This window comes from Brachybacterium sp. AOP29-B2-41 (assembly GCF_052378395.1).
In the GTDB taxonomy this organism is placed as follows: Bacteria; Actinomycetota; Actinomycetes; order Actinomycetales; family Dermabacteraceae; genus Brachybacterium.
Genome location: NZ_JBQSXR010000002.1, coordinates 171,995 through 227,201, shown reverse-complemented (window position 1 = coordinate 227,201; position 55,207 = coordinate 171,995). Strand labels below are relative to the sequence as shown.

Sequence of the window (55,207 nt, the reverse complement as noted above, 5' to 3'; positions counted from 1 at the left end):
CAGCACCGGGTCGGCCATGGATGCCAGTCGGCGCGGCGCGCGCGGCTCCTGGCCGAGGATCGACGGCACCGCGATCAGCTGCAGGCCGGCCGCCAGCGCGGCCTCCGCACCGGTATCGGAATCCTCGAAGCCGAGGCAGTCGACGGGGTCGACGCCGAGCGCACGGGCCGCGGCGAGATACATGTCCGGAGCAGGCTTGGGCTCTGCGACGTCGTCGATCGCGATCGAGGTGTCGACGACGTCGGCGATCCCGAGACCGTCGAGCTTGGCGTCGAGCAGATCGCGCGGGGAGTTCGAGGCGACGGCGACCGGGCGCACCGCGGCCATCGCACGCAGCGCCTCGAGCGCACCGGGCAGCGGAGTGAGCCGGTCCCCGACGTGCTCGCGGTGCGCGGAGATCAGCTCCTCGCCGACCAGGAGCGGGTCCTTGTCCACGACGTCCGCGATGGTGAGCACGACCAGCTCGGCGGCGCGGCCGGTGATCGCGCGGCGGGTCTCCGGGTCGAGGGCCGCGCCGTGCCGGGCGAGGTAGTCGTCCTGCAGCGCGACCCACTGGCTCTCGGTGTCCACCAGCAGCCCATCGCAGTCGAAGATCACTCCGCTCGGCGACCAGCGCGGGGGCCACTGGTCCAGCGGGGAGGAAAGAAGTGCAACAGGCTCGAGGGTCATGCCGACCAGGGTATCCACCCATCCTGCACGGCAGTCGAACCGCTCACGCCAGCTGCTCCCGACGAGGCTCCTCCTCACCAGGCTCCTCCCTCACGGTCGCGCAGCATCTCCCCCGCTCCTGACGACCATCCCTCCCCCGCTCCCGACAAGCATCCCCTCTGAACTGTCGCTTCGAGGGTGCGCGAGCGACAGCTCAGAGGGGATGGAGGTAGGACCGGCGCCTCACGCGGCGAGGGGCGTGCGCCAGACGACGTGGGCGCGCGTCAGACGACGCGGCACGGGCGCGGGTCAGGCTGCGGCGGCGAGGCCCTGCTCGATGTCGGCGAGGATGTCGTCGATGTGCTCGATGCCCACGCTCAGGCGCACGAAACCGGGCTCGATCCCGGCCGCCCGCTGCTCCTGCTCGGAGAGCTGCGAGTGAGTGGTCGAGGCGGGGTGGATCACCAGCGAGCGCACGTCACCGATGTTCGCGACGTGGGAGTGGAGGGTGAGGGCGTCGACGAAGCGCTTGCCGGCCTCGAGCCCGCCGGGCAGGACGAAGCCGAGCACGCTGCCCGCGCCGCGCGGCAGGTACTTGTCGGCGGTCGCCTTGTAGGGGGACGAGTCCAGGGACGCCCAGGTCACCGGGCCCACGCGATCATCACCTTCGAGGAAGGCGGCGACCTTGTGCGTGTTCTCGAGGTGACGCTCCATGCGCAGGGGCAGCGTCTCCAGACCCTGCCCGATCAGGAAGGCGTTGAACGGGGATACGGCCGGGCCCAGGTCACGCAGCAGATTGGTGCGGGCACGGGTCGCGAACGCGGCCGGCAGGCCTGCGAAGACGAGGCCGTTGTAGGACTCGTCGGGCTCGTTGAACTGGGGGTACTTCTCCGCGTGGGCGGCGAAGTCGAAGCTGTCGCCGTCCACGATCACGCCGGCGATCGAGGTGCCGTGGCCGCCGAGGAACTTGGTCGCCGAGTGCACGACGACATCCGCGCCGTGCTCGAGCGGACGCAGCAGGAAGGGGGTCGCGACGGTGTTGTCCACGATCAGCGGCACCCCGACCTCGTGGGCGACGTCCGCGATCGCGCGCAGGTCCGGGATGTCCTGCTTGGGGTTGGGGATCGACTCGACGAAGAACGCGCGGGTGGTGTCATCCGCGGCGGCGCGCCAGGACTCGGGATCGGTCGGGTCGGCCACCCACTGCGCGGTGATGCCGAGCCGCTTCAGAGTGTGCTTGAAGAGGTTGAACGAGCCGCCGTACAGGCTCGGGGAGACGGCGATGGAGTCGCCGGTGCCGGCGAGGTTCAGGATCGACAGGGTGATCGCGCTCTGCCCGGAGGCGAGCAGCAGCCCGGCCGCGCCACCCTCGAGTGCGGCGATGCGATCCTCGACCGCGCCCTGGGTGGGGTTGTTGATGCGTGAGTAGATGTGGCCGGCCTCGGCGAGTGCGAAGCGGTCCGCGGCAGATTCTGCCGAGGGGAACACGAAGCTCGTGGTCTGGTGGATCGGCAGGGCGCGGGAGCCGGCGTCCGAGTCGGGAGACTGGCCGGCGTGGATGGTCAGGGTCTCGAACTTCTGCGTCTGCTGTGTCATGGCGGTGCTCCTCCTGGGACGGGTGATGGGCGCAGCCTGGCCCGGCAGATGGTTCCGTGCCGAGGAAGATGAACGCGTGTGACATCGCCCCGTCGCTGCCCGACGGAGCCGAGCCGCTGGCGCAGAACGCAGGGCGCAGAACGCAGAACGCAGAACGCAGGACCCAGGACCCAGGACCCAGAGCCCAGGACCCAGGACCCAGGACCCAGGACCCAGGACCCAGGACCCAGGACCCAGGACCCAGGGTCAGGCTCCGAGCTCGAGCCGCTCTCCCTGCCAGCGGCTGCGCAGCCAGCGGTCGTGGGAGGCGATCAGCAGGGTGCCGTCCCAGTCCTCGAGTGCCGCCTCGAGCCGGGTCGCGGTGATCAGAGCGAGATGGTTGGTGGGCTCGTCGAGGACCAGCAGCTCTGGCGGGTCCAGAAGCACCGCGGCGAGCATCACCCGTCGCAGCTGGCCGCGGGAGAGCAGCTCGAGCGGCCGGTCGAGGTCACGAGGATGGACCAGTCCGAACAGTTCGGGGACTGCATCGTCGGCCGTCGCATCCAGCCCTGCGGCCGCGTGCAGATGCTGCCGGACGCTGCGACCCGGAATGGCCTCGTCGTCCTGACCGAGGTGCCCGATCCGCAGGCCCCGGGGCCTGTCCACGGTGCCACCGGTGGGGGCGAGCCGGCCGGCGATGACGTCGAGCAGCGTGGACTTCCCGCTCCCGTTCGCGCCGGTGATCAGCAGCCGCTCCCCCACCGACAGACTGAAGGAGGTGGGGGCGAGGCGGCGGGCGACCTCGACCTCGCTGACCGCAAGCTGCACCGTCCCGCTCTGCGCGCGGCCGGTGGCCTCGGGGAGGTGGGTGAGGTGCAGTTCGGCGGCGGGCTTGCGCACCTGGCTCTCCTCGAGCTGGGCGAGGCGTGCCCGCGATTCCCGGAGCCGGCGGGAGACGACGGTGGCGTTGCGGTCCTCGTAGAACCGCTTCGCCATCTTTCCCTCGGTGCGCGGCGCGGCACCTACGTGTCCGACGGTCTCGGAGTCCTTCACCTCCTGGCGCAGCGCCTTCAGCTCCTCCTGCTCGGTGCGATAGCGATGCTCCCAGCGGTCGCGCGCCTCGAAGCGGGCCAGCAGGTAGTCGCTGAAGCCCCCGGTGTAGACGGTGAGCCCGCCGGGCTCGTCCGCGACCGGCGATTCCGCGGGGTCCAGGTCGAGCTGTGCAGCGGTGGCGTCGTCGAGGAAGGCGCGGTCGTGGCTCGCGATCAGGACCGGTCCGGGGTGCGCGGCGATCGCGCTGGCCAGGAAGGCGGCGCCGTCGTCGTCGAGGTGGTTGGTGGGCTCGTCGAGCAGCCAGGTGGTGGGGCGGGCGATGAGCAGATGGGCGAGCGCCAGGCGCTCCCGCTGGCCGCCGCTGATCCTGCTGATCTCGGTGCTGGGCGCCACCGGGTCCAGGCCCAGGCCGCTCAGCACCTCCTCGGCGCGCCGGTCAGCGTTCCAGACGTCCGCGAGGGTCGCCTCCGCGAGCAGGGCGTCGTATCGGAGCACAGCGTGCGCGGCGAGCTCTCCCCCGTCGGCGGCGAGCGCCTCTCCGGCGGCGACCAGCTCCAGTTCGAGGCGGCGGGAACGCTCGAGGGCATCGGCGACCACGTCGTGCACGGTCGCCGCAGGGCCGAAGGGGAGCTCCTGATGGAGCACGCGGACAGGCCCGGGGGCAATCCTCGTGCCCGCATCGGGGGCGAGCTCTCCGGAGAGGATCCGCAGCAGGGTGGACTTCCCGCTGCCGTTCTCGCCGAGCAGGCCGGTGGGTCGGCCGGCGGGCACCACCAGGCTCACATCGGTGAGGACGCGGCGATCCGGGAAGGAGAAGGAGATCCCGTCGGCCCGCAGATGGAGGGCGGGGTCGCCGGTGGCGGTCGCCATGGCGGAGGGGAAGGGCGTGGTGGGGTGCGCAGGCATGGAGCAGCTCCTCGACGGGGAGGGTCGGTGGACGACGGAGGCTGATCACAGGCGCATGGGAGCACCGTAGACATCCCTTGCGCGGAGGTCCAGGGAATTCTCTGCGCGGCACCCCGCCGCGATCAGCTCCGCTCGTCGAGCGCGGCCACGGCGGAGCGGATCCCGGCCGGATCACCGGCGCGGCGGGCATCGCGCGGGAAACGCTCGAGCACCTCCGCGGCGGCGGCCGGCTCGGCGCCTGCCAGCAGCGCGACCAGTGCCACCCGCACGCTGCCGGCGGCGGCCTCGAGCACCTCGGCGGCGTGCTGCGGCGTAGCCCCGCTGGCCTGCACCAGCATCCGCACCGTGCGCGCCACGAGCTTCGCGTTGGTGGGCCGCACGTCGATCATCAGGTTCCCGAAGGTGGTGCCGAGCCGGACCATGGTCGCGGTGGACAGGGCGTTCAGGGTGAGCTTCTGGGCCGTGCCCGCTTTCATCCGGGTGGAGCCGGTGACGACCTCTGGGCCGACGTCCAGCAGGATCGGGTGATCGGCGAGGGGGGCGAGCGAGGCCTGGGGGTTCGCCGAGATCAGGGCAGTGGGCATCCCGGCGGCGCGTGCCGCCTCCAGTGCGCCGCCGACGAACGGGGTGCGACCGCTCGCGGCCAGGCCGATCACCACATCCCCGGCACGGCATTCGGTGCGCACCAGCTCCGCTCCGGCCTCGGCCGAATCCTCGGCGCCCTCGACCGCGGTGAGGAAGGCGCCGTCGCCGCCTGCCAGATGTGCGGTGATCATCGACGCATCGGCGTTGAAGGTGGGGGCGAGCTCGACGGCATCCAGGACAGCGAGCCGCCCGGAGGTGCCGGCACCGAGGTAGTGGACGGTGCCGCCTGCGGTGATCGCCGCGACGCAGGTTTCGACCAGGGCGGCGATCTGCGCGGCCTGCGCCTGGACTGCCGCGGCGACCGTCGCCTCCTCGGCGAGGATCACGTCGACCATGCCGCGGGCATCGAGCACATCGAGCTCGGAGCTCGCGGGGTTGCGCTCCTCGGTCGGGGAGGCGAGGTCGACGAGGCGGACGTCGAGGAGGCTCGGGTCCGGCTGGGGGGTGCTCACGTCGGTCTCCTGTGGATCGGGGCTGGATGTCAGTGCTGGAAATCCGGGCTGGACGTCAGAGCCAGATGTCGGGGCTGGATGTCGGGGCTGGATGTCAGAGCTGGAGTTGGGGCTGGATGTCCGGGCCAGATGTCGGTGGGGCGATGCCGCTGGACCTTCATCGGTCCTCGGGGCGTCGCTCACCGTGCTGCGGACCAGGGTAGCGAGATGTCGGCGCTCTCCCGTGCGGCCCGCCTACCATGTGAGGTCCAGACGAGGGGAACCGATGAATACGTCCGACGCTGAGCCGGCCTTTGAGCTGCCCACCGTGCCGTCCACCAAGCCGGTCATCGCGCCGTCGGTCGAGCCGGTCGATCGGCCGCCGACGGACGACGTCGCCGCGGCGCAGGCCGGTCACGGCGACATGCTCCCGACGAGGTCCGAGGCTCCGTCGCTGCTGATCGCGGGAGACATCGGCGGGACCAGCTCCCGAGTGGTGCTCGCGCAGAGGGACGGGTCCGTGGTCGCGGAGGCCGAGGGGCCGGGGGCGAACCTTCGTTCTTCGGGAGTCGAGGCCCCGGACAACTTGGTCGAGACGGTCCGCGAGGTCCTGTCCCGGGGGCGCGGGGAGCTGGAGCAGGGCGTCCAGGGACATGACGGTCTGGGACAGGCCGACGGGGTCGCCGCGGTGGCGCTCGGCATCTCCGGTGCAGGGCCGGCTCGGGCACTGGAGGTGCGCAGAGCGGTCGGCGAGCGCCTGACCCAGCTCGGCATCGATCCGGCCCGGGTCCTGATCACGGATGACCTGCACACCGGCTTCCTCGCCGGCGGCGTGGGCGATGACGGGCTGCTGGTGCTGGCCGGGACCGGCGCGGTCGCGGTCCGTTTCCAGGACCGGGAGGCGGTGGCCCGTCGCGACGGGATGGGGTGGCTGCTGGGCGACATCGGCTCCGCGGTCTGGCTGGGGCGCCGCACGCTCGAGGCGGTCGCCGCGGACATCGACGGCCGCGGACCGCGGACTCTGCTGACCGAGGAGGTCGGTGAGCTCCTGGCTCTGGATCTGCGGGAGGGGCTGCTGCCCCCGTCGGCCACCGGCGATCCCCGCCAGGACCTGATCCGTGCCCTCGATGAGCAGCTCCCGGCGGGTGCGCCCGCGGCGCTCGGACGCTTCGCCCGCCTGCCCGGACGGGTCGCGACCGATCCGGTGGCCCGCGAGATCCTCGAGGTCGCGATCGGCCATGTGCTCGAGACCGTGCAGGCGCTGGATCCGCAGGGCGAGCTGCCGGTGGTGCTCGCCGGGTCGGTGCTGGCAGGCCCGGGGCCGATCCGCGAGGCCGTCGAAGCCGGGCTGCGAGCGGAGGGGCGTTCCTTCCGCACCGCCGCTACCGGGTTGCCCGGGGCGCTGCTCCTGGCCCGGGAGCTGGCCGGAGAGCTGCAGTCATGACCGACTCCCCCACCGAGAACAGCCCGAGACCGTGGCTGACCAGCCCGACCACACGGCCGAACAGGCCCTCCAGCCCGACGACACGACCGAACAGACCCACCAGTCCGACGGTGCGGCCGAGCAGACTCACCAAGCCGACGACGGTGCGATCGAACAGACTCGCCAAGCCGACGACGGTGCGGCCGAGCAGTCGCCGAGCGAGCAGTCCCGGAGTGCGGCCGACCGTCCGGTGGTGAGGGAGCGGGTGCGTCCTGCGCGCCGCCGACGGCTCCCTCGGCACCGCCGTTCACTGCGCCGCCGCCTGCTCTCGGAGAACCTGCGGCTGCTGGCATCGAGCGTGCTCTCCCTGGGGATCGGTGCCGTCATCGTGGTGCCACTGGCCTCGTCGCTCCGTGGGGCGGAGACCGCCGAGGTGCAGCTGCCGCTGTTCCTCATGCTGCTGATCATCACTGTGTCGCTGTACTCGCTGACCTTCGCGGGACTGACCCTGTGGGTGCTCACTGCTCAGCCGCGCCATCGCCTGGTCGCGGCCGCGCGGCTGCCCCGGGCACGGCGCCACGTGCGCTTCTACCGGTGGTACATGGGCCGTTCGAGCTCTTTCAGCGAGGTGATGCAGATGCTGCTGATCGCAGTGCTCGCGGCGCTGCTGCTGATCGTCCCTCCGCCGGGGATACCGATCGCCGCGCTGCTCGCGCTGACGGCAGGTGCCGTGGTGACGGCCTGGATCGGTGCGGTGATGACCTTCGCGGTCGAATACGCCGCCGAGGACTCCCACGCCACCGCCTTCTCCCTCCCGGGGACCACCGGCAAGGACCGGGGCATCGCCGAGTACGTGTACGGGGCGGTGCTGATCCAGGCGTCCTCCGGCGCCGGGGACCTCACGCCGCTGACCGCCTCGGCCCGTCGCCTGGTGCGGAACCACGTGATCCTCGCGCACGTCACCAGCACCATCATCGTCACGCTCGGTGTCTCTGCGGTGGTCACCGCGGTGACCTGAGCCGCGGACTGCTCGTCGGCGCCCGCGGTGACGTCCCGTCGATCACGCTCGCGCCGTTGCGGCATCCCGCGGCGGGCTCGGCGATTAGGATGGCCAGCGTCCGCCCGCTGCTGAGCCGGGTGTCCGGAATCCGCACCGGGCACCGCGCGCCGCCCGACTCGGAAGAAGGCTCCTCTCGATGCCCGATCTCCACGACCAGATCCCCACCCGCGAGAAGGTGCTGATCATCGGCGCCGGCCCCGCCGGTCTCGCCGCCGCCGCAGCGCTGAAGGCGCTCGAGGTGCCCTTCGACCTGGTGGACCGTGCCAAGCACGTCGGCGGGATCTGGGACCCGGAGCGCGAGGACTCCCCGGTGTGGCCCACGATGGAGATGATCTCCTCGCGCGAGCACACCCAGTACGAGGACATGCTGCAGCCGGTCTCCTTCCCGGAGTTCCTCTCACCCACCCAGATGTCGAAGTACCTGCGCGCCTACGCCGCCCGGCACGACCTCACCGAGCATTTCCGACCCCGCACCGCGGTGCGCTCCGCCCGCCCCTTCGAGGAGGGGGTGTGGCAGGTGGAGCTGTCCACTGGCGAGATCGGGATCTACCGCGCGGTGATCTCGGCACACGGCATCTCCGAGCGTCCCCACCGTCCCGACTGGGCGCAGACCGTCCCGGCGACGGTGCGGGTGATCCACTCCAAGGACTGGAACGGGGCCGACGGGCTCGAGGGCCAGCGGGTGCTGGTGGTCGGCTCGGGCCAGTCCGCCGCCGATATCGCGGTCGACGCCGCCCGGCGCGCCCTCGAGGTGCGCTGGTCGATGCGCACCGGCCACTGGGTGGTGCCGCGCCGCATCGCCGGGACCCCCGGTGACGTGGCCGCCTCCCGCGAGCCCGCCGCGCTCGGAGGGCTCAACGCGAAGATTGCCGAGACGCTGATCCGCCGTACCGTCGGCGACCCCGCCTCCATGGGCCTGCCCGCCCCGGTGGCGCCCCTGCTCGAGGATGCTGTGATCGTCTCCGACGATGTGCTGGACCGGGTGCGTGAAGGGCGGATCACCCCTGCCGGGGAAGTCACCGGGATCGATGCCGAGGGCATCGTCACCCATCTCGGCACCGGATCCCATGCCGGGCATCAGAGCTTCGCCCCGGATCTGATCGTGCTCGCCACCGGATACGAGTCCGGTGCCGATCATCTCCCCCAGGACGTGGTGCCGCGCACCGCCGACGGCGACCTCGATCTGTTCCTGGGCGCCTTCGCCCGTGGCCGCGACGACCTGGTGATCCTGGGCCAGCAGCGAGTTGCGGGTGGGGTGCTGCCGATCCTGGTCGAGCAGGCCGATATCGCCGCATACATGATGGCTGCGACCCGCGACGGCTCCTCGTCCTCTGCGGTCGAGCAGTTCCGTCGCCTGCGCGCCGGTGCCGAATCCGCGGTCCCGGTCACCCACCCGCGCGCCGGGAGCGGGCTGCTGGGCCGGCTCGGCAGCGTGGTCGGCGCGAACCGCGTCACGATCCGCAGCGCAGCCTCGACGCACGAGACCGGCGAGAAGCTGGTTCCGGCAGCGGACCGCGACACCCTGCTGGCGCGGCTGAGGTCAGTGCGGGGCCTGTTCGCCTGATCTCGACCTCGCCAGGCCCGTCGGCCCACTGGACCGACGGGCCTGTCATGCATCACGGCCGTCAGGCAGCAGCGCGGTCACGCAGCAGGCCCGTCATGCAGCACGCCCGTCGGGCAGCGGGGCCGTCGGGCAGCGGGGCCGTCGGGCCATCGCTCTCCAGGGCCCGGCTGCCGCCAGGCCGTCACGAGGCTCGCCGACGCCGCCTCAGGCGGCAGGATCTGAGCGGCGCCGACGCGGCACCATCACGATCACCGCGGCGACCGCCACCACCACCAGCACCGCGATGCCCGCGCGCTGCTGATCCGCGAGCGCATCAGCCCACCAGGTGCGGCCCGTGGCTCCGAACCAGCTCGCCGCCAGCAATGAGTCGGTCAGCAGCAGCGCGACCCCGGTGCCGAGACCCAGCAGCAGCGGAGCCCCGCGCAGCAGCAGGCGCTGCCAGGGCCGAACCGTGACGGGCACAGCCCGGACGGCGAGCGCGGTGAGCACTCCTCCGGCCAGTGCCAGCATCTGCAGCGCCAGATGCGCGGCATGCCCGTCCAGCGCGAGCCGGAGGAACGGGCTGACGTAGCCGAGGATCAGCAGCAACGGGCCGGCCAGGGCCAGCAGCATCGCCACCCACCAGCGGTCCTCGACCAGTGCCCGCAGACGCTGCGGAACGGCCCCGACGCTGCCCAGCAGCGTCCCGGCCAGAACCATCAGCAGCACATGCTGCAGCACGTGGGCGGAGACCAGCACCTTGCCATAGACGTTCAACGGTCCGCTGGTCATCAGCACCAGCACCATTGCGCCCAGCAGCAGGCGGAGGCTCTGTGTGCGCGGACGACGGGGCGCCCGGGGCCGCCACCACACCAGCGCCAGCGCGCAGGCCAGCGCCATCCCGAAGGGATCAGGCCGCCAGGCGGTGAGCACGCTGGACACCTCCGGCATCGCCGGCAGCGGGTAGCCGGTGAGCACCCCGGCGGTGCCCCCGGGCGGAGTCCCCGCCTCGGCGGGTGGTGGGGAGGAGCTCATCGCGGCGGCGAGCGCCACAGCGAGTCCCATCAGTGCGAGCTCTAGCACGGCGAGGCGCCGGTAGGTGGCTCGTGCGTGCTTGCCCGCATCCTTCGAGACGGCGCCCCGGGCAGCATCCGGGGCTGTGCCGAAGCCCTCGGCGATCTGTCGGCGCTGCAGGACCCCGAGGCCGCCGAGCAGGAGCAGCAGGACGGCCTTGGCGACCCCCAGCTGCACATACGGGCTGGTGAGGATCTCCCCGGGATGGTTCATCCTCACCGCGAGCGCCCACACCCCGCTCAGGGCGAGCGCCACCCAGCAGATGAGCGCCAGGTGCGAGTAGCCGCGCACCACGGCCCCGTCATCGCGTCCGCGGTCCGGGAGGAGCTGCAGCACGGCCAGCCCTCCCAGCCAGATCCCTACCGCGAGCAGGTGGATGAGCATGGTCGAGGTGCCCACCTCGTGGGTCTCGTCGCCGGCTGCGTGGCCCGTCATCGCAGCGCAGAAGGAGATCAGTCCGGCCAGCACCGCGACCGTGCGTGCGATGCGGACGGAGCTGCCGAGCACCGCGACGGTGGTAGTGGCCGCGGCGACAACCAGAGCCGTCAGCAGCCAGATCCCCAGATCGGTGGCGACGAAGACACCGAGATCGGACCCGAAGCGCGGCGAGCCGACGGGCTGCCCGGTCGCGACCGCATAGGAGAAGGCGAGGGAGGCTCCCCGGGCGAGGGTGGTGATCGCGGCGGCCACTCCCACCACGATCAGCACCCGGGCACGGTCCGCCTCATCACGCAGCAGCCAGCCGGCGATCACCGCACCGCCGAGGGTGAGGGCTGCGGCGAGGTCGGCGAGAGTCGCCGCGACCGGTGCGCCGTGGCGGGCGATCGGCCCGGCATCCAGCAGCACCAGGTTGCCGCCGCCCGCAGCATCGGCGGCGAGCACCGACAACCCGGCGAGCAGGGCGAAGACGGCCCCGAGGATCACGATCAGCATGGGCCGCGAACGCTGCGCGACAGACGTGCTCATGACGCGATCACCAACCCCAGCCACAGCGCCGCCATCCCGCCGCCGGCGCTCAGCATCAGATAGGCCAGGGCCAGGGAGAAGGTGGTGTGGCGCACCAGCTCGACGATGTCGAAGGCCGCGGTGGAGAGGGTGGACAGGCCGCCGCAGAAACCGACCGCCAGCAGCAGGTAGACGAACTCGCCGGTCCCTGTCGCGGAGCCGAACCTCGCCACCACGATCCCGATCAAGAAGCATGCGATGAGATTGGCGCCGAAGGTGGACCAGGGGCGCAGCCGCTCGCTGCCGCCAGCGGAGCGCGCTGCGGCCACGGCGGTGATGAGCTCTCGCAGACCCCACCGTGCGACGGCCCCGAGTCCGCTGCCGATCCCCACCAGCAGCGCGGCCAGCAGATACATCCCCGCGCTCATGCCCGGCCCTCCGCATCAGCATCGCGAGGGGCGACATCACGGGGCCCAGCATCACGTGCCGCTGCATCACGGGACTCAACATCACGGAGCGAGGCTTCACGAGGTGCGGCGAAGCGCCGACCGAGGATCAGTCCCACGATCAGGCCGCCGAGGCACAGCAGCACCGTCGCCGCCCCGTAGGCGAGGGCCAGCAGCGGGAAGTCGGCGCCGATCATCGCCGACCCTTCGAGCACCACGGCAGAGAAGGTCGTGAAGCCCCCGCACAGGCCGGTGCCCAGCAGCGGCTGCATCCAGGACCTCCCCGACCGCACCTCGAGCGCGCCGTTGAGCCCGCCGAGCGCGAGGCAGCCGAGCAGATTCACCCAGAACGTCGCCCAGGGCACCTCGACCAGCGTGGGAGTGGTGACCGTCGGGGCTAACGCCGACAGTGCGAATCGCAGCATTCCTCCGAGCGCACCACCTGCCGCGACCAGCAGCGCGGTCTGCCACCAGGTCAGTGGAGCGCGAACCGGCCCGGAGCCCAGCGTCTCGGAATCGATGACGTCCTCGAGGTGCACGGCGGCCATCTCGACCGTGTGCATCCTCGGGTCATCGCGACGCGGGGTGCGGGGCGCGGGAGAGGGGCTCGAGGTCACCGACACAGCGTACCGACGACTGCGCCGCCGCTGACCGCTCCCGCCGCCGAGGCGCTCAACCCCACACCTTCAGGTCGAGCTCCTCCCGCTCCGCCTCCACCGCCGACTCGCACGCTCGCCGACGGCTCCAGCTGCGCAGTTCGTCGCTCAACCCCACACAAGCCCCAGGGAGGGGTCCTCCAGCACTGCGGAGACGTCGCGGAGCAGCTCCGCGCCCAGGGCGCCGTCTATCAGGCGGTGGTCGAAGCTGAGTGACAGCGTGGCGACCTGGCGCGGCACGATCTGCCCGTCCACCACCCATGCCTTCTCCTTGATCGCGCCCACCCCGAGGATCGCGGACTCCCCCGGGTTCAGGATCGGGGTGCCGGAGTCGATGTCGAACACGCCGTAGTTGGTGACCGTGATGGTGCCGTCGCGGGTGTCGCGCAGCGAGGTGCGGCCGGCGCGAGCGGTGCGAGCGAGCTCGCTGATGCCCTCGGCCAGCTCCCGCAGGGTCATCAGATGCGCGTCCTTGAGGTTCGGCACGATCAGTCCGCGGGGCGTCGCCGCAGCGATGCCGAGGTTCACGTAGTGCTTGTAGACGATCTCCTGGGCGGCCTCGTCCCAGGAAGCATTGACCTCGGGGTTGCGACGGATCGCGACCAGCAGCGCCTTCGCGATCACGGCGAGGGGGCTGATCTTGACGTCGGCCCACTCGCGGGAGGCGCGCAGCTGGGTGACGATCTGCACTGCGTGGGTCATGTCGATCTCGTTGAAGACCGTCACATGGGGTGCGGTGAAGGCCGAGGCCACCATCGCCTCCGCCGTGCGCTTGCGCACCGAGCGGATCGGCACCCGCGTGGTGCGATCGTCGCTCGTGACACCCGAGAACGGCTGGTCGCGCGTGGACTTCATCGCGCCGCCGAGACCTTCCGGGGCCTGCGGGGACTCCTCGGGGAAGTAGTCTCCGTCGGTCTCGCCGCCATATGAGCGCTGCTGCGCGTTCAGCACGTCCTGGCGGGTGACGGTCCCCTCGGGCCCGGTGGCGAGCACCTCGTGCAGCGCGACGCCGAGATCACGGGCGAGCTTGCGCACGGGCGGCTTGGCCAGGATGCGGCCGATCGGCACCTGCTGGCCGTCATCGGACTGGGCCGGTTCGGCGAGCCGGCGCCGGCGGCGCTGCGGGGCGGCCTGTGCGCCATAGCCGACCAGGTTCTTCGGCTCCTCCGTCGCAGCGGCTGACGCAGCAGAGGAGGCGGACGTGGACTGCGCGGCGAGCTCCTCGGCCGACGGGTCCGCCTCGGGCTGTGCAGAGTTCGACTGCACGGAGTTCGACTGCGCGGAGTTCGACTGCGCAGAGCTTCGCTGCGCGGCGGCGGGCTGAGCCTCATCACCGGGCTGCGGCGCAGCAGCGGGCGCCGCGCCGCCGGCGGTGTCGACCTGGATCAGCCCGGCACCCACTGGCACCTCGTCGCCGACCTTGACGAGGATCGCGACGACGGTGCCGGCGACATGGGTGGACAGCTCGACGGCGCTCTTGGCGGTCTCGACCTCGACCACCGCGGCGTTGATCTCGACGCGATCGCCCACGGCGACCTTGATCTCCAGGATCTCGGCCTCGGTGAGGCCTTCCCCGGGGTCGTTGAGCGGGATCGTCACGATCGAGCTCGCGCCGGAAGTTCCGGCGGAGCCTGCAGAGGTGGCGGCATTCATGGTCGTGATCCTTTCACGCGCGAGGCGCTTCCGTCAGTGCTCGAGCAGGCGGTCCACGCCGTCGAGCACCCGGTCGAGGTCGGGAAGGTAGGCATGCTCCATCCGCGAGGGCGGGTAGGGCAGGTGGTAGCCGCCGACGCGGAGCACCGGGGCTTCGAGGTGGTAGAAGCACTCCTCGGAGATCCGGGCCGCGATCTCCCCGCCGAGGCCGCCGAGCACCGGGGCCTCGTGGGTGATCAGCAGGCGGCCGGTGCGCTTCACCGAGGCGACGATGGTCGGGTAGTCGATGGGTGCCAGCGAGCGGGCGTCGATGACCTCCAGGTCGATGCCGTCCTCGGCGGCGGCCTCCGCGCTCTCGAGCGCCAGCGGCATGCTCGGTCCCCAGGCCAGCAGCGTGGCGTCGGTTCCGGGTCGCACCACCGCAGCCTCCCACGGGGACAGCTCAGGACGGTGGTCGGGATCCACATCGCCCTTGACCCAGTACCGCTTCTTGGGCTCGAAGATGATGACCGGGTCCTCGCACTCGATGGCCTGGCGGGTCATCCAGTAGGCGTCCTGCGCGGTCGCAGGAGCCAGGATCCGCAGGCCCGCGGTGTGCGCGAACAGCGCCTCCGGGCTCTCGGAGTGATGCTCGATCGCACCGATCCCGCCTCCGTGGGGGATCCGGATCACGATCGGCATGTGCACCGCACCGGCGGTGCGGTTGTGCATCTTCGCGACCTGGGTGGTGATCTGGTTGAAGGCGGGGAACACGAAGCCGTCGAACTGGATCTCGACCACGGGCCGGTAGCCGCGCACGGCCAGGCCCACAGAGGTGCCCACGATGCCGGCCTCGGCAAGCGGAGTGTCCACCACGCGCTGGGAGCCGAATTCGGCGTGCAGGCCGTCGGTGACTCGGAAGACGCCGCCGAGCACGCCGATGTCCTCGCCCATCAGCAGGACCTTGTCGTCCGCGGCCATCGCGTCGCGCAGCCCGGCGGTGATCGCCTTCGCGATCGGGAGGTTGGTGCTGCTCATGCGTGCGTCCCGTTCTGCTCGTCGCTCTCGTCGGCGGCGTCGTTCTCGTCTTCGAACTGGGCGACGTACTCGAGGTACTGCTCCCGTTCGGCCTCGACGATCGGATGGGGCTCGGCGTAGGCATGGGTGAACATGCCCACCGGGTCCGGGTCCGCCATGCCGTGGATGTGGTGGTGCAGCTGCATGGCGAGGTCGTGCGCCTCCTCCTCGCAGCGAGCGATGTACGCCTCGTCGATCTCGCCGATCTGCTCGAGGTGGCGGCGCAGGCGCAGGATCGGATCCTTCTCGGCCCATTCCTCCTCCTCGGAGGAGGGGCGGTAGCGGGAGGCGTCATCGCTGGTGGTGTGGGAGGCCATGCGGTAGGTGAGGGCTTCGACGAACACGGGGCCCTTACCCGCCCGTGCGGAGTCCAGTGCGATGCGCACGGCGCCGAGCACGGCGAGCACGTCGTTGCCGTCCACTCGCACCGAGGGGATCCCCCAGCCGCGGGAGCGCTGGGCGAGCGGGACCCGGGACTGCACCGAGGTGGGCACGGAGATCGCCCACTGGTTGTTCTGGGTGTAGAACACGACCGGCGCCTGGAAGGAGGCGGCGAAGGTGAAGGCCTCCGAGACCTCTCCCTCGCTCGAGGCGCCGTCGCCGAACAGGGCGAGGACGGCGGTGTCGGTCTCCGGCTGGCCGGTGCCCACCACCCCATCGCGCTGCAGCCCCATCGCATAGCCGACGGCGTGCGGGGCCTGCGAGCCGAGCACGATCATGTAGGGGTGGGTGCGCAGCTCATTGGGGTCCCAACCGCCGTGGCTGACCCCGCGGAAGGACTCCAGCAGGCGCCAGGGTTCGATCCCGCGCGCCCAGGCGATGCCGTGCTCACGGTAGGTGGGCACCAGGTAGTCCTGCTCGCGGGAGGCGTGGCCGGCACCGATCTGGGCTGCTTCCTGGCCGAGCGCGCTGGCCCACAGCCCTAGCTGTCCCTGGCGCTGCAGGCTGGTCGCCTCGACATCCGCCGCGCGGATCATCACCATGTCGCGGTAGTAGCCGCGCAGTCGCTCGGGGGTGGCCAGGCCGCTCTCCTCGAGCACGGCGTCGAGCTCGTCGTGCGGGGTGCGGGTGCCGTCGGCCGCGAGGAGCTGGACCATCGGCTCCTCAGCCGCGACATCAGGGATCGTGGAACGGAAGACACTCACCCGGGTAGCGTAACTTACGGGACCGTAAGGTCAAGGGAGCCGCCTCCGGTTCGGCGCGCTTCTCGCCCGTGCAGCGCCCCTCCATGCAGCATCATCGCGGCCCGCCGAGCATCAGGTCGACCGCGGCGCGCATCATGGTGCGGCCGCCGCCGTGGGCGAGCACGAGGCGGCGGTGGTCCGGGGCGGCATCGGGCACTCCGGTGTGGACCACGATCGCCTCGGGGTTCCGGGCGAGCAGGGCGGCCAGGCGCTGCCCCTCCTCGGGGTCGCTGCGCGGCAGCCGGGTGATCACGAGCAGCTGGGCGGCGGCGCTCTGCAGGCCCTTCTGGCCGACCTGGCCGGGCGGGCCGGGATAGTCGGGCGGGCCGGGATAGTCGGGCGGGCCGGGCTGGTCGGGATAGTCGGGCTCTGCGGCCTGCACCCCGCGCTCGCGGAGCGCGTCGACGAGCTGCTGGGAGCGGGCGCCGGAGGCGTGCTGGGAACGGACGCGCAGGTCGACCACCATGGCGGGGTCCAGCGTGAGGGAGGCGTGGCGGGCCCGGACCGCGCGGGCTGCCGCCTCGGCGCCGAGGAGCTCGGCGCGACGCAGCGCATCCTCGAGCGCCGGGGCGGGCACGAAACGGCGCCGGACGCGCAGGGAGTGCAGGCGGGAGCGGGTGCGCGCGGCCCGGGCGCGCAGCGTCTCCCGGGGGAGCCGGCCGCTGTCGATCGCGTCCAGCAGGGCGTCGTGGGCCTCACGGAGCATCAGTTGGTCATCACGGCGCAGAGAGGTGCCCAGGCACAGCAGGTCCGCGCCGGCCTCGACCGCCCGCACCACGGACTCGCCGTAGCCGGGATCCGTGGCGACAGCCGCCATGTCCAGTGCGTCGGTGATCACGAGGCCCTGGTAGGTGCCGCCCACAGCTTGGTCCAGCAGCGGCCGCGACCAGGGGGAGATCGAGGCGGGGCCGACTCCATAGGCGGGGACCAGCACATGCGCGGTCATGATGCTGTCGAGCCAGGGCGCGATCCCCCAGGGGGCGAGGTGCTCGCGCTCGAACTGTCGGGCATCGAGATCGATCAGCGGCAGGGCGGTGTGGGAGTCGGTGGCGGTGGCGCCGTGGCCGGGGAAGTGCTTGGCGCAGGTGCCGAGCCCCGCCTCCATCAGCCCGGTCGCGAAGGCCTTGGCATGGGCGGCGACCCGGTCGGGATCATCGCCGAAGGCGCGGGTGCCGATCACCGGGTTCGCCGGGTCGGTGGAGACGTCCAGCACGGGAGCGAGGTCGAGGTCCAGGTCGCAGGCGGCGAGCAGGTCCCCGAGCGCCTTGCCGACCTCCCGGGTCAGCTCGATGTCGTCCACCTCCCCGAGCGCCCAGGCGGTCGGGAGGGAGGAGCCGGTGAGCGCCTGGAGGCGGGTGACGTCCCCGCCCTCCTCGTCGATCGCGACCACACACTCCTCGGCACGCTCGTGCACTGCACGGGCGAGGCGCCCGGCGGTGCCGGCGTCAGGGGTGTTGTGGCCGAACAGGATCACCGAGATCAGGCCCGCATCCAGCGCCGCACCTATCCATTGCGGCAGCGTCGTGCCAGTGAAGGGCGCCATCAGCACGCCAAGCGCGTCGGGATCCCAGGCGCCGACATCCACGGTGCCGAGATCCGCGACGTCGGCATCCCACGAGGCACGTTCCATGCCTCAGCCTTTCACAGCGCCGGCGGTCATGCCCTGGGCGAGGTTGCGCTGGACCAGCACGAAGAAGATCACGACCGGCAGGGTGATGATGGACGGTCTACTTCGAGCTGTCCTGTATGAAGGTCAGCGCGAGGATGAACTCGTTCCGCACACCTCCGCATCCCACCTCCGAAGGACGCCTGGCCAGGTGATCTGGTGGCGTGAGAGGTCGAGGTCCCACCGGTACTTCCCGAGAGCGTCGGTGAGGGCCTCGTCGAGCGCCTCCTGGCGCTCCAGGGCGTAGAGAATCGTGTGCTGGGCTGCCTTGCGGAAATCGGGAGAGATCATGCCCTGAACTCTAGGGTCCCGCGGGCCGGGAACTCCAGGGTGCGGGCGGGCCGAGAAGGGGTTCCCTCGCGCGGCCCGCCCGCCACGGCTCACTCGGCGGCTGATCCCTTGGCCGCCTCCTGCGCCGCGTAGAGCGCCTCGAGGTCGATCGGCTCCTGGTCCTTATCGAGGTCCTGGACCGGCAGGGGGCAGTCCCCGAGGTCCTGGATCACGAGCCGCTCGCCAGCCTGGTTCATCGACTGATGGGCGATGACCCCGGGCAGCGTGTAGCGGGCCGCCTGCCAGGCGTTGACCATCGGCTGCATGCCGTCGACCACGGCGCGGGCGAAGTCGTCGACCAGGAAGTGGTGGGCGCCCTCGTGTCCGTTGGGCATTCCCTGGAACTCCTTGGGCAGGCGCTCCTGGTGGTGGGCGGGAGCGGCACCCGCGACGAAGGCGTCGCGCAGGGCCGGGGAGACGTCCGCCAGGCGCGGGTCGTCCAGGCTCATGGTCGCACCGGTGGCGATCTGCCCGGTCACCTCCAGCACGCGCTTCTTGTCGTGCCAGTAGGTGACGTCGATGGTCTCCTCGAAGGAGGATTCCTCGCCGAAGAAGCGGAAGCGGGATTCGCGCTTGTGGCTGGGGTAGCCCACGCGGCGCAGCTCGTTGGTGCGGAAGGCGCCCCCGTTGTCCATGCCGAACAGGGCGAAGGCGTTGCTGACGTCGTTGCCGAACATCGAGACGTCCTTGTCGAACACGCCGTCCCCGCGGGTGTCGGGGCGGCCCAGCGCCGAGACGGACACGGCATGCCGCTCCCCCAGCACGCCGAGGATGCCGCCGATGGAGTGGGTCGGGTACAGCAGCGGCGGGTAGGACGCGGTGGACTTCCAGTTCTCGCCGCCGGAGTACTTGTAGGCGTCGTAGAAGCCGAGGTCCATGTCGTGGACGTAGTCACCCTCGGCGTAGAACACCTCGCCGAAGGCGCCGGAGCGGTGGATGCGGCGGGCCAGCACCACGGCGGCGTTGTACTGGCTGGTCTCGCCCATCATGTAGACGAGCCCCGTGCGCTGCACCTCCTCGGTGATCGCCCGGATCTCCTCCTCCTTGATCGCCATCGGCACCGCGGAGTAGACGTGCTTGCCGGCCCGCAGTGCGGCCAGGGCGTGCTCGCCGTGGGTCCAGCGCTGGGTGAAGATCGCGACCGCGTCGACGTCGGAGGCCAGCAGATCCTCGAGGGTGTCGAATCGCTTGTCGAACGCGACGCCCCGAGCTTCGAGGGCGTCGATCCGCTCGGGCACGGCGTCGACGGCGTAGAGCGCGTCGATCTCGGGATGGGCGGCGAAGAGCTCCGCGAAGTGGGAGCCGAACTGACCGATTCCGACGATGCCCAGCGTGAACGACATTGTTTCTCCTTGAAAGTAAGTGATGGGAGGAACGCTACGTCAGGGTACTGGGATGCGGCAAGCCCTCAGCAACCCAGGGCCGGGTCAGAGCCGGCGCCAGCGGCCCGAGCGCCAGACGTCGCGCCACAGCGGCACCTCCTGGCCACGAGCGGCCATCCTCCGCCGCAGGTTCCGGCGCGTGATCAGCATCCCGGCCACCCCGATCGCGAGCATCGGCAGCTGCACGGCGAAGGCGAGCCGGAAGGCCGCCAGGTCGTAGTTGCCGTCGGGCCGCAGCAGGTCCAGCACCACGCCGATGAGCAGGATCGAGATCAGACCGCCGATGAAGCCGCCCATGATCACGACCCCGGTCGCGGTGCCCAGCCGGTGCCGGGCCAGATCCGTGCGCGGGAAGTCGAAGCCGACGCTGCTGGCGGGACCGCCGATCGAGAAGCCGGCGACCAGCAGGATCAGCAGCCAGATCGGCGCCGGGCCGGGCCACAACACGAGTGCGAGCAGCGGCACCACGATGCTGACCACGATCAGCAGCACCAGGGTCGAGCGGCGCAGCGGGTGGCGCTGGGTGAGCGAGCCGATCACGGGCCCGGCGATGATCGCCACCACCACCAGCACCGTCATCACCGCCGAGGCGGCAGGCCGGCTGAGCCCCTCCCCCGCGGTGAGATACGGGTATCCCCACATCATGGAGAACGCGATACCGGTGAAGCCGGCGGTGAAATGCATGAAGAAGCCCAGCTGGGTGGAGGGGTGGCGGATGATCCGCACCAGCACCTGCGGGATCCGGCGCAGATCCTGCTTCACCCGGGGGCGCGGGATCCTGGCCGGGCTCGCCCGCACCACCAGCAGGACCAGCAGGGCGGCCACCGCGCTGAGGGAGGCGGCCGACGTGAAGGCGGTGCCCCAGCCGGCGAGACTCAGCAGCGCCACGAAGGGCACGGCCGAGGCGATCTGTCCCACCTGGCCGAGGATTCCGGTGAGCTGGGTGAGCAGCGGCACCCGTCCCGGAGGGAACCAGGCCGGGACCAGGCGGATCGCGCTCGAGAAGGTCAGCGCATCACCGGCGCCGAGGATGATCCGGGCGATCATCGCGGTGCCCAAGGTCTCGGTCTGCGCCATCAGCAGCTGCCCGATGCCCATCAGCAGCGCCCCGGAGACCAGGGTGACGCGAGAGCCGTAGCGATCCAGCAGCATGCCGGCAGGGACCTGCGCGAGGGCGTAGACGCCGAGCTGGAGCACCACGAAGCTGGAGACGATGGTCGCCGAGGCGCCGAAGCGGTCCGCCGCCTCGAGCCCCGCGACCCCCATCGTGGTGCGCTGCAGCACCGCGATCGAGTAGGCCGTCACGGCCGCGATCCACACCAGGTACGCGCGGGGCCCTCCGAGTGCGGGGGCGGGCGCGGGGGGCGTGCTCATGGATGGTCCTTCGGCAAAGTCGGGCAGTCGGACCGGACGCCTCGGGCGCCCTTCCCGCAGCGGCTGGGTCCCGACCACCTCCGAGGCTATCGGTGCGAGGCACCTCGGCGGTAGTGATGTCCGCCCAGGGCAGCCGAAGTGGACGGGTGGACAGCCGTCCCCACGGGGCCGACACAAGTGCTACACGAACGCTACAATGGTCGCATGAAGACGATCAGTCAGCGCGAGCTGAGGAACGACTCGGCCGCCGTCCTGCGCCAGGTGACCCAGGGAGAGTCGTTCCGGGTGACCACGCGCGGAACCCCGGTCGCTGTGGTCTCCCCCATTTCCGAGCAGCCACTCGACGGGCTGGTCCTGCGCGAGGGTTCCGGCGACTTCTCCTTCCCTCCCGGAGCGCAGATCCAGGAGTCCGCCGGTGACGCGCTCCGCGAGCTGCGTGGCGATCGATGATCCATCTGGACACCTCCGCACTCGCCAAGCTCCTCGTGGAGGAGCCCGAGTCTGATCCCCTCCGCGCCCATCTGGTTACCCAAGGGCAGGCGGGCACACAGTTCGCGATCTCCACGATCGCCACGGTCGAGCTGCGGCGGCTGGCGATCCGTCTCGGCCTCGAGGCGTCCCGGGTAGAGCCTGTGCTGCGGCCGTTCCACACCCTTCGACTCACCGAGGGCATCCTCGCGCTCGCGGGCCGGTTGAGCTTTCCCCATCTGGGGACGTTGGATGCGATTCATGTCGCGACCGCACTGACCGCGGAGGCGGGCACTCTGCTGACCTATGACACTCGCCAGGCGGAGGCCGCCGCCATCGAGGGGCTCACGATCCTGTCCCCGGCGTGAGGCCCTGACATGGCGGCCCTCACTGCGCCCAGCCACTCCTGGCTACCACGGTGGACTTGGCACCGTGACGCCCTGGCTCTGGGCTATTGTCCGTGCCATGCGCATCGCGAAGATCAGCTGGTGGGCCGTCTGAGGGCGGTCCCCTGTCGCATGTGCTGACACAGAAGCCGCCCACTGCCGGGCGGCTTCTTTCTGCAATGGAGCAGCCCGCGACGGGCCCGTACATCGGAGAACCCTCATGACCAGCACCGTCTCGTCCGCCGCATCGTCGGACACTCCTTCCTCGGATATCCCCGTCCCGGCAGCATCGGCGCCCGCCGCCTCCAGCTCAGCCGCCTCAGCCGCTCCGGCGGCGCATGAGCCTCACACCCTCGCCGAGGCCACGACCCTCACCCACTCCCCCGAGTTCGCCGGGAACACCGGAGGCCGCTTCGGGGAGTTCGGCGGTGCGGTCCTGCCACCGCCGCTGGTGGGTCCGATGGCGGAGGTTGCCGCGGCCTATGAGGAAGCACGCCACGATCCGGAGTTCTACACCGAGTACTCGCGCCTGCTGCGGGACGTCGTGGGCCGACCCTCCCCGATCTCGAGCGCGGATCGCCTCTCCGATGCCCTCGGCGGCGCTCGCATCCACCTCAAGCGCGAGGACCTGAACCACACCGGCGCGCACAAGATCAACCACACCATCGGCGAGGCGCTGCTCGCGAAGCGGATGGGCAAGCGCACCCTGATCGCCGAGACCGGCGCCGGCCAGCACGGCGTGGCGCTCGCGACGGCCGCAGCCCTGGTGGGGCTCGAATGCGAGATCCACATGGGTGCGGTGGACGTCGCCAAGCAGCACCCGAACGTGGTGCGGATGCGTCTGCTGGGCGCGAAGGTGGTCTCCGTCGAGGTCGGTCAGCAGACCCTCAAGGAGGCCGTGGACTCGGCATTCGCCGTCTACGCGGCAGACCCTGCCCGATACCTCTTCGCGATCGGCTCGGTCGTGGGGCCTGCCCCCTTCCCCGATATGGTGCGCGACTTCCAGTCCGTGGTGGGGCGCGAGGCGCGGGCCCAGCTCCTCGCCGCTCACGGGCGGCTGCCGGATGCGGTGATCGCCTCGGTGGGCGGCGGCTCGAACGCGATGGGCGCCTTCACCGGCTTCCTCGAGGACCGCGAGGTGCGCCTGATCGGTGTCGAGCCCGGCGGCCAGGGCGACGAGCCCGGCCAGCACGCGGCGACCATGACCTTCGGCACCCCCGGGATGCTGCACGGCATGGACACCCTGGTGCTGCAGAACTCCGACGGGGAAGCCGCAGAGGTCCAGTCGATCGCCTCCGGGCTGGACTACCCCGGGGTGGGCCCGCAGCATGTACACCTCAACAGGCTGGGCCGGGTCGAGTACGTCAAGGAGGGCGACGAGGCGGTGCTGGAGGCCTTCCAGCAGCTCAGCCGCACCGAGGGCATCATCCCGGCGCTCGAGTCCGCGCACGCTCTGGCCCACGCGATCCGCATCGCCCCGTCGCTGCCCGCCGACTCACACCTGTTGGTGAACCTCTCCGGCCGGGGCGACAAGGACATCGACTACGTCGCCGAGCGGATCGGGATGCGCGGAGAGGCCGACGAGGTCGTGCGCTGAGCGCTTCACCGCCTGGTGCGGGGAGTGCCGGGCGCGGGGTGCGATGCCGCACCTCGCGCCGGCGTCGAGCCTGCACAGGTGCTGGTGCTGGGCAGGCTGGACGGCCTGCTCAGCGCTCGCGCCAGGCCCCGCCGACCTCGATGATCAGATCGTTCGCCTCCTGCTCGGCGATCGTGGCACGCACCCCGTCAGTGCCGTAGGCCCGCAGCACGAGACCTCGCGCATCGGCGAACTCGGCGAAGGCCGCGGAGTCCTCGCCGAGCGGGAAGTACACGAAGTTGCCCTGGCTGACGGGCAGCTCCCAGCCCTGGCCGGCGAGCGCGTGCAGCACCCGCGAGCGCTCGGAGCGGATCCACTCCGCGCGGCGCTCGAGCTCCTCCTGCACCGCGGGGTCCAGACTTGCCAGCGCCGCGGCCTGTGCGGGGACGCTCGTGCCGAAGGGCACCGTGACCTGGCCCAGCGCCCGGGCGAGTCGTGGGTGAGCGACGGCGTAGCCGATCCGTAGGCCGGCCAGCCCCTGCAGCTTGGAGAAGGTGCGCAGCAGCACCACGTTGCCGTGGCGGCGGAAGATCCCCGCGGTGCCGAGCACGGTGGCGGGGTCGTGGAACTCTCGGTAGGCCTCGTCGATCGCGACCACCACGTGGTCGGGGACCTGTGCCAGGAACTCCTCGACCTGCTCGGTCGAGAGCGACGGACCGGTGGGGTTGTTCGGGGTGCACAGCAGCACCAGGCGGGTGCGGTCGGTGATCGCCGCGGCCATCGCCGCGAGATCGTGCTCACCGCTCGCGGTCAGCGGCACCGGGACGGGGACCCCGCCGTGGGAGCCGACGAGGATCGGGTAGGCCTCGAAGGAGCGCCAGGCGAAGACCACCTCGTCCCCCTCCCCCATCACGGCACGCACCAGGTCGCCGGAGACGGCGACCGATCCGGTGGACAGGGCGATCTGGGAGGGGTCCACGCCGTGCTTCACGCCGAGCGTCTCGCGCAGCGCCAGGGCGGCCGCATCCGGATACCGGTGCGCCCCGTCGAGGGAGGCGATCACGGCGTCGCGGACAGCGTCGACGGGTGCGAACGGGGACTCGTTCGAGGAGACCTTGTACCGCACGATGCCGTCGTCGGCCGCAGGCTTGCCGGGGACGTAGGCGGGCAGGTTCTCGAGGGTGGAGCGCAGGCGGACGTTCTCCAGTGGCTGGTCGGACATGCCGCCAGGGTATGCCGCACGTGCGCCGTCGGGGCGGGTTGTCCGGGGCACAGCAAGGATGGGGATAGCCCCACTGGCGCCCTCAGGATGAGTGCAGATAATGGAGCCATGAGATTCCTCGGCCACATCATCGTCACCGGTCTCGCGCTGTGGGTCACCGCGCTGATCCTGCCCGGCATGCATCTGGGCGACGACAGCGCGAGCGTGCTCACGCAGGTCCTCACCATCGGGGCGATCGCGCTGATCCTCGCAGTGATCAACGTGATCGTGAAGCCGATCCTGGAGTTCCTCACCTTCCCCATCACCTGTCTCACGCTCGGCCTGTTCCAGCTGGTCATCAACACGCTCATGCTGCTGCTGGCGAGCTGGGTCTCGGCCCTGGCCGGACTGACCCTGCAGTTCGACAGCTTCTGGTGGGCGCTCGGGGCCGGCGTGATCATCGGCATCCTCTCGGCGATCGTCGAAGGGGTCACCGGGCTCGGTGACGAGCGGGGACGTCGCAGCTACTCGAGCGGCGAGTGAGCATCCCGCCCGCATACCCATGACGCGAAGCACCTGAGCCGTCCGTCCGGCGGCGCGCTCGTCGGCCGGGCGATCGAATCTGGGAGAATGCTCCCCATGGCTCACTCCTTCGCGGACATCACCCCGCAGATCGCCCTGACCCCGCTCGACGGCCGCTACCGCGCGCAGGTCGCGCCGCTGGTGGACCACCTCTCCGAGGCGGCGCTGAACCGCTCCCGCCTGGTGGTCGAGACCGAGTGGATGATCCACCTGCTCGATCAGCAGGTCATCCCCGGCCTGCGCACCCTCACCGAGGACGAGCGAGCCCTGCTGCGCGCCATCCCCGAGGACTTCGGCGCAGACGGCATCGCCGAGCACGCCGAGATCGAGCGCGAGACCGTCCACGACGTCAAGGCGATCGAGTACTACATCAAGCGCCGCCTGGCCGGCACCTCCCTCGAGCCGCTCGCCGAGGTGGTGCACATCTACTGCACCAGCGAGGACGTCAACAACCTCTCCTACGCCCTGATGGTCAAGGGCGCGGTCGAGCAGGTGTGGCTGCCCGCGCTGCGTGACGTGATCGGGGACCTCACCGCCCTCTCTAAGGCTGCAGCCGAGGTGCCGATGCTCTCGCGCACCCACGGCCAGCCCGCGACCCCCAGCACGCTCGGCAAGGAGATCGCGGTCTTCGCGTTCCGCCTGGGTCGCCAGGAGCGCCGGATCGCCGCTGATGAGATCCTCGGCAAGATCAACGGCGCGACCGGCACCTACGCCGCGCATGCCGTCTCCGTGCCGTCAGCGGACTGGGAGCAGGTCTCCCGCACCTTCGTGGAGCACCTGGGGCTGACCTGGAACCCGCTGACCACGCAGATCGAGTCCCACGACTGGCAGGCCGAGATCTACTCGGACATCGCCCGCGCCGGCCGGATCCTGCACAACCTCGCGACCGACGTGTGGACCTACATCTCGCTGGGCTACTTCCGTCAGCGCCTCTCCGCGCAGGGCGGCACCGGCTCCTCGACCATGCCGCACAAGGTGAACCCGATCCGCTTCGAGAACGCCGAGGCGAACCTCGAGATCTCCGGGGCACTGCTCGACTCCCTGGCCTCGACTCTGGTCACCACCCGCCTGCAGCGGGACCTCACCGACTCCACCACCCAGCGCAACATCGGCCCTGCACTCGGGCATTCGCTGCTGGCGATCGCGAACCTCCGCAAGGGCCTCGCGGGCCTGGACGTGGACGCCGACGCCATGGCCGCCGATCTCGACGGGAACTGGGAGGTGCTCGGCGAGGCGGTGCAGTCCGTGATGCGCACCCTCGGCGTGCAGGGCGTGCCCGGGCTGGACAACCCCTATGAGCGGCTCAAGGACCTCACCCGCGGCCACCGCGTGGACGGGGAGGGCATGCGCGAGTTCGTCGGGTCCCTCGGGCTGCCCGCGGAGGAGCAGGAGCGGCTGCTGGCGCTGACCCCGCACAGCTACGTCGGCTATGCCGGGCAGCTCGTCGACCACCTGGACGACAAGCAGGCCTGAGTCGGACGGGCGGGCACGACTGTGCCCGCCCCCGGCCAGCGGGGCACCCCGGTCAGCAGGGCACTCCATCGTCGGAGCACCCCGGTCAGCAGGGCGCTCCGTCAGCGGGGCACCCAGGTCAGCAGGGCGCTCCGTCGTCGGGACCCCCGGTCAGCGGGGTCTGACCGACAGGGTGTCGATGCTGGCATCCGCCGGCAGGCGCAGTGCAAGCGCCACGGTCGCGGCGACCGTGGCCGGGTCCATGTAGTCCTCGGCACGGAACTCGCCGCCCTCGAAGACGCGCAGCTCGCGCTGCATATCGGTGGCGACCCGTCCGGGATGGACCGAGCTGACCCGCACTCCGTGCTCGCGCTCCTCGGCGCGCAGCGAATCCGTCAGCGCACGCAACGCGAACTTCGAGGCGCTGTACGCGCCACCGCCCGGCCCGGCGGTGAAGCCCGAGCCGGAGTTGATCGTCACCACGGTGCCGCGAGCGCGGCGCAGAGCCGGCAGCAGCAGCCGGGTCAGCTCGGCCACGGCCACCACGTTGATCGCGAAGGAGCGGCTCCAGTCCGCAGCGGCGAGATCTGCGACGGTGCCGCTGACCAGGATCCCGGCCGAGTGCACGACACCGGCGAGCCCGTGCGGAAGCTCCAGCGCCCCCACGGCGCGCTCGAGGGCGGCGGAGTCGGTGAGCTCGGCGACGAAGGGCTGCGCCGAGGGGAACTGCGCGGCGAGCTCCTCGAGGGCAGCCGCATCACGGCCGCCGAGGAGCAGGTGGTGATCGGTGGCGAGCTCCTCGGCGACGGCGCGGCCGATGCCGCGGCTGGCTCCGGTGATCAGAACAGCAGGTGAGGTCATGCCCCGAGTCTGGCACGGGTCCGCTGCGTGCGACCGTCGCTGCCCCGCCCGTCTGCCTTCCCTGCCCGCCAGGTGAGAGCATGTGCGGGTGGAGCTCATGACCCCCAGCCGGCGCTGGCTGCGCGCCGAGGTGCTGATCGTCCTCGCCCTCTCCCTGGGCCGCAGCGCGGTGTACTCGCTGCTCGCCCTCGCCCAGGCCCTTGCAGCGGGGCCGCTTTCCAGCCAGTCCACCGCGCTGAACTCCTCGCTGCGGGAGGATGCGTGGCTGGACCTGCTCTACCAGCTGCTGTCGATCAGTTTCGCGCTGGTGCCGGTCGCGCTGGTGGTGCTGTTGCTCGCGCTGACCGCAGGCTCGCTCCAGCAGGCGCTGCGGGATCTGGGAATGGATCTGGGCCGGCCGCTGCGGGATCTGCTGCACGGCGTGCTGATCACCGCCGGGATCGGTCTGCCGGGCCTCGCGATCTACTACCTGGGTCGGTTGCTGGGCGCGACGGTCGAGGTGATCCCCGCGGCGCTGGACACCCACTGGTGGACCCTGCCGGTGCTGGTCCTCCATGCGGTGAAGAACGCGGTGCTGGAGGAAGTGATCGTGGTGGGCTACCTGTTCCAGCGGCTCGAGAAGCTCGGCTGGTCACCGCGGCGGATCATCGTCGTCTCCGCCCTGCTGCGCGGGGCTTATCACACCTATCAGGGGGTGGGCCCGGGGCTCGCGAATCTGGTCATGGGGCTGGTGTTCGGCGAGTGGTACCGGCGTACCCGGCGGACGTTGCCGCTGGTCATCGCGCACACCCTGCTGGATGTGTTCGCCTTCGTGGGCTACGCCCTGCTGCAGGACTTCATCTCCACCTGAGGCCGGGCCGAGGTGCTGCGCGCCGGCTGCTGATCTCAGCGGCAAGGGATCTTCGAGTCGAGGCGCCCGGAAGCGCGGAGCCTCAGAGGACGTACGCCTCGCCTTCGCCGTCGGCGACGATCGGCAGGCCGGACTCGAACCACAGGTCCATCCCGCCGGCGACGTTGACCGCCTCGAAGCCGTTGGCGTTGAGCCACTGGGCGACCTGGAAGCTGCGGCCGCCGCTGCGGCACACGATGTACAGCGGGTCATCGGTCTCGGGCAGCTGGTCGAGGTTCTCCATCAGCGTGCTGGCCGGGAGGTGCTGGGCGGTCGCGGCATGGCCGGCGTCCCATTCGTTCTGCTCGCGCACATCGATGAGATGCACGCCCTCGGGGACCGCGTTCGGAGCAACGTTCTCGAAGTTCATGGATCCAGCCTAATGGCCGCCGGGAGTTCGATGCGGGCCGACGGGCGACCAGCCCGGGAAGGGGCCGGTCGTCCGTCGGTAGCAGTGGCCCCGCTCCGGGCGGTCCTGGGCTCCGTTCAGGCGGAACCGGACTCCGCTCAGGCGGTACTGGAATCCGCTCAGGCGGTACTGGAATCCGCTCAGGCGGGACGGAACCACGCTCAGGCGGCGCGCGTCGCGAACCGCTTCACCAGGGGCGAACCGACCAGCACCGCAGCGATCACCAGGGCGTAGGCACCGAGCACGCTGGCCAGATACTGCACGGCCATCGTCGGGTCGCTCGGGGCGCCGCCGAGGAAGGTGGTCAGCACCAGCAGCGCGGTGCCGGTCGCGATGATGGAGCTCAGCGCCACGGGCACCGCGATCTCGGCGAGGCGGGCGCGGTGCAGCTGACCCACCTCGGCGCCGGCGATGTGCTGGGCGCGCAGGCGTGGGGCCTGGTCGATCACCCGGGCGGTCTGGGAGACCCCGGTGCTGACCGCGGCGAGCACCGCGGCGATCCCCAAGGTGAGCAGGCCACCGGTGGTCATGGCGGTGAACATCATCGCCTCCTCGGGATTGGTCGCTTCGCCGAGGGTGGCGATCATGGTGAGGAAGCCCGCGATGACCAGTGCGAAGGTGATCCCGGAGACGGCTCTCCAGCCAGCCCGCGGATCACCGGCGAGGCGCCGCGCCCCGACCATCAGCGAGGGAGTGGGCGCGGTCTTCGCGAGCAGCAGCGCGGTGACCCACACGATGAAGGGGCCCACGACATTGATCCCCGCGACGATCGCGGCGATGAACAGGATCATGATCGCGATCAAGACCCCCGTGCCCGCTTCGCCCAGCAGCATCCCGCCGACGTTCATGAATGCCACGAACCCCACGATCAGCACTGCCCAGAGCACCACGCGCAGCACCGACAGGCGCACCACCCGCGAGTCACGTGCCACGCCCAGCGGGCTGAGCACGACTCCGGCGAGGGAAACGGCCGCAGAGCCGGCGGCGATCAGCACGAGCGCGACCACGAGCACGGGATAGGCCCACACCGGCAGCAGCAGATCGGGGACGGTGAACGGGGCGATCCCGAAGTCGAGACGGGTCAGGGCCGGAGTCACCGCCACATGGGCGCCGAGGCCGAGCACCGCGCCGAGCAGTGACTGAGCGGCGACGTCGAGCACCGCGACCGAACCGACCTGGCCGCTGGTCCCGCCGACCAGACGCATGGCGGCGAGGTCCTGCTCCCGGCGCGCGAGGGACAGCCGTGCGGCGGAGCCGCCGAGGCCGACGGCGCTGGGCACCAGCAGCACTGAGGCGATCAGCGCACAGATTGCGAGGACCGGCATGACCGAGGCCTCTCCGGTCATCGGCACATCGCCCGGAGGGATCCGGCCGACGAATGCTGCGGCGCCGCCGATCACCGTCGCGGTGATCGCGGTGGCGGCGGCGAAGGCGATCACGGGCAGGATGTCGGCGAGGGCGCCGCGTCGGCGCAGCAGCAGCGGGGCGGAGGCCAGCAGGGCGTTCATCGGGTATCTCCGGTGGTCATGGCAGTCGCTCCGGTGGTCGTCGCTCCGGCCGTCGCGGCCGTCGCCTCGGGGCGCACGTACTCCTGCGCGATGCGGCCGTCCTGCATGGTGACGGTGCGGCGGCAGGCGGCGGCAACCTTCGCATCGTGCGTGACCATCACCAGCGCCGCACCGGTCTCCCGGCAGGAGTCCACCAGGATCTGCAGCACGGTCTGGCCGGTGGCCTGGTCCAGCGCGCCGGTGGGCTCGTCTGCGAAGACCACCGAGGGGCGCCCGGCGAGCGCCCTGGCGATGGCCACCCGCTGGGCCTGCCCGCCCGAGAGCTGGGTGGGGCGGCGGTCGTGCATGCCGGACAGGCCCAGTCGGTCCAGCCAAGACGCCGCCTCGGCACTCGCGGCGCGTCGGGAGGTGCCGCCGAGCATGCGCGGCAGGATCACATTCTCGAGCGCGGTCAGCTCAGGCAGCAGCTGGCCGTCCTGGAAGACGAAGCCGAAGTCGCTGCGGCGCAGCCGGGTGCGGCGGCGGTCCCCCAGTGATGCGAGGTCGGTGCCTTCGTGCAGGACGGTGCCGGAGGTCGGGGTGAGGATCCCGGCGAGGATGTGCAGCAGGGTGGTCTTGCCGCAGCCGGAGGGGCCCATCACCGCGAGCGAATCGGCGCGGGCGATGTCGAGGTCCACGCCGTCCAGCGCCCGGGTGGTGGTGCCGGCGGTGCCGTAGCTCTGGAGCAGCCCGCGGGCGGAGAGCACCGGTGAGGGGTGCATCATCCCGGGCTGCGCGACCTGGTGCGTGCCGCGCGGCGAAGGTGGGGCCGGTACGGGCTGCGACGCCGGGAGCGGGGCGGGCGTCGGTGTGGAAAGGGCCGTGTGTGCGAGCGGGCTGGTGTTCATGCCCCAAGATTCCCGCGCGCACCGCTCTCGCCGCATCCGCCCCGGGGGCCGTTCCACCCGTCACGGGTCAGACCCTGGTCTGACCCGCCCGGGATACCGGGATCCGGTGCGGGGCTGACCGGCGCGAGATACCGGGATCCGGGGGCCGGACTGACCGGCGCGGGGACGCGTTGCGGGCCACGCCCGCCCCACCACGCGGCACACCGAACACGCGCGCCGAACGTGCACGTAAAGCGCGCACGAGTTGCGCGCGTACACCGCGCGCATGCGTAGCGCGGCACGCCGAACGAGAACACCGATACCTACCGTAAACGGGAGATATCGGTGTTCTCGAGCGGGGGCCGCCGGCGTGTTCCGGCGGGGCGCGGCGTGTCACGGCTGCTGCCGGCGTGTTCGGCGGGGCGCGGCGCGCTTCGGCGGGCCCGGCGCGCTTCGGCGGGCCCGGCGTGTTTCGTCGGGCGCCGGGGTGTCTCGACCGGGCCGGATCAGCCGAAGCGGCCGGAGATGTAGTCCTCGGTCTGCTTGTTCGACGGGTTGGTGAAGATCGTGTCGGTGTCGTCGATCTCGATGAGGTGCCCGGGCTTGCCGGTGCCGGCGATGTTGAAGAAGCCGGTGCGGTCCGAGACGCGGGAGGCCTGCTGCATGTTGTGGGTCACGATCACGATCGTGTACTCCTGCTTCAGCTCGTGGATCAGGTCCTCGATCGCGAGGGTCGAGATCGGATCCAGCGCCGAGCACGGCTCATCCATCAGCACCACCTCGGGCTGCACCGCGATGGTGCGGGCGATGCACAGGCGCTGCTGCTGGCCGCCGGAGAGGCCCATGCCGGGCTTGTCCAGGCGGTCCTTGACCTCGTTCCAGAGGTTCGCGCCCTTGAGCGCCCGCTCGGCGAGCTCATCTGCCGCGGTGCGGGAGATCCGGCGGTTGTTGAGCTTCACCCCGGCCAGCACGTTGTCGCGGATCGACATGGTCGGGAAGGGGTTCGCCTTCTGGAACACCATGCCCACGCGGCGGCGCACGTTGACCGGGTCGACCTTGGAGTCGTAGATGTCCTCGCCGTTGATCTCGACCCTGCCCTCTGCATAGGCGCCCGGGATCACCTCGTGCATCCGGTTCAGGGTGCGCAGGAAGGTCGACTTGCCGCAGCCGGAGGGGCCGATCAGGGCTGTCACCGAACGGGGCCGGATCTGGACGTTGACATCCTCCACAGCGAGGAAGTCGCTGTAGTAGATGTTGAGGTCCTCGACGTTGATGGGCTGGGGGGCTGCCATCAGATGTCCTTTCGCGTAGGGCGACAGCTCAGCGACTGAGCTTCGGGGAGAAGTAGTGGCTGACCATTCTGGCGGCGATGTTGAGCACCATCACGATGATGATCAGGGTGAAGGCGGCGGCCCAGGCACGATCGATGTTCGTCGTGATCGAGCAGGCGTACACCTCCTGGTTGACCGGGTTGGTCACCGTATCGCTCATGCAGTTCGCGTTGCCGTTGCGGTACTGCTGGTTGATGAAGGTGGGCAGTGTCGCCATGCGGCCGTCGAACATGTTCCAGTTCACCGAGGTCACCATGCCCACCGTCAGCAGCAGCGGGGCGGTCTCGCCGATCACGCGGGCGATGGCGAGGGTGATACCGGTGGTCAGGCCCGCGATGGCGGTGCGCAGCACGACCTTGACGATGGTGAGCCACTTCGGCACGCCGAGGGCGTAGGCGGCCTCGCGCAGATCCATCGGGACCAGGCGCAGCATCTCCTCGCTGTTGCGCACCACGGTGGGGATCATCAGCAGGGACAGCGCGACCGCGCCCATGATGCCCATGCGCACGCTCTGGTCCGGCATGAAGGCGATGAACAGCGCCAGGCCGAACAGGCCCGCGACGATCGACGGGATCCCGGTCATGACATCGACCAGGAAGGTGACGCCCGTGCCGAGGGTCTTCTTCCAGCCCTGATCCGCGTATTCCACCAGGAAGATCGCGGTGAACAGGCCCACGGGGATGGAGATGATCGAGGCCCACAGGGTGATCAGCAGGGTGCCGACGGTGGCGTGGAACACGCCGCCCGCGTCGGCGCCGCCGATGATCCCGGACATGTCGGTGGTCCAGAAGGCGAGGATGCTGGGCTTGGCCGCGAGAACGCGGGTCAGGCCCCTGCCGACGACCGCCCAGAGCAGCGAGAGCAGCGGGAACATCGAGACGGCGAAGGCCCCGATGACCAGCAGGGTCATCAGGCGGTCCTTGGCCCAGCGCGGACCTTCACGCAGCAGCGAGTAGGCCCAGCCGAACAGCAGGTGCAGGACGAAGCCGAGCAGGATCGCGCTCGCGACCGACAGGGCGTCGACGATGGACAGCACGGCGACCGCGACCAGCAGCCCGGCGAGACCGGTGAAGACCAGGTGGTACCAGGGCAGCCGGCGCTCGTCGGTGGACCGGACCGAGGTGGGGGTCTGCACGGATGTGGAGGAGCTCATGGTGACCTCTCAGCTCTTGGGGCCGCTGCGGGCGACGATCCACCGGGCGAGTGCGTTGATGATGAACGTCAGCACGAACAGCACCAGGCCGGTGAAGATGAGCAGGGACATGTCCACGCCGGACGCCTCCGCCTGCTTGGACGCGATGTTCGCAGCGATCGAGTTGTGGCGTCCCACCTCGAGGATGTGGAAGGAGAAGGTCGCGCCCGGGGCGAGGATCATGAGCACGGCCATGGTCTCTCCGAGAGCGCGGCCGAGCCCGAGCATCGAGGCGGCGACGACACCGCCGCGCCCGAAGGGGAGCACGACGGTCCGGATGGTCTCCCAGCGGGTCGCGCCGAGAGCGAGCGCGGCTTCCTCCTGCAGGCGCGGGGTCTGCAGGAACACCTCGCGGGAGACCGCGGTGATGATCGGCAGGACCATCACGGCGAGCACCACCGAGGCGGAGGCGAGGTTGCGCATCGGCGCGGTGGGATCGCCGCCGAACAGCGGGATCCAGCCGAAGTAGGTGTTGAGGAAGACGTACAGCGGCTCCATCTTGGGAACCAGCCAGATGCCGCCCCAGAGGCCATAGACGACCGACGGCACCGCGGCCAGCAGGTCGATCATGTAGCCCAGGCCCGAGGCCATACGGCGCGGTGCGAAGTGCGAGATGAACAGGGCGATGCCGATGGAGATCGGGATCGCGATGGCCAGAGCGATCGCGGAGGCGAGCACGGTGCCGAAGATCAACGGCAGCGCGGTCTCGATGAGAGAGAACTCCGCGGTGCCCGAGAACTCCTGGCTCGCGATGACAGCCGGCATCGACTCGGTGGTGAGGAAGACGGCCACTGCGGCGAGGGTGAGGAAGATGAGGATGCCCGAGCCGATGCTCAGGTAGGAGAAGATCGAGTCGCCGATGCGCCGGCCGCTGGTCCTCATGGACGAGGGCGGTGCGGTCAGTGATTCCGATTCGACATCAGTGGTGCTCATAGGGGCCTTCCTCAGAGCTCACGGGCAGTGGAGTGGTGCAGAGTGCCGAGTCACGGGTGTGCAAGGGCAGGTCAGCCGACGGTGATGCCGTCGATCGATGCCTGAGCCTCAGTGCGCAGCTCCTCGGAGATCGGTGCGGAGCCGGCGTTCTGCTCGCCGACAGCCTGGCCGTCCTCGGAGATGATGTAGGACGCGTAGGCCTTGACGGCCTCGCCCTCGGCGGAGTCGGCGTAGGAGCCGCACAGCGCGAGGTAGGAGATCAGGACGATCGGGTAGACACCGGACTCGGTGGTGGTGCGGTCCAGTGCCACGACGATGTCGTTCTCAGCGCGACCCTCCTCGCGCGGCGAGACATCCACAGACTTCGCCGCGGCGGCGGAGCTGAACGGGACGAACTCCTCGCCGACCTGGATGGCGGCGGTGCCGAGGTTGCCGGCCTGCGAGGCGTCGGCGTAGCCGATGGTGCCGTTGCCGCCCTCGACCGCGGAGATCAGACCGGAGGTGCCGTCACCGGACTGGCCGCCGTCGATCGGCCAGGTCTCGATCGGGCCGTGGCTCCACGCCTCGGGAGCGTTCTCCGAGAGGTACTCGGTGAAGTTCTCGGTGGTGCCCGAGTCGTCCGAGCGGTGGACCGGGACGATCGGCAGATCGGGCAGGGTGGCGTCGGGGTTGAGCTCGGCGATCGCCGGGTCGTTCCAGGTGGTGATGGTCTCGGCGAAGATCCCGCCGATCACCTCGGGCGAGAGGTTCAGATCCTCGACGCCGTCGAGCTTGAAGACGACCGCGATCGGGGAGATGTAGACGGGGAGGTTGAACGCCTGCTCACCGTTGCAGGTCTCGGCGGAGGTTGCGAGCTCCTCCTCGTCGAGGGCGGCATCGGTGCCCGCGAACTTCACCTGGCCGGAGAGGAACTGCTCTCGGCCGGTGCCGGAGCCGGTGGGGTCGTAGGTGACCTGGATGTCGCCACCCTCGGCCCCCACAAGGCCCATGAAGGACTCGGTCCACGCGTTCTGGGCGTTCTGCATGGAGGACGCGCCGGAGCCGGCCAGGTTGCCGGTCAGCTCGGCGTAGCCGCCTGCCGAGGCGCCACCGTTGTCCGAGCCGGCGTTGCCGCCGTTCTCTGCTTCGGCACCCCCACCACAAGCGGTCAGCGCGAGGCCGCCGATGAGTCCGAGTGCGGCGAGCGAGACGAGCTTGTTCTTGCGAACCTTCACTGCGAGTCCTTTCGGGGCCGGGGGCCCGCGGATGCTGTCCTACTGGAAGTTCTGACAGCGGGGACGCTAAGGAGGGCAGATGACAGGCCGCCCGCTCTCGCATGAACAGCAGGTGAACTCCCCACCGGGCAGCATGAACTTGCAGGTCAGAACCAGGATACGAACAGGTCACAGTGCTGCTCGTCACGGAGCGCGGGAGTGGCCTGCTCCACCGGGAGCAGACCGTGCGGGCCTGACCTGGATGAGCCAGGCGGAGGTGCCCGGACGAGTCAGGCGGAGGTCGCCCCGGCGATGATCGCGACGATGACGAAGGCGAAGTAGAGCACGAAGAAGAGGAACGGGATCAAGCCGATCAGGGACGTCACCAGCCCGGCGATCGCGAGGCCGCGGCCGCCCTTGGGGTTGATCGCCGTCGGTCCCGTCTCCTTCATGCCCTTCATGGCGAAGATGATGCCGACGGGCGCGGTCAGCCCGGCGCACATGGTCAGCGCCAGCAGGCCCAGAACGAAACCCGTGATGCCCGCTCCGGAGCTCGGGAGCGGAGGCGGGAACTGCCCATAGCCGGGAGGTCCCGACGGATGGGTCCCGTACTGCTGCGACCCGTACTGCGGGGATGAGTCGTAGGAGGCGACGGCGTATCCGCCGGACTGTGCCGGCGCGGAGGAGCTGAAGACCGGGCCGAACCCGTCGGCCTCCAACGGGTCTGTCGCATACGGGTCCTGCGCAAACTGGTTCTGCGCATACGGGTCGCTCGCATGGGCGTCGGCTGAGTAAGGGTCAGTCGCATAAGGGTCAGGCGCATAGGGGTCGCTGCCGTACAACGGCTCTCCCCCGCGTCCCTCACCGCTGGAGCGGCTCCCGGGTCCCCCGTTGTAGTCCGGCAGACCGCCTCCGTACCCTGCGCTCATCTCTGTCCGTGCCCTTCCCCTGGCCCCTGGTCCCTGGCTGTCGTCTTGTCGTTCGTCGTGCCTGCCCTGGCCATCGAGTCCGGCGTGACCGTCCCGGCCGGCGTACCCGTCATGCGCGTCATGCGCGTCATGCGCGTCGTGCTCGTCGTGCCCGGTGTGCTCGCCGTGCGCATCAGGCTCGTCACCCGATGTTCGGCAGGTGACGCTCGATCGCGACCACCGTGCCGCCGGCAGTGGTGTGGAGCAGCAGCGCCTCCCCGGCGGCGAGGAACGGATCCTCCCGCGGCAGCTCGAGCGCCGCCCCTTGCTGGGCGACTGCCCGCACCGACTCGATCACGGTGGGCAGCACCGGGCGGTGCGTGCACACCACGGTGGGACGGGCCTCGCGCAGCACCCGATCGATCACCGCGGCGGTGCGCGAGGGATGCGCGGCATGCGCCGCCTCGGTGAGCTCATCCTTGGTTCGGACCTTCAGCCCCTCGACCTTCGCCAGCGGCTCGACGGTGGTCAGGCAGCGCTGCCAGGGGCTGCTCACCACACTGGCCGGGTCGAAGGCATCCAGCAGGGCCGGCAGCGCCTGGGCCTGCTTCTTCCCCTTGCTGTTCAGGGGCCGGGACTCCTCGCTCTTGCGCCACTTCGCTCGCGAGACGGCGGCGCCGTGGCGCTGGATGATGATCGGCACGGTCCTGAGCTCGTCGGCGTCCAGGAATCGGCGCAGCGCCACCAGGGGCACCTGGTCGCCCTGCCGGGTGACCAGCTGCTCCGCCTCGTCGAGGGGAACCCAGCGGACCTCGTCGACCTCACCGCGGTTCTTGGGGCCGGGACCGATCTTCGCCCGTACGGTGGCCGTCCAGTACTGGACGATCTTCGTGCGGCCGTCCGGCAGCAGGTACACGGAGGCCGGGAGCGGCCGGTGCAGGCGCACCCGATAGCCGGTCTCCTCGGCGACCTCGCGCACCGCCGCGGCCGGGAACGTCTCGCCCTTGTCCAGCTTCCCCTTGGGGATCGACCAGTCGTCATAGCGGGGGCGGTGGACGAGCAGCACCTGTATCCCCTCACCCTTCTCCCGCCAGGCGAGAGCGCCGGCGGCGAGCACGGGTGGTGGCTTCCCGGGGGCGACGAGCATCGATCAGCCCCTCTCTGCCGCGCGCATCTGGACGTCGCGGCCCGAGACGGTGAAGCCCCAGTTCTCGTAGAGCCGCAGCGCCGGGGTGTTGTCGGCCTCGACGTAGAGCTCCACGCCCGGGACCCCGCCCTGCTGCAGGCGCGCCAGCGCGGTGGCCATGAGCAGACCCGCCACTCCGTGCCCCTGCACCGAGGGGTCGGTGGCGACCACATAGATCTCGGCGTCCTTTGTGCGATCACCGGGGTGCTCGCGCTTGATCCACACGAATCCGACCAGTTCGTCATCGCGCAGCGCGACCAGCATGTCCTCGGCGTCGAACCACGGCTGTGTCAGCCGCTGATCGAGGTCCGCGCGGGTGAGCGCCCCCTGCTCGGGATGGTCGGCGAAGGCGCGGGCGTTCACCGTCACCCAGCGCTCGGCATCTCGTCCTGCCTCGAAGCTCGCCAGCCGCAGCCCCTCGAGGCTCGAGGCGGGGATCGCGGGCAGCGGGTGCGTCGCAGCGAGGTCGCGGTGCAGGGTGAGTAGGCGGCGGGTCTCCTGCAGACCGGCGGCGGCGAGGAAGGCGAGGGATCCCTCGAGCGCGCCATGCGCCCAGACCCCTGCATCGGGGTGCAGGTCGAGCGCCTCGCGCAGCACCGTGCTGCCATGACCGCGACGGCGGTGCGCGGGATGGACCATTCCTTGGACGGTGCCGTCGGCCAGCACGCTGGCATAGGCGAGCAGCGCGGCGTCGGCCTCGCCCCCACCCGTCCCCTCGAGCAGCAGATGCTGGGCACTGCCGCCGTCGAGCGCGAGCAGGGCCGCTTCATCGAGGGCGGCAACGCCATCGTGCCGCGTGGCCGTCTCGAGCAGGTCGCGGACGGCGTCCCGCTGCGTCGCCGACACGGCGGCCGTGATGATCATGGGGTCCTTCCGGGGACTCTGCGGCAGTGCTGACCTCCTGCGGCCGACGGCCGGATGAGGTGCACGAGTATGCCGTCACCTGCGGGCACTCGTAGACTGCCACTGTAGCGCCCGAGGCGGACCCCTCGTCGGCGTGACCTGAGACCGGAATCGACTGCCTGGGAGGACCTGTGACCGCTCCCGAGCGCGCTCCCCTCGGGGCCGCACTCGCGCTGCTGCTGAGCGTGGTCTCGCTCACCGGGGCGATCTCCCCGGCGCTGATGGCGGCCACCGTGGCGCTGCTCTCCCTGCTGATCGGGCTGGCCTGGCCGACGCTGCTCGAGCTGCCCTCCCCCGGCGGCACCCGGATCGTGGTCGCCGGGACCGGGATCCTCGGCGCACTGATCACGGTGCTCGCTCCGGAACGGTTCACGCCGATCTCCGGGGTCGTGATGATGTGCGCGGCAGGGGTGCTCGCCTCCTTCGTGCACCAGATGCTGCGCGCCGAGCGGCGCGAACTCACCGAATCGCTCACCGGAACCGTCGCCGGAGTGTTCGTGGTGGGGATCGCCGCCTGCTGGGTGATCGCCCAGACCGGGGCGGACGCCGCGGGTGCGGGCATGCTGGTGACCGCGATCTCCGCCGGCCTCGCCGGCACGCTGCTGCTGAACTCGACCCCGCTGCCCACGATCCTGCGGTTCCTGCTGTCCGCGCTCGTGGGGACCGCGGTGACCGCGGTGCTCGCGGTGACCCTGGCCGGGGTCGCGCCACTGCTCGCGGCGGGCGCGGGACTGGTCACCGCGATCGGGGCGAGCTGCGCTCACCTGCTGGTGGGCTCCTCACTGGTCGCGAAGGAACCGGTCCCCTCGCTCGCAGTCGCGGCGGTGCCGGTGGCGACCGTCGGGGTCGTCGCGCACCTGATGGTGCTGCTGCTCGTCTGAACTGTGCACGCCCGGCCGTGATGCCACTGCTCACGCCCGCGTGTGATGCCGGTTCCCGCCCCGCCATGATGCCGCGCGCAGCCGCCTCCTCACGGCCTCCAGGGCGATAGACTGTGGGGCATGTCCGCGCTCTCGCTTCTCTTCATCGCCCTCGTCGTCCTGGTGGGCGTCGGCACGCTCGCCTTCGCCGTCCTGGTGCTCACACGACTGTTCAACCGCTGAGCGACCTGCGGCACCGATGCCCATCACGCTTGACACCTCACTTCCTGAGTCGCTGTACCCCCTGGCCTGGCTGATCGGCAGCTGGGAGGGCAGCGGCGCACTCCAGCTGCCTGATCAGGACGTCCCCGACGCCCGCATCGAGCAGCAGCTGGAGTGCACGGCTGCCGAGGACGGCACCCTGCGGTGGCGCTCACTGATCCACCGCGTCGACCTGCCCGCACCCTTGCCGCCCACCAGCGTCTTCGCCCGCGACGAGGCGGAGGGGGACGCCACGCCGGCGAGGCAGGGCTCCGGGGAGCGCACCCTCCTGCACCGGGAGGAGGGAAGCTGGACCGTCGGCGATCTGCTGCCCGGCCAGGACCGTGCCGTGTCCGAGGCCGCGAAGCCCGGCACCCCTGCGAGCTTCCTGTCCTATCGGCTCGACGCCCATCTCACGCGCCGCGGCGAGAGCCCGGAGCTGTGGGTCGGAGAGGTCCGCGGCCCCCGAGTCCAGCTGGCACTCGACAGCACCGACGGCGAGGTCTCCGAGACCCGCATGTTCGGGTACGTGCGCGGTCGTCTGATGTGGCTGTGGGAGCGTCGCCTCCCGGTGCCTGACGGCCCCCCCGGCGAAACCTCGTTGGCCCCCTATCTGTCTCTGGAGCTGCACCGTGTCTGATCCCGCCCATGTCGTCCGTCCCCTGCTGAGCACCCGCGCGGTCCTCGGGGAGGGACCCGATGCGGGAGTGCCCGCCCACTACGGGGCCCCTCTGCGCGAGCAGCGGCATCTGCTGGACGGCACCGCGGTGGTCGACCTCGGCCACTTCGAGCTGCTCGAGGTCCGGGGCGCGGACGCCCGCAGCTGGATGACCACGATCACCACCCAGGTCCTCGCCGGCACTCCCGTCGGCTCCTCCTCCTCGCTCGCGGTGCTCTCCCCGCAGGGCCGCGTCGAGCACATGGCCTCGGCCGTGGTGCTCGAGGACGATGCGCTGCTGCTGGTGCTCGATCCCGGCGCCCGGGCAGGGCTCCGCCACTACCTCGAGATGATGCGCTTCGCGGCCCGGGTCGAGCTGACCGACCGTGACGATCTGCGTGTCCTCGGCGCCCTCTCCCCCGCCCCTGAGGTGCTGCCTCAGCTGGGCCTGCCCGCACCTTTCGCCGTCTGGTCCGAGCCCTGGCCGCAGGTCGCCCCGGGCGGCGTGGCCTACGGCCCCGATCCGGAGGACCCGGTGGGCGCCGTCCTCACCGTCTTCGAAGCTGCCGCGATCGAGCAGCTGCCCTGGCAGAGCTCGCACCTGGCCGGGATGAGCTCCTGGGAGGCGCTGCGGATCGCTGATCACCGCGCCCGCGGAGCCCGCGAGGTGGACGAGCGCTCCATCCCCCACGAGCTCGACCTGCTGCGCACCACCGTGCACACCACCAAGGGCTGCTACCGCGGCCAGGAGACGGTGGCGAAGGTGCTGAACCTCGGCCAGCCACCTCGACGGCTGGTCATGCTCCACCTCGACGGCTCCCAGGATCTGCCCGCCGCGCCGGGCGGCGAGATCCGGCTCGGCGGCTCGGAGGGGAAGGTCGTCGGGACCGTCACCTCTGCCGCCCTGCATGCCGATCTGGGCCCGATCGCCCTGGCAGTGGTGCGCCGCGCCGTCCCGCTGGATGCGGGGCTTTCGGTCCAGGTCCCCCTGGGGGACGCCGACGGGGAGACCTCATCGGTGTGGATAGACGCCACCCAGGAGCCGATCGTGCTGCCCCGTGAGCATGGCGGCCGCCCCGCCACCGCCAAGCTCTGAGGGACAGTCCTCCACGACCCGCTTCACGGCCCTCCTCACGGCTCTCTTCACGGCTCTCTCCATGACGCCCTCCACGACGCCCTCACGGTTCCGGCACCGCCCTCCTACGCCACTGCCCGGTGCAGAGGCCGCTCAACTGGAACAATGGGGTGCATGAGAGCTGAGGGTGACGAGCAGGACTGGAGCCGGCACCGCCGCGAGGCGTTCGAGGTCAAGGAGCAGGCGATGCGTGCCGCCCGCCTGCAAGAGCACGAGCAGGCCACTGCGATGATCCGCGAGGCCGTCGACCGTTTCCATGCCGCCGGCATCTCGCCCGTCGCGCTGCGCGCCCGGCCCTACCAGGGCGGCGGCACACTCCGCACCGGCCTCGAGGGCTGGTACCTCAAGAAGGACCGCAGCCTCGCGATCGACGCCGAGGGTCACTACTTCGTGATGCGGGTCGACGGCGGTCTGCGGGCCCGACTGCGCGGCGCCGCCCCGGCACCGACCTATGCCCCGCTGGTCGTGGGGCGGGGCGGGCGCGACGGGGACTGCTTCCGCCTCGAGGAGCTGCTGGAGATGCGGCTGCAGGACCCGGTGCCCGCATGACCCCGCGCACCCCTGGCAGCAGCGCCCCCGCTGGCTCCAGCTCCCGGACGATGGGCGCGCTCCTCGAGCAAGCTCGCCACACCGTGCGCCAGTGGTTCCTCAAGGGCGTCTCCCGCGGCCACCGAGACCTGCTGACTGTGGGCCGAGCCGCGATCGCCGCGGCCCTCGCCTACCTGGTCAGCGGGTTCCTCTGGAACCACGAGCACCCCTTCTTCTCCTCGATCGTCGCGTTCATCATCATCGGCTTCGGCATCGAGAAGAAGATGCGCAAGATCGTGGAGATGTCCTGCGGCGTGATGCTCGGCGTGCTGCTGGGCGAGCTGGCGCGCGGGCTGCTCGGCTCCGGGACCTGGCAGATCCTGGTGGTGGTCTTCGGCGCCGGGATGCTGGCGCGCTTCATCGACTCCAGCAACCTCTTCGGGTTCCAGGTCGCGATCCAATCACTGCTGGTGATGATCATGCCCGTCACCCCCACCATGACCCCGGGCGGGCGGGCGCTGGACGCCGTCACCGGTGTCGTGGTCGCGATCATCATCCATCTGCTGCTCTCGGGCGATCCCCGCCGGCTCCAGTCCCGGGCGGCAGCCTCCTTCTATCGGGAGCTCGAGGACACGCTGGTGAGCCTGGCGCTCTCCGCGCGCAGCGGCGACCGCGGCGTGGCGCAGGCGGCGCTGAAGAAGCTCCGCGAGGTCTCCCAGAAGTACACCGACGAATGGTCCCTCGCCAATGACGTGGCCAACGAGATGGCGACCTTCTCCCCCTCCGGACTGCGTCACGCTGACGATGTGAACCGGTTGCAGCACCTGCTGGTGGGCTCCGATCGGGCCATGCGTAACATGCGTGTGATCGCCCGTCGCGAGGTGGAGTTCCTCGAGGCGGTGCGCGGGGACGCCCATTCCCGGCTGGCCGATGCGCTGCTGGCCGCACGCGATGCGGTGCTCGAGCTCAGCAACGCCGTCTCGCACGAGGATGTCGACTTCACCGAAGCTCGGCGCAAGCTGCGCCTGTTCTGCTCCTACCTCTCCCCCGAGATGCTGCTGCGCAATGACGAGGGGATGCGCCCGGGTCGGGCCGGGCACTTCGAGGGTGTGACTCTGACGATCCAGCTGCGCTCCCTCGCGATCGATCTGCTGCAGGCCACCGGACTCAGCGCCGCGGAGGCCAAGCAGTTCCTGCCGAGCCTGGTGGTCGCCGCGGACGGCGATGCGATCGGCCCCCGCCCGATGACGATGGAGATGCGCGCCCTCGAGCCGCCAGCCACCACCGAGGCGCTCGAGCTGCTGATCACCGATCGCTCGGATCCCGACCGGCGACGCTGAGCATCTCCCGGGTCCGGGCGGCGCGTGCGGGGCCCTGCGCCACGCCGCCTGCTCGGGACCTCGGCCGGTTCGCTCCTGGCGTGTACCCGCCGGGGTCCGGGAACTGCCCAGCCATCACCCGTATCCTGACGCGATGATCGCGCTCATCCAGATGTGGATCTTCCTCGTGCTCGCCGTGGCCCTGCTGGCGGTCGAGCTCTGGGCACTCGTCAACGCCCTGCGCTTCCGTCCCGACGCTTATGTGGCCGCGGGCAAGCGCACCAAGGTGTTCTGGTGCGTGCTGACCGGCGTCTCCGTGGTGCTGGGCTTCCTGTCGCTCCCGTATCCGGTGGGCCGTGGCAGCTCGATGCTGTTCATGATCGCCGGTGTGGTCATCGCCGGAGTCTTCCTGGCCGATGTGCTGCCCTCCCTGAAGCGGGTCATGGGCCGCGCCCAGGGCAACCGCTGGTGACCAGCTGCTGAGCAGCTGAGTACCCGCACGCTCATCCGCACTGGCGCGCCGGACTGCCGGGCGTGGACGACACTGGGCGCAGACGACGAAAACCCCGGAGCCGAAGCTCCGGGGTCCCGTGGAGTGCTGAGTCGATCAGGCTGGATCCATCGCCTGATCTCCTACCGCTCGCGCGCTCGCAGTACGTCGATCAGGCCAGATCTATCGCCTGATCAGGCCTGGTGCGTGCCGGCGGAGCGGAGGTTCTCTGCCGCCTCGACCAGGCGTGCGGCCAGCCCGGCCTCTGCCTTCTTGCCCCATGCGCGGGGGTCGTAGGCCTTCTTGCTGCCGACCTCGCCGTCGATCTTCAGGACGCCGTCGTAGTTCTCGAACATGTGCGAGACCACGGGGCGGGTGAAGGCGTACTGGGTGTCGGTGTCGATGTTCATCTTGATGACACCGTTGTCGACCGCGGTGCGGATCTCCTCGAGGGAGGAGCCGGAGCCACCGTGCATGACGAGGTCGAACGGCATCTCCTTGCCGTACTTCTCGCCGACGGCCTTCTGGATGTCCAGGAGGATCGACGGGGTGAGCTTGACGTTGCCCGGCTTGTACACGCCGTGCACGTTGCCGAAGGTGAGGGCGGTCAGGTAGCGGCCGCGCTCGCCCAGGCCGAGCTTGGCGGCGGTCTTCATGCCGTCCTCGGGGGTGGAGAAGAGCTTGTCGTTGGAGACATCGGCGACCACGCCGTCCTCCTCGCCGCCGACGACGCCGACCTCGATCTCGAGGATCTTCTTGGCCTCGACGGACTTCTCGAGCAGACGCTCGGCGATCTCGAGGTTCTCGTCGACCGGCACAGCGGAGCCGTCCCACATGTGCGACTGGAAGAGCGGGTTCAGGCCCTTCTTCACTCGGTTCTCGAGGTCCCACTCGATCAGGGGCTCAACCCAGGTGGGCAGAACCTCCTTGGCGCAGTGGTCGGTGTGCAGCGCGACGTTGATCGGGTAGTTCTTGGCGACTGCGTGCACGAACTCGGCGAGCGCGATCGAGCCGGCGACGCGGTCCTTGACGGTGGAGCCGGAGAGGTACTCCGCGCCGCCGAAGGACACCTGGATGATGCCGTCGGTGTTCGCCTCGGTGAAGCCCTGCAGGGCTGCGATCGCGGTCTGCGAGCTGGAGACGTTGACTGCGGGGTAGGCGAACTTGCCTGCCTTCGCGCGATCGATCATCTCTGCGTACTGATCCGGGGTTGCGACTGCCATGAGGCACTCTCCTTCGCTGACGGGATGGGAGACGACCGGCGGGGCGGGCCCGCGCAGGGTCGTCCTATCGACCTCATTGTTCCACAGCGACCGGGACGCTTCCTGTCCGCAGGTCCCCGTGGACAGATCCCCAGGTGTGCACCGCCGCGCACCGTCAGAACGGGCGGAGCTCAAGGAAGATCACAGCGCGCTGACCCGCACGGGACTGCGAGGTCTCAGCATGTGCAGCAGCCTCCTCGAGATGGACGAGCTCCAGCTCTCCAACCCCCTCAATGCGCAGTCTCTGCCCGACATCGAGGCCGATCACACCGGGCGAGGAGATGCTCAGCTCCCGACGGGCGAGGACCTCGAGCCGCACCTGGCTACGGTGCAGTGGCTGTCCGTACGATGGGGAGAACTCCCCTGACCGTGCTCTGCGAAGGAGCCCTCTGCATGAGACGAGCACGAGCCTGGATGGTGCTGATCGTCGTGGCGATGGGAGCCACCACCGCCTGCGCGTCCGGAGCTGTCGAACCTGGCATCCCGGCGGACACCTCGGGTCCGCTCACCCTCCCGCAGGCCGAACAGCTGATCGAAGAGCCGCTCGGCGCTCTCGCCGAATCCGTCTCGGAGAGCACCGACGAATATGCGTCGTTCTCCGCGGATATCCCTGCCGAGGTGCAGGAAGTGAACGGGAACTGCCTGTATGTCTCGACCGTCTATCACAGCACGCAGCAGGTCGACAGCAAGGGGTGGGGCGCTCTGGCCGATGCGGTGCGTCCGCAGATGACAGCGTGGGAGATGGACACCAGTGCGCTCGACCGTGAGGAGCGTGCCATCGGCGCTGGACTGCGCGGACAGAATCCGCACAACCAGGCGGAACTGACCGTGCGGGCCTGGAATGACCACCTGGACGAGGAGCTGGACGGTCCCACGATGGGGCTGGAGATGACTGTGCAGGTCCCGCTCATGGACTCGGAGTGCAGCTGACCCGGCTCAGCGTGCGGATGATGCGGCCCGGAGTACGGCTGGCCAGGCTGGCCGGCACGGTCGGGATCAGCGCAGGGGCCCGGAGGGGAGCTCGGCGTGCTGCAGGACCCAGCTGTGCATCGCGATCGCAGCGGCGGCGGCGACGTTGATGGAGCGAGTAGAGCCGAACTGGCTGATGCCGACCACGAGCTGTGCTGCTTCGAGGATCTCGGCGCTCACGCCGGGCCCTTCCTGACCGACCACCAGCACCGCGTTGTGGGGCAGCGGGGTGCGCTCGATCGGCAGCGCTCCCTCGACCAGGTCGATCGCCACGAGCGGGCGTCCCTCGGCGCGAGCCCAGTCGATGAGGTGCTGCGCGTCGGGGTGGTGGATCTCGTGCTGGTAGCGGTCGGTGACCATCGCGCCGCGTCGGTTCCAGCGGCGCCTGCCGACGACGTGGAAGGCGCCGACGGCGAAGGCGTTGGCAGTGCGCACCACAGACCCGATGTTCGCGTCGTGCTCGAGGTTCTCGATCGCGACGTGCAGCTCGTGGCGATGGGTGTCGAGCTCGGCGATGATCGCCTCGCGACGCCAGTAGCGGAAGCGGTCCTCGACGTTGCGGCGGTCCCCGTGCTCGAGCAGCTCCGGGTCGAAGCGCGCGTCCTCCGGCCAGGGGTGAGGATGCGGTCCGACTCCGACTTCTCGCGATACGGGCGGGTGGGACATGACCTCCGCGCCGGCTCTTTCCACCGCGCCGGGGCCGTCAGGCACATCGTGGCCGCCGGGCACGTCGCGGGCGTCAGGTACTTCGGTGCGGGTCACCGGCCGTCGGTCCGCTCGTGCCCGGCCGTCTGTGCGTCCCCCTGTGAGTCGCCGTGCGGGCCCTTCTGCGAGTCCTCCTGGGAAGGCTCCTGCGCATCCTCCTGGAGGTACTTCTCATCGGGGTCCGGAAGTCCCAGCTCGCGACGCTTCTTCTCCCGCAGGATCAGCCTGACCACGAACCACAGGATCACCAGCGCGACGACCGCGTAGGCGACCTTGGAGAAGATGTCGGTGTACGGCTCGATCACGGTCCAGTTGCTGCCCATGAAGTAGCCGATGGTCAGGAAGATCGTGTTCCAGATCGCGCTGCCGGCGGCCGTGAGCAACGTGAAGATGGCGATCGGCATCGCGTACAGGCCCGCCGGGATGGAGATCAGGGAACGGACCCCGGGAACGAAGCGACCGAAGAAGATCGCCTTGTGGCCGTGCTTGTCCATGAACGCGACGGACTTGTCGTAATCCTCGACGTGCACCAGTGGCAGCCAGATGACGATCTTCCGCAGACGTTCCGGTCCCAGGAGTCGCCCGAGGCCGTAGAGCACCCAGGCCCCGACCACGGAACCGGCCACAGACGCCAGCAGCATCATCCAGTAGGAGTTCTCCGGTCTTGCGGAGGCCACGCCGGCCAGCGGGAGGATCACCTCGGAGGGGATCGGGGGGAACAGGTTCTCGGCAAAGATCAGCAGGAAGACACCGAAAGCGCCGAGGCTGTTCATGGTCTCGACCGCCCAGTCGACGATGTTCATGCAGGTCTCCTCGCGATGGGGGTGCTGATGGGCGGATCTGCCCGGCGGCGTTCAGAGCACGGGACATCCGCGTTCAATGCTATGCGGTGGCGGGTGCTGCCCGAGTGACCAGCTGGTCACGTCCCCAGGACCTTCACTGTCGCTGTTCCACCTGCTCACACCGCACGTTCAGGTCTACTCTGTGCGCATGACCTTCAACCCGAATGCGGAGATCCGCTCCGACAACGTCTCCGCATCTGGCGGCGGAGGCGGATTTCGGCCCCGTGGCGGTGGCGGGCGCGGTGGCCGCGGCCTGAAGCTCGGCGGCGGTGGAGGCTGCCTGTTGCTGGTGATCGTGATCATCTACGCGCTGATGGGCGGCAATCCGCTGGATCTGCTGGGTGGCTCCTCCTCCCCGCAGGGCCAGGGGCAGGGCCCGGTCGCCGAGGGCGGTTCGCTCGATCACTGCCTCACCGGCGCCGACGCGAACGAGCAGGATGACTGCCTGGTGCAGGCGACGATCGAGTCCGGCGACTCGCTGTGGTCGCAGCTCGGACCGGAGTCCGGCATCCAGTTCGTCGAGCCCCAGGGTCTGGTGTTCACCGATTCGGTCCAGACGGGCTGCGGCGCTGCCACAGCGGATGTTGGCCCCTTCTACTGCCCGGCCGATTCCACGATCTACGTCGACACCACCTTCTTCGATTCCCTGTCGAGCCAGTACGGCGCCGACGGTGGGCAGCTGGCGAAGATGTACGTGGTGGCCCATGAGTACGGCCATCACGTCCAGTACCTCTCCGGATCGATGCAGGACGCGGACCGTTCAGAGACCGGGCCGCAGTCCGACGCCGTCCGGCTCGAGCTGCAGGCCGACTGCTACGCCGGGGTATGGGCGCACCACGCCGCCAATACCGTGGACGACGACGGGAACGCGATGCTGTCCCCGCTCACCGACGAGGACATCGCCTCGGCGCTCTCCGCAGCCAGCGCCGTGGGTGATGACCACATCCAGGGCGAGGTGGCCGGTGGCCAGGTGCGACCGGAGTCCTGGACCCATGGCTCCTCCGAGCAGCGCCAGGCCTGGTTCACCACCGGTTATGAGCAGGGCACGGTGCAGTCCTGCGACACCTTCGCAGTGGACTCCGTCTGATCGACGTACTGCGAGGCACGAGCGGTAGGAGATCAGACAGCAGGGCTCGTCTGATCGACGTACTGCGAGGCACGAGCGGCAGGAGCCGACTGGCTGAGTTGCCTCAGATCTCCAGCTCGGAGATGTCGTACGCGGCGAGGTAGCGGTAGCCGGCGGCTTCGACGGCCTCGCGGGAGGCGTCGGAGCGGTGCACGATCACGGCGACGGCGGCGATCTCTGCTCCGGCCTCGGTGAGCGCCTCGCAGGCGGTCAGCACGCTGCCGCCGGTGGTGGAGGTGTCCTCGACCGCGACCACGCGCCGGCCGGTGACGTCCGGTCCCTCGATGCGTCGCTGCAGGCCGTGCGCCTTGTTGGCCTTGCGCACCACGAAGGCGTCCAGCGGGTCGAGCGCCTGATCAGCGGCGGAGGCGTGCAGCATCGAGGTCGCCACCGGATCGGCGCCCAGCGTCAGACCGCCCACGGCCTGGACCCCGGGGAGCAGCCCTTCGCGGCGCAGCAGGTCGAGCATCACGCGTCCCACCAGTGGGGAGGCCTCGTGGTGAAGGGTGATGCGGCGCAGATCGACGTAGTGATCGGCCTCCGCGCCCGAGGAGAGGATCACGTGACCGCGCACCACGGCGAGGTCGCGGATCAGGACTCGCAGGCGCTCGCGGGCGGGCGCTATCGAGGCGGGCTGGGCGGAATCGGTGCTGGTGCCGGACATACGGCCAGAGTAATCGACCGAGCCTCGGCGGCGCCCGACGGCCCACGGGGCCGCCCCGGCTGCGGGGCGACAGATGCCGGACCTGCGGACCTGCAGTCCGCGAGGGTGGCGGCGGCCGGATCCCCAGAGGAGACGAGGACTACGCCTCGTCCTCGCGCTGCCAGGGGGCATGGAGGTTCCGTCGTGACGCTCTTCGACGGGAGCGATGCACGGAGCGGGACTGCATCCGGCGGTACCAGTCCGGAGAGGTGAAGGCACGGATCAGCGGCCGCGGTGCGATCCTGGAGAACTCGCTGGCAGTGCGGTACTTCACCGACGGAATCGACAGCACGTTGCCCTTGGCGGTGTCCTTGAGAGCCTGCTCGACCACATACGGCGCCTTCAACCAGGTGATCCGCGGCAGCCCGTCCATGCTCATCGAGGCGCGTTCATGGAACTCGGTCTGCACGAACCCTGGCAGCAGCGCGGTCGCCGTCACGCCGGTGCCCTTGAGCTCCATCGCGAGCGATTCGGTGAACACCGTGACCCAGCTCTTGGACGCGGCATAGGGGCCGGCCGTGGTGTAGCCGGCCAGGGAGCTGACGTTGAGGATGGCGCCTTTGCGACGCTGGACCATGGTGCGGGCCGCGGCATGGGAGAGGACCAGCACGGCCTTCATCAGGGTGTCCATCTGCTTCTCGTGGTCATCGACGCCGACCTCGAGGAACCCGCCGCGCAGCCCGTAACCAGCGTTGTTGACCAGCAGGTCCACTCGATCGACGGGGTCGGTGAGGCGGATCGCGACGCGTTCGAGCTGCTCACGGTCCGAGAGGTCGGCGGGCAACACGTCGACCTCGACCTTGTGGACGTCGCGGATCTGCTCGGCGACGGCGCCGAGCCGGTCCTGGTCACGCGAGACCAGCACGAGGTCATGCCCAGTCCCGGCCAGCTGCCAGGCGAATTCGAGTCCCAACCCGGAAGTGGATCCGGTGACGAGTGCGCGCGCCATGGCTTGAGTTTACGACTGTCCGGGCGGGACTGCGGACGACTTCGGTCCCCCGTAGGATCGGTCGCATGCGCATCGCCACCTGGAACATCAATTCGCTGCGGGCCCGGATGGATCGGGTGCTCGCCTTCCTCGAGCGGCACGACGTCGACGTGCTCGCCCTGCAGGAGATCAAGGCCAAGCCCGAGCAGTTGGACCTGACCGCGCTGGAGGAGGCGGGGTACGAGGTTGCCGCACACGGCCTGAACCAGTGGAACGGGGTGGCGCTGATCTCCCGCGTCGGCCTCACCGATGTGCGCACCGCGCTGCCTGCCGTACCCAGCTTCCCGGAGGATGAGACCGGCGTGATCGAGGCGCGTGCGCTGGGCGGCGTGGTCGGTGACGGACTGCGGATCTGGTCGCTATATGTGCCCAACGGTCGAGAGCTCGACCACCCGCACTACGCCTACAAGCTGCGCTGGCTCGAGGCGCTGCGCGCCGAGGGCGCCCGGGAGCTCGCCGAGGATCCTTCGGCCCGCGCCGTGCTGGTGGGCGACTTCAACGTCGCGCCGTTCGACGAGGACGTGTGGGACATGAGCTTCTTCGAGGGCAAGACCCACGTGACCGAGCCGGAGCGCACCGCGTTCCAGTCCGTGGTCGACGCCGGCTACGCCGACGTGATGCGCGCCGACCATCCGGGGCCCGGCGTGTACACCTATTGGGATTACCAGGCGCTGCGCTTCCCGAAGAAGGAGGGCATGCGGATCGACTTCGTGCTCGGCTCCCCCGCCGTGCAGTCCGCGGTGACCGGATCCTTCATCGACCGCGAGGAGCGCAAGGGCAAGGGCGCCTCGGATCACGCACCGGTGGTCGTGGATCTGGAGTTCTGAGCCCGACGCCCGGGCGTCGCGATGGCGTTTCGGGTGTGCCGCTCACACAGCGTCCCGTCGCGCAGCTCGCGACGGTGAGTCGCGAAGCCCGCGGAGGTTCTGCGCAGAAGAGAGCAGCAGGGACCAGAAGAGATCTGAGCGCAGCAGAGAAAAAGTTCTGCGCACAAAAGAATGGAGCGGCGTCGCGATCTCTCGCGGCGCCGCTCCGGACGAGCCATGTGCATCGGGATCAGGCGTACACGTGATCTAGCTGCGGTGGCGCTTTCGACGCCTCACAGCCGGTCCGTTGCGGGGACCAGTCGTACGTGGGTTCCGATGCCGGTATTCGTCGTTGTGAAGATCACACTACGCGCCTGCCGCCGGGTGCGCAAGGACCTGGGTCCCGCGGACCGTTCCTCCACAGAACGCAGTTGTCCACCATCTCCGATCGAGCCTGCCCAGCCGGCCGGATTGCGGCCACCATGGCCGCATGACCAGCACAACTGCCCCCTCCACTGCTCCTGAGGCCCTCGTCCCGGGCCTGCCGGATGCCGTGATCCCGACGGAGCCGGACGGCCTTTCGGACACGACCCCGCGGCGTCGCAGCGCACGGTTCCCCGGACTGGAGAAGTCGGCTGCGGCTCCTGGTCCGAGTGCCCGCCCGCGGGTCTGCTGGATAGGTCCGGAAGGGCCGCTGCGCGAGCTGGTCCGAGATCACACGATGGCGGTCGGAGCCGAGCTCTCCGATGTCCTCGAGGGCGGGGCCGCGGCCTGTGTGGTCGCAGATGCGGATGCTCTTGCGCACCGGGCCGGGGTGCTCGGCCGGGAACGAGCGCCGTTGCTGGTGGTGACCTCCCGAAGCGAGGTCCCCGCTGCAGTGTGGCCGCGCGCGCTCGCGGCCGGTGCACGCGCAGTGATCCCGCTGCCCGGCGGCTCCGAGGAGCTGCTCTCGCGTCTGGCCGATCTCGCCCGGCCCCGCAGCGCGTCGCTGCTGCTCGGAGTCGCCGGGGGCTGCGGCGGAGCCGGCGCCTCGAGCTTCGCGGCACGGCTGGCCGCCGCCTTCCGCTCCCGAGGGCCGGTGACTCTGATCGACGCCGATCCGCTGAGCGGCGGCCTCGATCTGCTGGTCGAGGCGCCAACGGCGCCAGGGATCAGCTGGGCTGAGACGGCCGATCTGGGTCCGGACGATGGGGAGGCGCTGCGCGAGGGCCTGCCGATCGTGGACGAGGTGCGTCTGCTGGTCGCCCAGGAAGGATCCGGACCGGATCGCTCCGCGGTCTCCCGGGTGCTGTCCGCTCTGGCCCCGCTGGGAGGGACCGTGGTGGTGGATCTGAGCTCGGAGATGGTCCCGGCCGCCGCAGAGCATCTCGATCACCTGCTGGTGCTCGTCCCGGCCACCGACCATGCGGTGAGTTCGGCGACCCGGAGGATGCGTGCCTGGCAGCTGTCCGAGGGACTCGCCCAGGCCGTGGTGCGCCGCAGCGGGCCCCTCAACAGCCGGGAGGTCTGCGAGGACCTCGCGCTCCCCCTCGCTGCAACATTCCATGACAGCACCCGCGGCGCCGTGCCCCTGCTGGATGTGCGACGCCGGGGCGCCGACCGCGCCGCCCGCATGCTGGTCTCCGCCCTGACCACGAGCGGGCGCTCATGAGCGCCTCGCCGTCGCCCATCCTCGACGAGGACCTCTCACCGATTCTGGACCTGGTGCGAGAAGACCTGGTGCGCTCCCCCGGCCTGGTGGACGTGCCGCGCATCGTCCGGGTGCTCCGCCGCCAAGGACGGGTGCTCGGTGCGGCAGCGACCCTCGAACTCACCTCTCGGCTCCGTGACCACGTAGACGGACTCGGTCCCCTGCAGCCGCTGGTCGCACCCGGGGTGACGGACCTCCTGGTCAATGACGACGGGACGGTGTGGGTCGATGACGCCGCCGGGCTGCACCCCACCTCTGTGCACCTGGAGCCGGGTCAGGCTCGTGATCTCGCGGTGCGGCTCGCGACGGCGGGCGGACGGCGGCTCGATGATGCGTTGCCCTGGGCCGATGCGCATCTGCCGTCCGGCATCCGCTTCCATGCCGTGCTGCCGCCGCTGTCCCCGGGCGGGGCGATCCTCTCCCTGCGCCTGCCCTCCTCCACCCGACTCGATCTCGAGGATCTGGAGCGGTTCGGCGCGATCGACTCCGCCACCCGGGACGTGCTGCGAGCGATCATCGCGGCACGGGTGCCGTTCCTGATCAGCGGCGGCACCGGGACCGGGAAGTCGACCCTGCTGGCCGCGATGCTTCGCGAGGCGTCCCCTGATGAGCGGATCGTGATCGTCGAAGATGTGCTCGAGCTGGCCGTGGACCACCCCCACGTGGTGCATCTGCAGTCCCGTCATGCGAACAGTGAAGGTGCCGGCGCAGTGGACCTCACCGCTCTGGTCCGGCAGAGCCTGCGGATGCGACCGGACCGGGTGGTCCTCGGGGAGTGCCGTGGAGGCGAGGTCCGAGAGCTGCTGCAAGCGCTGAACACCGGGCATGAGGGCGGCTGCGGCACCGTCCATGCGAACACCGCCGCGGATGTCCCCGCTCGGCTCGAGGCGCTGGGTGCGCTCGGCGGGCTCGACCGCGCCGCGCTGGCCGCCCAGGTCGCCAGCGCCCTGGAGGTGGTGGTCCATCTCGCGCGCCGAGACGGGGTGCGGGCGCTCGAGGAGATCGCCCTCCTGCACCGCGGCGACGACGGAATGCTGCGAACCTCGACCGCGCTGCGTATGCAAGACCGCCGCCTGGAAGAGGGGCCGGCCGCGCAGGCTCTCGCCGAGCGGGTCCGCGCCACCCAGCCCATGCCCGCCATCCGAGCGACGACCGTGCCTCAGAACGCCGCCCCGAGACCCCGAGCCGTGCGCCGGAGGTCGGCATGATCATCGCGGCTTTCGCCCTCTCAGTCACCCTGCTCTGGGTGCTCTCCCCTCCGTCGCTCGCCGTTGCCTCGACCCCGTCCCTGCGAACGCCGAGGCGTGCCGCCGCAGGACCGCTCGAGATGGCACGCCTCGTGGAGCAGCTGGCCACGATCATCAGCTCCGGCTCCGGGCCCCGCCAGGCCTGGTCCGCACTGGCGCGCACCCTCCCCGAGGGAGACCTGCAGGACCTCTCCCGCGCTGCAGCTTCCGGCGCCGACCCCCGCCGCGCCGCCGGGGCGCACCTGCAGCGGTCCGAGATGGTCAGCGCCCTCGGCGCGGCCCTCGCGGTCTGCGCACGCACCGGCGCGCCCACGGCCGAGATGCTGCAGAGCCTCGCGGACGCCCTGCGGGACCTCCACGATGCCGCTCAGGCGCGCCGCAGCGCCTTCGCCGGCCCACGTTCCACCGCCCGGATCCTGCTGGTGCTCCCCCTGGCAGGGCTCGGGCTGGGAATGCTGCTGGGCGGGGATCCGCTGAGACTGCTGCTGGTGTCCCCGGCCGGCAATCTGCTGAGCCTGACCGGGCTGGTGCTCACCCTCCTCGGCTGGTGGTGGATGCGTCATCTGATCCGGCAAGCGGACCCTCCCCGAGAGCACCGGGTGGATCCGTCCGTGGGGCTCGAACTGATCGCCGGGGCGCTCGATTCCGGGTTGCCTCTGGCCCGCGCCGTCGCCGCCGTCGGCGAATCACTGGAACCGGGCCCCGACGCGAAGACGCTGAACAG

53 protein-coding genes (2 of these 53 cut by a window edge) are annotated in these 55,207 nt (G+C 70.5%); 22 read left to right on the top strand and 31 right to left on the bottom strand.

The genetic code is table 11. The features are described 5' to 3' along the window. The 4 genes from ACT3T9_RS03210 to ACT3T9_RS03195 form a co-directional block, all read right to left on the bottom strand. Window positions 1-669, bottom strand: the 5' portion of a protein-coding gene (locus ACT3T9_RS03210) for an HAD family hydrolase (RefSeq protein ID WP_444605950.1). It extends 36 nt beyond the left edge of the window; only the first 669 of its 705 coding nucleotides appear in the window; the start codon lies at window positions 667-669; its stop codon lies off the left edge, out of view. 288 nt (window positions 670-957) lie between these two features. Beyond that, entirely contained in the window at window positions 958-2,244 is a 1,287-nt protein-coding gene (locus ACT3T9_RS03205) for an O-acetylhomoserine aminocarboxypropyltransferase/cysteine synthase family protein (RefSeq protein ID WP_441443142.1), read from the bottom strand. Window positions 2,245-2,490: 246 nt separating this feature from the next. Then, window positions 2,491-4,182 (bottom strand): ABC-F family ATP-binding cassette domain-containing protein, encoded by a 1,692-nt coding sequence (locus ACT3T9_RS03200; RefSeq protein WP_441443143.1) that lies wholly within the window; start codon window positions 4,180-4,182, stop codon window positions 2,491-2,493. A gap of 122 nt (window positions 4,183-4,304) precedes the next feature. Beyond that, window positions 4,305-5,279, bottom strand: coding sequence for an N-acetylmuramic acid 6-phosphate etherase (locus tag ACT3T9_RS03195; RefSeq protein ID WP_441443144.1), 975 nt, complete (start codon window positions 5,277-5,279; stop codon window positions 4,305-4,307). Window positions 5,280-5,544: 265 nt separating this feature from the next. Here ACT3T9_RS03195 and ACT3T9_RS03190 point away from each other — a divergent pair, with 265 nt between their 5' ends. The 3 genes from ACT3T9_RS03190 to ACT3T9_RS03180 all read left to right on the top strand — a co-directional run bounded on the left by ACT3T9_RS03190 (window position 5,545) and on the right by ACT3T9_RS03180 (window position 9,305). Beyond that, on the top strand, window positions 5,545-6,702 hold the full coding sequence (locus ACT3T9_RS03190; protein ID WP_444605949.1) for an N-acetylglucosamine kinase: 1,158 nt from the start codon (window positions 5,545-5,547) through the stop codon (window positions 6,700-6,702). Window positions 6,703-6,733: 31 nt separating this feature from the next. Next, complete coding sequence (locus ACT3T9_RS03185) at window positions 6,734-7,699, top strand: DUF1345 domain-containing protein (RefSeq protein ID WP_444605948.1); 966 nt, start codon at window positions 6,734-6,736, stop codon at window positions 7,697-7,699. Window positions 7,700-7,877: 178 nt separating this feature from the next. Beyond that, the gene (locus ACT3T9_RS03180; RefSeq protein WP_441443148.1) at window positions 7,878-9,305 is read left to right on the top strand and encodes a flavin-containing monooxygenase; all 1,428 of its coding nucleotides are present in this window, start codon (window positions 7,878-7,880) and stop codon (window positions 9,303-9,305) included. A 204-nt stretch (window positions 9,306-9,509) separates the two neighbouring features. Here the strand turns inward: ACT3T9_RS03180 and ACT3T9_RS03175 are convergent, their stop codons facing one another. The 10 genes from ACT3T9_RS03175 to ACT3T9_RS03130 all read right to left on the bottom strand — a co-directional run bounded on the left by ACT3T9_RS03175 (window position 9,510) and on the right by ACT3T9_RS03130 (window position 21,050). Then, complete coding sequence (locus ACT3T9_RS03175; RefSeq protein WP_444605947.1) at window positions 9,510-11,324, bottom strand: CopD family protein; 1,815 nt, start codon at window positions 11,322-11,324, stop codon at window positions 9,510-9,512. After that, complete coding sequence (locus ACT3T9_RS03170; protein ID WP_441443150.1) at window positions 11,321-11,731, bottom strand: fluoride efflux transporter FluC; 411 nt, start codon at window positions 11,729-11,731, stop codon at window positions 11,321-11,323. Before ACT3T9_RS03170 ends, ACT3T9_RS03175 begins: the two co-directional genes overlap by 4 nt. Next, complete coding sequence (locus ACT3T9_RS03165) at window positions 11,728-12,366, bottom strand: fluoride efflux transporter FluC (protein WP_441443151.1); 639 nt, start codon at window positions 12,364-12,366, stop codon at window positions 11,728-11,730. Before ACT3T9_RS03165 ends, ACT3T9_RS03170 begins: the two co-directional genes overlap by 4 nt. A 147-nt stretch (window positions 12,367-12,513) precedes the next feature. Then, window positions 12,514-14,058, bottom strand: coding sequence for a dihydrolipoamide acetyltransferase family protein (locus ACT3T9_RS03160; protein WP_444605946.1), 1,545 nt, complete (start codon window positions 14,056-14,058; stop codon window positions 12,514-12,516). A gap of 33 nt (window positions 14,059-14,091) precedes the next feature. Beyond that, window positions 14,092-15,075: an alpha-ketoacid dehydrogenase subunit beta gene (locus ACT3T9_RS03155; protein ID WP_442332403.1), complete on the bottom strand. Its 984-nt coding sequence runs from the start codon at window positions 15,073-15,075 to the stop codon at window positions 14,092-14,094. Then, the gene (locus ACT3T9_RS03150) at window positions 15,072-16,211 is read right to left on the bottom strand and encodes a thiamine pyrophosphate-dependent dehydrogenase E1 component subunit alpha (RefSeq protein WP_441443203.1); all 1,140 of its coding nucleotides are present in this window, start codon (window positions 16,209-16,211) and stop codon (window positions 15,072-15,074) included. The genes ACT3T9_RS03155 and ACT3T9_RS03150 overlap by 4 nt, the downstream gene beginning before the upstream one ends. Before the next feature lie 139 nt (window positions 16,212-16,350). Beyond that, window positions 16,351-17,928 (bottom strand): glycoside hydrolase family 3 N-terminal domain-containing protein, encoded by a 1,578-nt coding sequence (locus tag ACT3T9_RS03145; protein ID WP_444502363.1) that lies wholly within the window; start codon window positions 17,926-17,928, stop codon window positions 16,351-16,353. Window positions 17,929-18,051: 123 nt separating this feature from the next. After that, window positions 18,052-18,255 carry a hypothetical protein gene (locus tag ACT3T9_RS03140; protein WP_441443155.1) on the bottom strand — a complete coding sequence of 68 codons (204 nt, stop codon included), beginning with the start codon at window positions 18,253-18,255 and terminating at the stop codon, window positions 18,052-18,054. Between the two features lie 89 nt (window positions 18,256-18,344). Further along, a complete protein-coding gene (locus tag ACT3T9_RS03135; protein WP_441443156.1) occupies window positions 18,345-19,637 on the bottom strand; it encodes a Gfo/Idh/MocA family protein in 1,293 nt (430 codons plus the stop codon). An 84-nt stretch (window positions 19,638-19,721) separates the two neighbouring features. Next, entirely contained in the window at window positions 19,722-21,050 is a 1,329-nt protein-coding gene (locus ACT3T9_RS03130; protein WP_444502362.1) for an MFS transporter, read from the bottom strand. Between the two features lie 204 nt (window positions 21,051-21,254). On the opposite strand from ACT3T9_RS03130, the gene ACT3T9_RS03125 reads away from it, so the two are divergent. The 3 genes from ACT3T9_RS03125 to trpB all read left to right on the top strand — a co-directional run bounded on the left by ACT3T9_RS03125 (window position 21,255) and on the right by trpB (window position 23,501). Then, on the top strand, window positions 21,255-21,500 hold the full coding sequence (locus ACT3T9_RS03125; protein ID WP_441443158.1) for a type II toxin-antitoxin system Phd/YefM family antitoxin: 246 nt from the start codon (window positions 21,255-21,257) through the stop codon (window positions 21,498-21,500). After that, window positions 21,497-21,886, top strand: a complete 390-nt coding sequence (locus ACT3T9_RS03120) for a type II toxin-antitoxin system VapC family toxin (RefSeq protein ID WP_441443159.1) — start codon at window positions 21,497-21,499, stop codon at window positions 21,884-21,886. Before ACT3T9_RS03125 ends, ACT3T9_RS03120 begins: the two co-directional genes overlap by 4 nt. 238 nt (window positions 21,887-22,124) lie before the next feature. Next, entirely contained in the window at window positions 22,125-23,501 is a 1,377-nt protein-coding gene (trpB, locus tag ACT3T9_RS03115) for a tryptophan synthase subunit beta (protein ID WP_444502361.1), read from the top strand. A 109-nt stretch (window positions 23,502-23,610) separates the two neighbouring features. On the opposite strand, the gene ACT3T9_RS03110 is transcribed toward trpB, so the two are convergent. Then, entirely contained in the window at window positions 23,611-24,702 is a 1,092-nt protein-coding gene (locus tag ACT3T9_RS03110) for a histidinol-phosphate transaminase (protein ID WP_444605945.1), read from the bottom strand. Between the two features lie 108 nt (window positions 24,703-24,810). Here ACT3T9_RS03110 and ACT3T9_RS03105 point away from each other — a divergent pair, with 108 nt between their 5' ends. Both ACT3T9_RS03105 and purB read left to right on the top strand, forming a co-directional pair. Continuing rightward, window positions 24,811-25,224: a phage holin family protein gene (locus ACT3T9_RS03105; RefSeq protein ID WP_441443162.1), complete on the top strand. Its 414-nt coding sequence runs from the start codon at window positions 24,811-24,813 to the stop codon at window positions 25,222-25,224. Between the two features lie 96 nt (window positions 25,225-25,320). Then, on the top strand, window positions 25,321-26,736 hold the full coding sequence (gene purB / locus ACT3T9_RS03100; RefSeq protein ID WP_441443163.1) for an adenylosuccinate lyase: 1,416 nt from the start codon (window positions 25,321-25,323) through the stop codon (window positions 26,734-26,736). A 150-nt stretch (window positions 26,737-26,886) separates the two neighbouring features. On the opposite strand, the gene ACT3T9_RS03095 is transcribed toward purB, so the two are convergent. Then, the gene (locus ACT3T9_RS03095; protein WP_444600942.1) at window positions 26,887-27,576 is read right to left on the bottom strand and encodes an SDR family oxidoreductase; all 690 of its coding nucleotides are present in this window, start codon (window positions 27,574-27,576) and stop codon (window positions 26,887-26,889) included. Window positions 27,577-27,673: 97 nt separating this feature from the next. Between ACT3T9_RS03095 and ACT3T9_RS03090 the strand changes: the two genes are divergently transcribed. Further along, complete coding sequence (locus ACT3T9_RS03090) at window positions 27,674-28,426, top strand: CPBP family intramembrane glutamic endopeptidase (RefSeq protein ID WP_444600941.1); 753 nt, start codon at window positions 27,674-27,676, stop codon at window positions 28,424-28,426. An 82-nt stretch (window positions 28,427-28,508) separates the two neighbouring features. Here ACT3T9_RS03090 and ACT3T9_RS03085 read toward each other — a convergent pair whose 3' ends face one another. The 10 genes from ACT3T9_RS03085 to mshD form a co-directional block, all read right to left on the bottom strand. Further along, the gene (locus ACT3T9_RS03085) at window positions 28,509-28,835 is read right to left on the bottom strand and encodes a rhodanese-like domain-containing protein (protein WP_441443166.1); all 327 of its coding nucleotides are present in this window, start codon (window positions 28,833-28,835) and stop codon (window positions 28,509-28,511) included. Between the two features lie 200 nt (window positions 28,836-29,035). After that, window positions 29,036-30,382 (bottom strand): FtsX-like permease family protein, encoded by a 1,347-nt coding sequence (locus tag ACT3T9_RS03080; protein WP_444605944.1) that lies wholly within the window; start codon window positions 30,380-30,382, stop codon window positions 29,036-29,038. Further along, window positions 30,379-31,146: an ABC transporter ATP-binding protein gene (locus ACT3T9_RS03075; RefSeq protein ID WP_441443168.1), complete on the bottom strand. Its 768-nt coding sequence runs from the start codon at window positions 31,144-31,146 to the stop codon at window positions 30,379-30,381. Before ACT3T9_RS03075 ends, ACT3T9_RS03080 begins: the two co-directional genes overlap by 4 nt. A gap of 608 nt (window positions 31,147-31,754) precedes the next feature. Continuing rightward, window positions 31,755-32,540, bottom strand: coding sequence for a phosphate ABC transporter ATP-binding protein PstB (pstB, locus tag ACT3T9_RS03070; RefSeq protein ID WP_441443169.1), 786 nt, complete (start codon window positions 32,538-32,540; stop codon window positions 31,755-31,757). Window positions 32,541-32,568: 28 nt separating this feature from the next. Beyond that, a complete protein-coding gene (pstA, locus tag ACT3T9_RS03065) occupies window positions 32,569-33,732 on the bottom strand; it encodes a phosphate ABC transporter permease PstA (RefSeq protein ID WP_444605943.1) in 1,164 nt (387 codons plus the stop codon). Window positions 33,733-33,741: 9 nt separating this feature from the next. Beyond that, window positions 33,742-34,704 carry a phosphate ABC transporter permease subunit PstC gene (gene pstC / locus ACT3T9_RS03060; RefSeq protein ID WP_441443171.1) on the bottom strand — a complete coding sequence of 321 codons (963 nt, stop codon included), beginning with the start codon at window positions 34,702-34,704 and terminating at the stop codon, window positions 33,742-33,744. Window positions 34,705-34,775: 71 nt separating this feature from the next. Further along, window positions 34,776-35,918 carry a phosphate ABC transporter substrate-binding protein PstS gene (locus ACT3T9_RS03055; protein WP_441443172.1) on the bottom strand — a complete coding sequence of 381 codons (1,143 nt, stop codon included), beginning with the start codon at window positions 35,916-35,918 and terminating at the stop codon, window positions 34,776-34,778. A gap of 269 nt (window positions 35,919-36,187) precedes the next feature. Then, entirely contained in the window at window positions 36,188-36,826 is a 639-nt protein-coding gene (locus ACT3T9_RS03050) for a DUF4190 domain-containing protein (protein WP_444605942.1), read from the bottom strand. Between the two features lie 181 nt (window positions 36,827-37,007). Beyond that, the gene (locus ACT3T9_RS03045) at window positions 37,008-37,952 is read right to left on the bottom strand and encodes an NUDIX hydrolase (RefSeq protein WP_441443174.1); all 945 of its coding nucleotides are present in this window, start codon (window positions 37,950-37,952) and stop codon (window positions 37,008-37,010) included. Between the two features lie 3 nt (window positions 37,953-37,955). Then, the gene (gene mshD / locus ACT3T9_RS03040; RefSeq protein ID WP_444605941.1) at window positions 37,956-38,855 is read right to left on the bottom strand and encodes a mycothiol synthase; all 900 of its coding nucleotides are present in this window, start codon (window positions 38,853-38,855) and stop codon (window positions 37,956-37,958) included. A 170-nt stretch (window positions 38,856-39,025) separates the two neighbouring features. Between mshD and ACT3T9_RS03035 the strand changes: the two genes are divergently transcribed. From ACT3T9_RS03035 to ACT3T9_RS03010, 6 genes are all read left to right on the top strand, one after another. Next, entirely contained in the window at window positions 39,026-39,775 is a 750-nt protein-coding gene (locus ACT3T9_RS03035) for a hypothetical protein (RefSeq protein WP_441443176.1), read from the top strand. Window positions 39,776-40,013: 238 nt separating this feature from the next. After that, the gene (locus tag ACT3T9_RS03030; RefSeq protein WP_441443177.1) at window positions 40,014-40,655 is read left to right on the top strand and encodes an FABP family protein; all 642 of its coding nucleotides are present in this window, start codon (window positions 40,014-40,016) and stop codon (window positions 40,653-40,655) included. Beyond that, window positions 40,648-41,769, top strand: coding sequence for a CAF17-like 4Fe-4S cluster assembly/insertion protein YgfZ (ygfZ, locus tag ACT3T9_RS03025; protein ID WP_441443178.1), 1,122 nt, complete (start codon window positions 40,648-40,650; stop codon window positions 41,767-41,769). Before ACT3T9_RS03030 ends, ygfZ begins: the two co-directional genes overlap by 8 nt. 153 nt (window positions 41,770-41,922) lie before the next feature. After that, window positions 41,923-42,357, top strand: coding sequence for a hypothetical protein (locus ACT3T9_RS03020; RefSeq protein ID WP_444600940.1), 435 nt, complete (start codon window positions 41,923-41,925; stop codon window positions 42,355-42,357). Further along, complete coding sequence (locus ACT3T9_RS03015; RefSeq protein WP_441443180.1) at window positions 42,354-43,676, top strand: FUSC family protein; 1,323 nt, start codon at window positions 42,354-42,356, stop codon at window positions 43,674-43,676. The genes ACT3T9_RS03020 and ACT3T9_RS03015 overlap by 4 nt, the downstream gene beginning before the upstream one ends. 133 nt (window positions 43,677-43,809) lie before the next feature. Continuing rightward, window positions 43,810-44,127, top strand: a complete 318-nt coding sequence (locus ACT3T9_RS03010) for a DUF2516 family protein (RefSeq protein WP_441443181.1) — start codon at window positions 43,810-43,812, stop codon at window positions 44,125-44,127. 212 nt (window positions 44,128-44,339) lie between these two features. Here the strand turns inward: ACT3T9_RS03010 and fbaA are convergent, their stop codons facing one another. Next, window positions 44,340-45,368: a class II fructose-bisphosphate aldolase gene (gene fbaA, locus ACT3T9_RS03005; protein ID WP_441443182.1), complete on the bottom strand. Its 1,029-nt coding sequence runs from the start codon at window positions 45,366-45,368 to the stop codon at window positions 44,340-44,342. A 220-nt stretch (window positions 45,369-45,588) separates the two neighbouring features. Here fbaA and ACT3T9_RS03000 point away from each other — a divergent pair, with 220 nt between their 5' ends. Then, window positions 45,589-45,774 (top strand): hypothetical protein, encoded by a 186-nt coding sequence (locus ACT3T9_RS03000; RefSeq protein ID WP_444605940.1) that lies wholly within the window; start codon window positions 45,589-45,591, stop codon window positions 45,772-45,774. A 26-nt stretch (window positions 45,775-45,800) separates the two neighbouring features. Continuing rightward, window positions 45,801-46,337 carry a hypothetical protein gene (locus ACT3T9_RS02995; RefSeq protein WP_441443184.1) on the top strand — a complete coding sequence of 179 codons (537 nt, stop codon included), beginning with the start codon at window positions 45,801-45,803 and terminating at the stop codon, window positions 46,335-46,337. A 66-nt stretch (window positions 46,338-46,403) separates the two neighbouring features. Here ACT3T9_RS02995 and ACT3T9_RS02990 read toward each other — a convergent pair whose 3' ends face one another. Together ACT3T9_RS02990 and ACT3T9_RS02985 are read right to left on the bottom strand one after the other, a co-directional pair. Then, window positions 46,404-47,042, bottom strand: a complete 639-nt coding sequence (locus tag ACT3T9_RS02990; RefSeq protein ID WP_444605939.1) for a TrmH family RNA methyltransferase — start codon at window positions 47,040-47,042, stop codon at window positions 46,404-46,406. Between the two features lie 92 nt (window positions 47,043-47,134). Continuing rightward, on the bottom strand, window positions 47,135-47,884 hold the full coding sequence (locus ACT3T9_RS02985) for a DedA family protein (protein WP_444600937.1): 750 nt from the start codon (window positions 47,882-47,884) through the stop codon (window positions 47,135-47,137). Between the two features lie 187 nt (window positions 47,885-48,071). On the opposite strand from ACT3T9_RS02985, the gene ypfJ reads away from it, so the two are divergent. Next, the gene (ypfJ, locus tag ACT3T9_RS02980) at window positions 48,072-49,010 is read left to right on the top strand and encodes a KPN_02809 family neutral zinc metallopeptidase (RefSeq protein ID WP_441443186.1); all 939 of its coding nucleotides are present in this window, start codon (window positions 48,072-48,074) and stop codon (window positions 49,008-49,010) included. 103 nt (window positions 49,011-49,113) lie between these two features. On the opposite strand, the gene ACT3T9_RS02975 is transcribed toward ypfJ, so the two are convergent. Together ACT3T9_RS02975 and ACT3T9_RS02970 are read right to left on the bottom strand one after the other, a co-directional pair. Continuing rightward, complete coding sequence (locus tag ACT3T9_RS02975) at window positions 49,114-49,713, bottom strand: orotate phosphoribosyltransferase (RefSeq protein WP_441443187.1); 600 nt, start codon at window positions 49,711-49,713, stop codon at window positions 49,114-49,116. Between the two features lie 139 nt (window positions 49,714-49,852). Then, window positions 49,853-50,701 carry an SDR family NAD(P)-dependent oxidoreductase gene (locus tag ACT3T9_RS02970; protein WP_441443188.1) on the bottom strand — a complete coding sequence of 283 codons (849 nt, stop codon included), beginning with the start codon at window positions 50,699-50,701 and terminating at the stop codon, window positions 49,853-49,855. A 65-nt stretch (window positions 50,702-50,766) separates the two neighbouring features. Here ACT3T9_RS02970 and ACT3T9_RS02965 point away from each other — a divergent pair, with 65 nt between their 5' ends. From ACT3T9_RS02965 to ACT3T9_RS02950, 4 genes are all read left to right on the top strand, one after another. Further along, entirely contained in the window at window positions 50,767-51,567 is an 801-nt protein-coding gene (locus tag ACT3T9_RS02965; RefSeq protein ID WP_441443189.1) for an exodeoxyribonuclease III, read from the top strand. 469 nt (window positions 51,568-52,036) lie between these two features. After that, on the top strand, window positions 52,037-53,197 hold the full coding sequence (locus ACT3T9_RS02960; protein WP_444605938.1) for a hypothetical protein: 1,161 nt from the start codon (window positions 52,037-52,039) through the stop codon (window positions 53,195-53,197). Then, the gene (locus tag ACT3T9_RS02955; protein WP_444600936.1) at window positions 53,194-54,444 is read left to right on the top strand and encodes a TadA family conjugal transfer-associated ATPase; all 1,251 of its coding nucleotides are present in this window, start codon (window positions 53,194-53,196) and stop codon (window positions 54,442-54,444) included. Before ACT3T9_RS02960 ends, ACT3T9_RS02955 begins: the two co-directional genes overlap by 4 nt. Further along, a protein-coding gene (locus tag ACT3T9_RS02950) for a type II secretion system F family protein (protein ID WP_441443192.1) crosses the window boundary here: on the top strand, window positions 54,441-55,207 show its 5' portion. The gene runs 319 nt beyond the window's last position; the window shows 767 of its 1,086 coding nt (coding positions 1-767); the start codon lies at window positions 54,441-54,443; the stop codon falls past the right edge of the window. The genes ACT3T9_RS02955 and ACT3T9_RS02950 overlap by 4 nt, the downstream gene beginning before the upstream one ends.

Coding starts and splice junctions, on each gene's coding strand:
- ACT3T9_RS03205 (WP_441443142.1), bottom strand. CDS start 2,244: ATGACACAGCAGACGCAGAAGTTCGAGACCCTGACCATCCACGCCGGC.
- ACT3T9_RS03200 (WP_441443143.1), bottom strand. CDS start 4,182: ATGCCTGCGCACCCCACCACGCCCTTCCCCTCCGCCATGGCGACCGCC.
- ACT3T9_RS03190 (WP_444605949.1), top strand. CDS start 5,545: ATGAATACGTCCGACGCTGAGCCGGCCTTTGAGCTGCCCACCGTGCCG.
- ACT3T9_RS03180 (WP_441443148.1), top strand. CDS start 7,878: ATGCCCGATCTCCACGACCAGATCCCCACCCGCGAGAAGGTGCTGATC.
- ACT3T9_RS03175 (WP_444605947.1), bottom strand. CDS start 11,324: ATGAGCACGTCTGTCGCGCAGCGTTCGCGGCCCATGCTGATCGTGATC.
- ACT3T9_RS03170 (WP_441443150.1), bottom strand. CDS start 11,731: ATGAGCGCGGGGATGTATCTGCTGGCCGCGCTGCTGGTGGGGATCGGC.
- ACT3T9_RS03160 (WP_444605946.1), bottom strand. CDS start 14,058: ATGAATGCCGCCACCTCTGCAGGCTCCGCCGGAACTTCCGGCGCGAGC.
- ACT3T9_RS03155 (WP_442332403.1), bottom strand. CDS start 15,075: ATGAGCAGCACCAACCTCCCGATCGCGAAGGCGATCACCGCCGGGCTG.
- ACT3T9_RS03150 (WP_441443203.1), bottom strand. CDS start 16,211: ATGGTCCAGCTCCTCGCGGCCGACGGCACCCGCACCCCGCACGACGAG.
- ACT3T9_RS03145 (WP_444502363.1), bottom strand. CDS start 17,928: ATGGAACGTGCCTCGTGGGATGCCGACGTCGCGGATCTCGGCACCGTG.
- ACT3T9_RS03140 (WP_441443155.1), bottom strand. CDS start 18,255: ATGATCTCTCCCGATTTCCGCAAGGCAGCCCAGCACACGATTCTCTAC.
- ACT3T9_RS03135 (WP_441443156.1), bottom strand. CDS start 19,637: ATGTCGTTCACGCTGGGCATCGTCGGAATCGGTCAGTTCGGCTCCCAC.
- ACT3T9_RS03130 (WP_444502362.1), bottom strand. CDS start 21,050: ATGAGCACGCCCCCCGCGCCCGCCCCCGCACTCGGAGGGCCCCGCGCG.
- ACT3T9_RS03125 (WP_441443158.1), top strand. CDS start 21,255: ATGAAGACGATCAGTCAGCGCGAGCTGAGGAACGACTCGGCCGCCGTC.
- ACT3T9_RS03120 (WP_441443159.1), top strand. CDS start 21,497: ATGATCCATCTGGACACCTCCGCACTCGCCAAGCTCCTCGTGGAGGAG.
- trpB (WP_444502361.1), top strand. CDS start 22,125: ATGACCAGCACCGTCTCGTCCGCCGCATCGTCGGACACTCCTTCCTCG.
- ACT3T9_RS03110 (WP_444605945.1), bottom strand. CDS start 24,702: ATGTCCGACCAGCCACTGGAGAACGTCCGCCTGCGCTCCACCCTCGAG.
- ACT3T9_RS03105 (WP_441443162.1), top strand. CDS start 24,811: ATGAGATTCCTCGGCCACATCATCGTCACCGGTCTCGCGCTGTGGGTC.
- purB (WP_441443163.1), top strand. CDS start 25,321: ATGGCTCACTCCTTCGCGGACATCACCCCGCAGATCGCCCTGACCCCG.
- ACT3T9_RS03095 (WP_444600942.1), bottom strand. CDS start 27,576: ATGACCTCACCTGCTGTTCTGATCACCGGAGCCAGCCGCGGCATCGGC.
- ACT3T9_RS03090 (WP_444600941.1), top strand. CDS start 27,674: ATGACCCCCAGCCGGCGCTGGCTGCGCGCCGAGGTGCTGATCGTCCTC.
- ACT3T9_RS03085 (WP_441443166.1), bottom strand. CDS start 28,835: ATGAACTTCGAGAACGTTGCTCCGAACGCGGTCCCCGAGGGCGTGCAT.
- ACT3T9_RS03080 (WP_444605944.1), bottom strand. CDS start 30,382: ATGAACGCCCTGCTGGCCTCCGCCCCGCTGCTGCTGCGCCGACGCGGC.
- ACT3T9_RS03075 (WP_441443168.1), bottom strand. CDS start 31,146: ATGATGCACCCCTCACCGGTGCTCTCCGCCCGCGGGCTGCTCCAGAGC.
- pstB (WP_441443169.1), bottom strand. CDS start 32,540: ATGGCAGCCCCCCAGCCCATCAACGTCGAGGACCTCAACATCTACTAC.
- pstA (WP_444605943.1), bottom strand. CDS start 33,732: ATGAGCTCCTCCACATCCGTGCAGACCCCCACCTCGGTCCGGTCCACC.
- pstC (WP_441443171.1), bottom strand. CDS start 34,704: ATGAGCACCACTGATGTCGAATCGGAATCACTGACCGCACCGCCCTCG.
- ACT3T9_RS03050 (WP_444605942.1), bottom strand. CDS start 36,826: ATGAGCGCAGGGTACGGAGGCGGTCTGCCGGACTACAACGGGGGACCC.
- ACT3T9_RS03045 (WP_441443174.1), bottom strand. CDS start 37,952: ATGCTCGTCGCCCCCGGGAAGCCACCACCCGTGCTCGCCGCCGGCGCT.
- mshD (WP_444605941.1), bottom strand. CDS start 38,855: ATGATCATCACGGCCGCCGTGTCGGCGACGCAGCGGGACGCCGTCCGC.
- ACT3T9_RS03030 (WP_441443177.1), top strand. CDS start 40,014: ATGCCCATCACGCTTGACACCTCACTTCCTGAGTCGCTGTACCCCCTG.
- ACT3T9_RS03020 (WP_444600940.1), top strand. CDS start 41,923: ATGAGAGCTGAGGGTGACGAGCAGGACTGGAGCCGGCACCGCCGCGAG.
- ACT3T9_RS03015 (WP_441443180.1), top strand. CDS start 42,354: ATGACCCCGCGCACCCCTGGCAGCAGCGCCCCCGCTGGCTCCAGCTCC.
- ACT3T9_RS03010 (WP_441443181.1), top strand. CDS start 43,810: ATGATCGCGCTCATCCAGATGTGGATCTTCCTCGTGCTCGCCGTGGCC.
- fbaA (WP_441443182.1), bottom strand. CDS start 45,368: ATGGCAGTCGCAACCCCGGATCAGTACGCAGAGATGATCGATCGCGCG.
- ACT3T9_RS03000 (WP_444605940.1), top strand. CDS start 45,589: ATGTGCAGCAGCCTCCTCGAGATGGACGAGCTCCAGCTCTCCAACCCC.
- ACT3T9_RS02995 (WP_441443184.1), top strand. CDS start 45,801: ATGAGACGAGCACGAGCCTGGATGGTGCTGATCGTCGTGGCGATGGGA.
- ACT3T9_RS02990 (WP_444605939.1), bottom strand. CDS start 47,042: ATGTCCCACCCGCCCGTATCGCGAGAAGTCGGAGTCGGACCGCATCCT.
- ACT3T9_RS02985 (WP_444600937.1), bottom strand. CDS start 47,884: ATGAACATCGTCGACTGGGCGGTCGAGACCATGAACAGCCTCGGCGCT.
- ypfJ (WP_441443186.1), top strand. CDS start 48,072: ATGACCTTCAACCCGAATGCGGAGATCCGCTCCGACAACGTCTCCGCA.
- ACT3T9_RS02975 (WP_441443187.1), bottom strand. CDS start 49,713: ATGTCCGGCACCAGCACCGATTCCGCCCAGCCCGCCTCGATAGCGCCC.
- ACT3T9_RS02970 (WP_441443188.1), bottom strand. CDS start 50,701: ATGGCGCGCGCACTCGTCACCGGATCCACTTCCGGGTTGGGACTCGAA.
- ACT3T9_RS02965 (WP_441443189.1), top strand. CDS start 50,767: ATGCGCATCGCCACCTGGAACATCAATTCGCTGCGGGCCCGGATGGAT.
- ACT3T9_RS02960 (WP_444605938.1), top strand. CDS start 52,037: ATGACCAGCACAACTGCCCCCTCCACTGCTCCTGAGGCCCTCGTCCCG.
- ACT3T9_RS02955 (WP_444600936.1), top strand. CDS start 53,194: ATGAGCGCCTCGCCGTCGCCCATCCTCGACGAGGACCTCTCACCGATT.